The organism is Streptomyces sp. NPDC049915, assembly GCF_040656475.1.
Lineage (GTDB): Bacteria > Actinomycetota > Actinomycetes > Streptomycetales > Streptomycetaceae > Streptomyces.
This window is the reverse complement of sequence record NZ_JBFAMH010000040.1, coordinates 1-41182: the sequence shown is the minus strand read 5'-3', so window position 1 is coordinate 41182 and position 41182 is coordinate 1. Positions and strand designations below refer to the sequence as shown.

At 70.5% G+C, this 41182-nt stretch carries 38 protein-coding genes and 2 pseudogenes; 20 read left to right on the top strand and 20 right to left on the bottom strand.

Translation table 11 applies throughout. The features are described 5' to 3' along the window. The first annotated feature begins 171 nt into the window (after window positions 1–171). The 7 genes from AB0J12_RS36790 (at window position 172) to AB0J12_RS36760 (ending at window position 7596) form a co-directional block, all read left to right on the top strand. A complete protein-coding gene (locus tag AB0J12_RS36790; RefSeq protein WP_363269083.1) occupies window positions 172–1128 on the top strand; it encodes a 2OG-Fe dioxygenase family protein in 957 nt (318 codons plus the stop codon). After that, on the top strand, window positions 1119–2051 hold the full coding sequence (locus AB0J12_RS36785) for a fatty acid desaturase (protein WP_363269082.1): 933 nt from the start codon (window positions 1119–1121) through the stop codon (window positions 2049–2051). The genes AB0J12_RS36790 and AB0J12_RS36785 overlap by 10 nt, the downstream gene beginning before the upstream one ends. Next, window positions 2044–2478 (top strand): GFA family protein, encoded by a 435-nt coding sequence (locus AB0J12_RS36780; RefSeq protein ID WP_363269081.1) that lies wholly within the window; start codon window positions 2044–2046, stop codon window positions 2476–2478. The genes AB0J12_RS36785 and AB0J12_RS36780 overlap by 8 nt, the downstream gene beginning before the upstream one ends. A 44-nt stretch (window positions 2479–2522) precedes the next feature. Beyond that, on the top strand, window positions 2523–3581 hold the full coding sequence (locus AB0J12_RS36775) for a radical SAM protein (protein ID WP_363269080.1): 1059 nt from the start codon (window positions 2523–2525) through the stop codon (window positions 3579–3581). Window positions 3582–3726: 145 nt separating this feature from the next. Then, the gene (locus AB0J12_RS36770; protein ID WP_363269079.1) at window positions 3727–4956 is read left to right on the top strand and encodes a hypothetical protein; all 1230 of its coding nucleotides are present in this window, start codon (window positions 3727–3729) and stop codon (window positions 4954–4956) included. A 55-nt stretch (window positions 4957–5011) separates the two neighbouring features. Beyond that, window positions 5012–6319: a peptide ligase PGM1-related protein gene (locus tag AB0J12_RS36765; RefSeq protein ID WP_363269078.1), complete on the top strand. Its 1308-nt coding sequence runs from the start codon at window positions 5012–5014 to the stop codon at window positions 6317–6319. Further along, window positions 6316–7596, top strand: a complete 1281-nt coding sequence (locus AB0J12_RS36760) for an MFS transporter (RefSeq protein WP_363269077.1) — start codon at window positions 6316–6318, stop codon at window positions 7594–7596. Before AB0J12_RS36765 ends, AB0J12_RS36760 begins: the two co-directional genes overlap by 4 nt. Before the next feature lie 60 nt (window positions 7597–7656). Here the strand turns inward: AB0J12_RS36760 and thrS are convergent, their stop codons facing one another. Next, complete coding sequence (thrS, locus tag AB0J12_RS36755) at window positions 7657–9669, bottom strand: threonine--tRNA ligase (protein ID WP_363269086.1); 2013 nt, start codon at window positions 9667–9669, stop codon at window positions 7657–7659. A 232-nt stretch (window positions 9670–9901) separates the two neighbouring features. Here thrS and AB0J12_RS36750 point away from each other — a divergent pair, with 232 nt between their 5' ends. After that, a complete protein-coding gene (locus AB0J12_RS36750) occupies window positions 9902–10396 on the top strand; it encodes a nuclear transport factor 2 family protein (protein ID WP_363269076.1) in 495 nt (164 codons plus the stop codon). Between the two features lie 66 nt (window positions 10397–10462). Here AB0J12_RS36750 and AB0J12_RS36745 read toward each other — a convergent pair. Together AB0J12_RS36745 and AB0J12_RS36740 are read right to left on the bottom strand one after the other, a co-directional pair. Beyond that, window positions 10463–10639: pseudogene (locus tag AB0J12_RS36745) on the bottom strand (PucR family transcriptional regulator); the annotation flags it as partial. Between the two features lie 130 nt (window positions 10640–10769). Next, window positions 10770–11399, bottom strand: coding sequence for a hypothetical protein (locus AB0J12_RS36740; protein ID WP_363269074.1), 630 nt, complete (start codon window positions 11397–11399; stop codon window positions 10770–10772). Window positions 11400–11521: 122 nt separating this feature from the next. Between AB0J12_RS36740 and AB0J12_RS36735 the strand changes: the two genes are divergently transcribed. Then, on the top strand, window positions 11522–12295 hold the full coding sequence (locus AB0J12_RS36735) for an IclR family transcriptional regulator (protein WP_363269073.1): 774 nt from the start codon (window positions 11522–11524) through the stop codon (window positions 12293–12295). After that, window positions 12292–13143, top strand: a complete 852-nt coding sequence (locus tag AB0J12_RS36730) for an SMP-30/gluconolactonase/LRE family protein (RefSeq protein WP_363269071.1) — start codon at window positions 12292–12294, stop codon at window positions 13141–13143. Before AB0J12_RS36735 ends, AB0J12_RS36730 begins: the two co-directional genes overlap by 4 nt. Window positions 13144–13496: 353 nt before the next feature. On the opposite strand, the gene AB0J12_RS36725 is transcribed toward AB0J12_RS36730, so the two are convergent. The 6 genes from AB0J12_RS36725 to AB0J12_RS36700 form a co-directional block, all read right to left on the bottom strand. Next, window positions 13497–14912, bottom strand: coding sequence for an FAD-dependent monooxygenase (locus AB0J12_RS36725; RefSeq protein WP_363269070.1), 1416 nt, complete (start codon window positions 14910–14912; stop codon window positions 13497–13499). Between the two features lie 28 nt (window positions 14913–14940). Beyond that, on the bottom strand, window positions 14941–16119 hold the full coding sequence (locus AB0J12_RS36720; RefSeq protein ID WP_363269068.1) for an MAB_1171c family putative transporter: 1179 nt from the start codon (window positions 16117–16119) through the stop codon (window positions 14941–14943). Next, window positions 16116–17474, bottom strand: a complete 1359-nt coding sequence (locus AB0J12_RS36715; protein WP_363269067.1) for an MAB_1171c family putative transporter — start codon at window positions 17472–17474, stop codon at window positions 16116–16118. The genes AB0J12_RS36720 and AB0J12_RS36715 overlap by 4 nt, the downstream gene beginning before the upstream one ends. Beyond that, the gene (locus tag AB0J12_RS36710; RefSeq protein ID WP_363269085.1) at window positions 17471–17977 is read right to left on the bottom strand and encodes a toxin; all 507 of its coding nucleotides are present in this window, start codon (window positions 17975–17977) and stop codon (window positions 17471–17473) included. Before AB0J12_RS36710 ends, AB0J12_RS36715 begins: the two co-directional genes overlap by 4 nt. A 119-nt stretch (window positions 17978–18096) precedes the next feature. Continuing rightward, entirely contained in the window at window positions 18097–19329 is a 1233-nt protein-coding gene (locus AB0J12_RS36705) for an MAB_1171c family putative transporter (protein ID WP_363269066.1), read from the bottom strand. Further along, window positions 19326–19904: a toxin-antitoxin system, toxin component family protein gene (locus AB0J12_RS36700; RefSeq protein WP_363269065.1), complete on the bottom strand. Its 579-nt coding sequence runs from the start codon at window positions 19902–19904 to the stop codon at window positions 19326–19328. Before AB0J12_RS36700 ends, AB0J12_RS36705 begins: the two co-directional genes overlap by 4 nt. A gap of 265 nt (window positions 19905–20169) precedes the next feature. Between AB0J12_RS36700 and AB0J12_RS36695 the strand changes: the two genes are divergently transcribed. The 6 genes from AB0J12_RS36695 (at window position 20170) to AB0J12_RS36670 (ending at window position 26391) form a co-directional block, all read left to right on the top strand. Beyond that, window positions 20170–21519: an extracellular solute-binding protein gene (locus AB0J12_RS36695; RefSeq protein WP_363269063.1), complete on the top strand. Its 1350-nt coding sequence runs from the start codon at window positions 20170–20172 to the stop codon at window positions 21517–21519. Further along, the gene (locus tag AB0J12_RS36690) at window positions 21516–22457 is read left to right on the top strand and encodes a sugar ABC transporter permease (protein WP_363269062.1); all 942 of its coding nucleotides are present in this window, start codon (window positions 21516–21518) and stop codon (window positions 22455–22457) included. Before AB0J12_RS36695 ends, AB0J12_RS36690 begins: the two co-directional genes overlap by 4 nt. Next, window positions 22454–23317: a carbohydrate ABC transporter permease gene (locus AB0J12_RS36685; RefSeq protein WP_363269061.1), complete on the top strand. Its 864-nt coding sequence runs from the start codon at window positions 22454–22456 to the stop codon at window positions 23315–23317. The genes AB0J12_RS36690 and AB0J12_RS36685 overlap by 4 nt, the downstream gene beginning before the upstream one ends. A gap of 22 nt (window positions 23318–23339) precedes the next feature. Next, window positions 23340–24302 (top strand): arabinan endo-1,5-alpha-L-arabinosidase, encoded by a 963-nt coding sequence (locus AB0J12_RS36680; RefSeq protein WP_363269060.1) that lies wholly within the window; start codon window positions 23340–23342, stop codon window positions 24300–24302. A gap of 81 nt (window positions 24303–24383) precedes the next feature. Further along, window positions 24384–25898: an alpha-N-arabinofuranosidase gene (locus AB0J12_RS36675; RefSeq protein WP_363269059.1), complete on the top strand. Its 1515-nt coding sequence runs from the start codon at window positions 24384–24386 to the stop codon at window positions 25896–25898. A gap of 31 nt (window positions 25899–25929) precedes the next feature. Further along, complete coding sequence (locus AB0J12_RS36670) at window positions 25930–26391, top strand: Rrf2 family transcriptional regulator (protein ID WP_363269058.1); 462 nt, start codon at window positions 25930–25932, stop codon at window positions 26389–26391. A 9-nt stretch (window positions 26392–26400) separates the two neighbouring features. Here AB0J12_RS36670 and AB0J12_RS36665 read toward each other — a convergent pair whose 3' ends face one another. Then, complete coding sequence (locus AB0J12_RS36665; protein ID WP_363269057.1) at window positions 26401–27081, bottom strand: hypothetical protein; 681 nt, start codon at window positions 27079–27081, stop codon at window positions 26401–26403. Between the two features lie 174 nt (window positions 27082–27255). Between AB0J12_RS36665 and AB0J12_RS36660 the strand changes: the two genes are divergently transcribed. Beyond that, entirely contained in the window at window positions 27256–27906 is a 651-nt protein-coding gene (locus AB0J12_RS36660) for a DUF4360 domain-containing protein (protein WP_363269056.1), read from the top strand. Between the two features lie 12 nt (window positions 27907–27918). Here the strand turns inward: AB0J12_RS36660 and AB0J12_RS36655 are convergent, their stop codons facing one another. Both AB0J12_RS36655 and AB0J12_RS36650 read right to left on the bottom strand, forming a co-directional pair. Beyond that, complete coding sequence (locus AB0J12_RS36655; RefSeq protein ID WP_363269055.1) at window positions 27919–28104, bottom strand: DUF397 domain-containing protein; 186 nt, start codon at window positions 28102–28104, stop codon at window positions 27919–27921. Then, window positions 28101–28868 (bottom strand): helix-turn-helix transcriptional regulator, encoded by a 768-nt coding sequence (locus AB0J12_RS36650; RefSeq protein WP_363269084.1) that lies wholly within the window; start codon window positions 28866–28868, stop codon window positions 28101–28103. Before AB0J12_RS36650 ends, AB0J12_RS36655 begins: the two co-directional genes overlap by 4 nt. 173 nt (window positions 28869–29041) lie before the next feature. Here AB0J12_RS36650 and AB0J12_RS36645 point away from each other — a divergent pair, with 173 nt between their 5' ends. Next, on the top strand, window positions 29042–29593 hold the full coding sequence (locus AB0J12_RS36645; RefSeq protein WP_363269054.1) for an ATP-binding protein: 552 nt from the start codon (window positions 29042–29044) through the stop codon (window positions 29591–29593). Continuing rightward, a pseudogene (locus AB0J12_RS36640) lies at window positions 29590–30557 on the top strand (arabinan endo-1,5-alpha-L-arabinosidase). Before AB0J12_RS36645 ends, AB0J12_RS36640 begins: the two are co-directional and overlap by 4 nt. A 13-nt stretch (window positions 30558–30570) precedes the next feature. Here the strand turns inward: AB0J12_RS36640 and AB0J12_RS36635 are convergent. From AB0J12_RS36635 to AB0J12_RS36600, 8 genes are all read right to left on the bottom strand, one after another. Beyond that, window positions 30571–31959 (bottom strand): histidinol-phosphate transaminase, encoded by a 1389-nt coding sequence (locus AB0J12_RS36635; protein WP_363269053.1) that lies wholly within the window; start codon window positions 31957–31959, stop codon window positions 30571–30573. Between the two features lie 106 nt (window positions 31960–32065). Continuing rightward, a complete protein-coding gene (locus AB0J12_RS36630) occupies window positions 32066–33229 on the bottom strand; it encodes an aldose epimerase family protein (RefSeq protein ID WP_363269052.1) in 1164 nt (387 codons plus the stop codon). Between the two features lie 64 nt (window positions 33230–33293). Further along, window positions 33294–34541, bottom strand: a complete 1248-nt coding sequence (mmsB, locus tag AB0J12_RS36625; RefSeq protein ID WP_363269051.1) for a multiple monosaccharide ABC transporter permease — start codon at window positions 34539–34541, stop codon at window positions 33294–33296. Further along, complete coding sequence (gene mmsA, locus AB0J12_RS36620) at window positions 34538–36097, bottom strand: multiple monosaccharide ABC transporter ATP-binding protein (protein WP_363269050.1); 1560 nt, start codon at window positions 36095–36097, stop codon at window positions 34538–34540. Before mmsA ends, mmsB begins: the two co-directional genes overlap by 4 nt. A 32-nt stretch (window positions 36098–36129) precedes the next feature. Then, window positions 36130–37236: a multiple monosaccharide ABC transporter substrate-binding protein gene (gene chvE, locus AB0J12_RS36615; protein WP_363269049.1), complete on the bottom strand. Its 1107-nt coding sequence runs from the start codon at window positions 37234–37236 to the stop codon at window positions 36130–36132. Window positions 37237–37402: 166 nt separating this feature from the next. Next, on the bottom strand, window positions 37403–38371 hold the full coding sequence (locus AB0J12_RS36610; RefSeq protein ID WP_363269048.1) for a hypothetical protein: 969 nt from the start codon (window positions 38369–38371) through the stop codon (window positions 37403–37405). Window positions 38372–38523: 152 nt separating this feature from the next. Further along, window positions 38524–39528 carry an alcohol dehydrogenase catalytic domain-containing protein gene (locus AB0J12_RS36605; protein ID WP_363269046.1) on the bottom strand — a complete coding sequence of 335 codons (1005 nt, stop codon included), beginning with the start codon at window positions 39526–39528 and terminating at the stop codon, window positions 38524–38526. Further along, a complete protein-coding gene (locus AB0J12_RS36600; RefSeq protein ID WP_363269045.1) occupies window positions 39525–40682 on the bottom strand; it encodes a mandelate racemase/muconate lactonizing enzyme family protein in 1158 nt (385 codons plus the stop codon). The genes AB0J12_RS36605 and AB0J12_RS36600 overlap by 4 nt, the downstream gene beginning before the upstream one ends. 200 nt (window positions 40683–40882) lie before the next feature. On the opposite strand from AB0J12_RS36600, the gene AB0J12_RS36595 reads away from it, so the two are divergent. Further along, window positions 40883–41137, top strand: a complete 255-nt coding sequence (locus tag AB0J12_RS36595; RefSeq protein ID WP_363269044.1) for a hypothetical protein — start codon at window positions 40883–40885, stop codon at window positions 41135–41137. The last annotated feature ends 45 nt before the right edge of the window (window positions 41138–41182 follow it).

Here is a 41182-nt window from a genome sequence, read left to right as displayed (position 1 = left end):
GCCACCCCGCCACCCGTACCCAGGCCCTCGGCTCCACCACCGGCTGGCAGTCCCCGACCCCGGCCACCGTCGAGGACACCACCGGCTGGCAGTGACAGCCCGGCAGCCCGTCGGAAGGCTGCCCCGACGGTACGGATCCCCCAAACGCCCAGCTCGCCAAAGGTTGACTCGATGCACGACTCCACATTCAGCGATGCCATAGCGGAAGTCCTGGAGATCAGGGAGCAATACGTCAAAGACCGCTCGGTCTTCGTCGAGGGCGCCCGAATGGTGCGTATTCTGCAGACGCTCGGCGCCACGGACGAGGACCTGGAAAGGATCAGGCTCGTCAGTGACCATCTGGCGCCGGATCCCACCCTGCCCTTCCGGGAATCCAAGAACGGCCGGTTCTGTTTCGACTTCGACCACTCGACGGTGTATCGCCTCGAGTCCCAGCCTTTCGCGCTGTCGGCGGAAGAAGACTTCGTACGACACGACTCCGGTCAGACCCGGATCTTCGAGGAGATCGGCAACGATCTCCAGGGGAATTCGGCCTTCCGGGCGCTCCTCGCCTTCAAGTCGATGATCTTCCGGGAGGTGCCGACCGCACCCAGGGCGAAGCTCGACTACGACAACCCGAGCTGGATATGTACGGTCTTCAACCTCCGGACCGTCAGCACTCCCGACCTCGTGGGGGAACCGGCCCTGGAAGGGGTGCACAGCGACGGCGTGGATCACACCATGACCACGTTCCTCGGCAGCGAGAACATGACGGACGACAGCGCCGTCACGTTCCTCCACGACATGCGGGAGAGGAACGCCACCCGCTGGAACGAGACGGACCCGGAGCTGGTGCTGGGGCAGTGCCGTCATCGGCACTTCCTCGACACCCTGATCGTGGTCGACCACGAACGCAAGCACAGTCTGTCTCCCGTCTCGGCCGTCGACAAGCGCCTGCCGGCCACCCGGGACATGCTCATCTTCTTCACCCGTAAGCCCGTGCTCGAAGGGCACATCTCGCACCCGTACGACTCCCTCAAGGCCCATGAGCGGCTCCCCATGGCGATCGGCCTGCCCTCGCCGGTGGCCAGGAGGGAGCTGGTCGGGGCCGGATCCCCCGTCGCCGGAGGCACGGCGCCATGGACGTGACCACGACCGAACGGCGGCTCGACACCGCGCTGCTGAGGCAGCTGGCCGCGGCCAGCAGGCGCCGGGTCGCCGTCCGGGCCTTCCTGATCCTTGCCGTCTACGCGGCCGGCGTCGCCGTCTCCGTGCACTTCGGGTTCGCCTACGGCGCGGCCCTCTTGAGCTCCATCGTGCTGGGCACGGTGCTGGCCGGCTTCCTGAACGCGGCACACGACTGTCTGCACCGCTCGCACCTGCGCTCCAAGCGGGGCAACCGTGTCATGGGCGCCTTGTGGTCCACACCTCTGCTGGTCAACTTCAGTGTCTACCGGTACCAGCACCTGGTGCATCACCGATTCACGGCGGTGGAGGGGGACACCGAGTCCCACCGCACCTATGCCACGGTCGGCGGTTACCTCTACGCGCTCACCGGCATCGCCCTGTGGCGGCACACCCTGGCCGGCCTGCTGGAGTCGTCCCGGGGCAGGTTCCCGGCGAGCGTCAACTCCGCGGGGCGCCGCAGGGAGGCGCGACAGGACGACGTGGCGATCGCCTGCTGGCTCGTCCTCATGGCGGCGCTGACCGTCGTCTTCCCGCGCGAACTCCTTTTCGCGTACTGGCTTCCGCTGTACTTCTCCGGGCCGGCGATCATCTTTCTCGCCCTGCCGGAGCACTACGGGCTCTACGGCTCCCCGGAGGTGACGCGCAATACGCGCACGGTCAGGTCCAATCCGTTGGCCAGATTCCTGCTGTGGAATGCCAACTACCATGCCGAACACCACCGTTATCCGGCCGTGGCCACTCTCAATCTGCACCGACTGCACCGGGCCATGCCCGTCCCTCATCCCATTCAGGAGAAGTCCTATCTCGGCTTCCACGCCAAGCTGGTGAAGGCCATCAGCGCGAAGGACCAGAGTTCGCTGAAAGGACCCCGATCCGATGTCTGAGCAGGTGGCCCCCGCCTCCACCACCGATCCGATCGAGCGCGTCCGGTACCACGGACAGTGTCACTGCGGCGGAGTGAAGTTCTCGGCCACCGCCAGCCGCAACCTCACCATCACCCTGTGCAACTGCGGGATCTGCTTCATGTCGGGGCATCAGGAGCTGATGATCCCGGAGGAGCGGTTCGAGCTCCACCAGGGACAGGAGTTCCTCAAGCCCTACCGCTTCGGCAACAAGATCGCCGATCACACGTTCTGCGCTGTGTGCGGAATCATGCCGTTCTATCGTCCGCGCTCGCACCCGACCGGATTCTTCAGTGTCAACGCCCGCTGCCTCGACCTGGGTGCCGCGGAGAACATCGATTACGTCGAATTCGACGGGCAGAACTGGGAAGAGAGCATCGCCGCAGGAATGCATGTCCTGACGGAATAGCCCCCGGTCCGCGCATTCGTTCCACGAAGATCTTGTGAGAAACCATGGAAATAGCGAACTCACCCGTTCAGCCGGTGCGGCAGACACCGGAAACGACACCCATCGAGCGCTTCGTGTGGGACCTGACCTACGCCTGTCCACTGCGTTGTCAGCACTGTCTCTCCGAGTCGGGCCGGCGCCCGGCAAGCATGCTCCGCCGTGAGGACGCCCTGGCGGTCGCCGACGTCATCATCGGCGCCCGGCCGAAGCGCCTGTCGATCGGTGGTGGCGAGCCGCTCCTCGCACCGTGGTGGGAGGACGCAACCCGGCGGCTCACCGCAGCCGGGATCCCGACCACGATCTTCACCAGCGGCTGGCTGATGAACGAGGCGATAGCCCGCAGGCTGGCCGATTCCGCCACCGGCGTCGCGGTCAGCGTCGACGGTCCCGGTGGGGAGGTGCACGACCTGATTCGCGGGCGCGCCGGCTCGTTCGAGAAGTCCATGGCCTCCCTGGAGCATCTCGACCGGATCAAGCGGGAGCGCCGGGAGCGCGGGGAGAGCTGCTATCGGCTCGGCGTCGAGTACACGGTCACGCGCAGCGGGTGGGAGGGCAAGGAGCGGTTCGTCGAGGACATCACCTCCCGGTTCCCCGAGGTCGACTACATCACCTTCGGGGCGGTGATCCCGGAGGGACTGGCCCAGGAGGAGAGGTTCGCCTCGCGCGAGCTGCTCACCGACGAGCAACTGGTGGAACTGAGCGAATCCGAAGCGGAACTGGCTTCCCACGCCAGGAGCGCGGCGCACGTCTCGGTCACCGACGCGCGGCTGTTCCTTCCGACGTCACCGCTGAGCGCAGAGGGCGAGACCATCGCGCACATCGAGGCGAGCGGCCAGCTGAGGGCCGTCACGAACTACGAGGCCAAGGTGGGCAGCGTCCTGGAGGAGCCCCTGGACGTCCTGTGGCGCCGGGCGCTCGACTGGCGCAACGACCCGTTCGTGTCGCAGCAGCGCAACTCCATTCGCAGCCTCGACGACTGGGCGCGCGTCACACGCCTGCTCGACCGGCGCTACGGGTCGGCCGCGGACAAGCTGCGGATCGCACGACGGAGGGGTGCGGCATGAGTCCGGCAGGTCACTGCCGCCCCGTCCGGGAGCGGCGGCGGAAATGATCGCGGAATCGATGCTCTACCACTCCCTCGTCGTGGGCCCGAGAGGACGGCGTGGCGGGTCGTTGCTCGCTCCGCCCCGGCCGCCCACGCCTGTCCCCGTGATCCGCGGATTCGGGGACGCCCTGGCGGAGAGCCGCAGCCTGCTGCGCCGGCGCGTCGAAGAGGCACACGAGGTGATCCACGCGGTCCTCGCCGGGGTGCCGGGTGCTTTTCCCGAGGTGGCTCCCGCCCCCGACGACCGACGGGCACTGCAAGATCACGCGTACGCGGTGCTGCGCACCTACCTCGATCCCTTTATGGCCATGGTCTTCAACGGCGAGGAGTCCGTCCGTCTCGCGGTGGGCGGCAAGCGTCTGAAGAAGGTGGCACGCCGGCTGCATGACGCGCTCGAGGAATGCGCCGCTGCCTACGAACCCGTCGCGGATCTCGCCGAGGCACTGGCGGACGCTTCACCCGGCTATCGCACCGTGACGTACGAGCGGGTGTCGGCCGCGCTCATCGTGCTCGCCGCATGGGATGCCTCGCACGAGGGCCCTGCAAGGGAGCTCACCGAGAGTCTGCTCAGAAGTGTCGAGCGGGACGGCCGTATCAGACTCGGCCTCTTCGTCTGCCCGCCCGTGGACTTCACCCGGATCAACGGCGACCAGCCCGAGCTGTATCTGCGCGATCACATGCATGGCAGCGTCCTGAGCCGCCTGGCCGGTCGCCTGCGGGAGCTGTTCCGCGGCCTGGAGGGTGCGGAGGTCGACGTGGAACTGCGCACCCTGATCGGCGATACGGACGAGGACGACTACCTCTGGTACGGCGTGCCCGCGCCCTCGCACCTGGACCGTCTGGCGCTGGACGCGCGCAGGGAGGCGCTCATCGCAGCGGTCACGCATTACCTGACCGAGGAGGTCCCCGGTGCCCGCGGCGGGCAGCCGAGGGTTTTCCGCGGTGCGGCCCTGGCCGTCGAGCGGCTCTCCGCAAAAGCGCCTTCGGCACAGTGCCGGAACGTGTACGCCTCCGTACTGGCGGATCCGTTCGCGTACTTCGACCGGCAGGACATCGAGGCCGAGATGGCCATCATGCGGGGCCTGTGGGCGCCGGGCTCCTACTACGAGGGGCTGCCCGAGCCCGATGGCGACGTCCTCGCCGGCATCGTCGTACGCAAGTTCGCGACCTACGCGATGCAGGGCCGGCTTCTGCGTGAGCTCGAACCCGACCTGGTCCTCGTCCAGACAGAACGCCCCCCGCTGTTGCGGGCCCGGATGTTGAACGCCGGCTGGGACGGGACCGGCCGTTCGTCGCTGCCGACGGTCGATTTCTTCGAGCCCGAAGACCGCTGACGGTGTCCGGGCGCCGAGCCGCCCACAGAAGAACATGAGAAGAGCGACCTGACATATGCCGAAAATCATCATCCTGAACGTGGGGACGGCGCACGCGCTCGGTGATCACGCCTCCAGCACCCACCCCATCACCAGATCGGGCTGGCGACACGCCTGGTTCGCCGAGCAGGGGGACGTCATCGTCAGCCCCGTGGCCGTGGACGAGGACTTCCTGGGATACCTGGGCGAAACGATGGGGTTCGACCCCGGCACCGTCACCGTCCTCAGCCGCGACCGGCTCGTCACGGACGAGTTCCTGCTGTCCGGGGACGTCCTCGAAGAACTGCGCGAGCTGACCGGCGGCGGCTCCCCATGGCGGCTGATGCCGTGCTTCTGGACGCCGGGCGTCGCTGAGCTGGCCTCGCTTCTCGGCATCGACGCGCGCGCCGGACTCGCTTTCGCCGACCAGCGCGGCTCCGACCTGCTGAACCGGAAGACCCACTTCCGCCAGCTGGCCGCCGGCGCCGGACTGCCACTGCCCCAGGGCTCGGTGGCCCGGACACCACGCGAGCTGGCCCGCGCGATCGAACGGCATCTGCCGTGTACCGGCACCGTGATCGTGAAGCAGGACGACGGGGCGGGCGGTCTGGGGAATCTCTGCCTGACGCGGGGCGAGACGACGCCGCTGCCCGGATCGCGCGAGACCCGCAAGGTCGGCGAGGACATTCCCGCGCTGGCCGACGAGGTCTGGGCCGCCTTGGCCGACGACCTGAGCCACGGTCTCGTGGTGGAGAGCTACCACGCCTCCGCGTACCAGTTCTACCTGGAGTACGCCATCGGCGACGACGGCGTACCCGCCTTCCTGGACAGTGGCGAGATCCGGCTGCGGCCGGACAGTGACCCCGAGTCGACCGAACTCGTGTGGGTCGGCCTGGACATACCGGCAGCGCTGCCCCCGGCCCTCGCCGCCGAGGCGATGCACCACTCCCTGCGCCTGGCCTCACTCACCGCGCAGATCGGCTACCGGGGCCACATCAACATCGACGCCATCGCCACCACCTCCGGGGACCTGGTCTTCAACGAGATCAACGCCCGCTGGGGCGGGGGCCTGGTCGCGCACAGCATCTGCGAACGACTGCTCGGCAAGGGGTACGCCGACCACCATGTGGCCGCGACCCTCCGGGATGTGCCGCCGGCTCCCCTGGAGGCCGTCCTGCGGACCCTTGGAGAGGAGCAACTCCACTTCAGTCATGACACGAGTGAGGGCGTGCTGGTCCTCGCCTGCGACCCGCTGCTGGTCAACAACTTGGAGTGCCTGGTCGTCGGCGCGACGAGGGACCGTGCACGGGAGATCGAGGCGCGGCTGAGGAAGGCCCTGGCATGAGTGCGAGTCCGCTGCGCCGGCGCGCCTTCCGCAGGTTCTTCCTGGGGCGGTCGCTCTCCCTGCTCGGTGACGCCGTGGTTCCCGCCGCTCTCGCCCTCGCACTGCTGCGTGCCACAGGCTCGGTCTCGTCGCTCGCGCTCGTGCTCGGATGCGCGATGGTTCCGAAGCTTCTCCTGCTCCCGGTGGGTGGTGTCGTCGCGGACCGCTTCAACGCCCGGACGGTCGCCGTCGGCACCGATCTCGTCCGCTGCGGCATGCAGTTGCTGGTCGGTCTGCAACTCCTCGGAAGCGAACCGTCGGTGGGGCTCATCGCGGCGGCCGAGGTGGTGGGGGGCGCCGCGTCGGCATTCGCCACTCCCGCGCTGTCCCCGCTCGTCACCGCCACGGTCGGCCACGAGGACCGGCAGCGTGCCAACTCGCTGCTGGGAACGGCCGGAAGCGTCGCACGCCTGGGCGGGCCCGCCCTCGCCGGACTGCTCATCTGGTCGGCGGGGCCGGGGTGGGCGTTCGTTCTCGACGCGGTGACGTTCGCTGCCAGCGCGACACTGCTGCTCAGCATCCGGGTCGCCCATGTTCCCCTGCCGAAACGGTCCTTCCGCTCCGACCTCACGGAGGGCTGGACCGAGGTGCGCAGTCGCGACTGGTACTGGACCAGCCTCGTCGCGCACGGCATCTGGAACCTCACGGCGGCGGTGTTCATGGTCCTGGGCCCGGTGATCGCCGTCCGCTCGCTGGGCGGCGAGGGCAGCTGGGTCGCCGTCCTGCAGAGCGGCTCCGTCGGTGTTCTCGTCGGCGCGCTGCTCGCCGGGCGCCTCCGGGTTCGCCGGCCGGTGGCGGCGGGAAACCTCGCCGCCGGTCTCTACGCCCTCCCACTGGCCACGCTGGCCGTTCCCGCCCCCGCACCGGTCGTCATCGGTGCCTACGGGGTGGCGATGGCCGGCCTGGGCTTCCTCGGCCCGGTGTGGGAGACCACGCTGCAGAACACGATCCCCGAACACGTCCTGGCCCGCGTTGTCTCGTACGACTGGCTCATGTCCCTCGGCGCCATGCCAGTCGGCTACCTCATGGCGCCCCTCGCCTCCGAGGCGTGGGGGACCGGGACGACCTTGACGACATCGGCGCTGCTCGTCGGCGGGTCGTGTGCGGCCACCCTGCTCGTGCCCGGGGTGCGCCGTTTCCTCGCCGCGACCGAGGAAGAGCGGCCCGAGCCGCGGCGGGACGCAGCCCGCGACGCCCGTCCGGTCGACGGCAAGGCGGACGGACGTATCGCCCGTTGACACACGGCGGCCCGTATCACCTCCTGATACGGGCCGCCGAGTGTCGGGTGCGCAGAGCCGTCAGTCCTTGAGGCCGGGGAACAGCTCCGCCGTCGGCGAGGCGTTCTCGCGCCGCTGGACCCAGTCGGCGATGGCTTGAACGGCCCTGCTCACCGGCACGCCGTTGACCTGGCTGCCGTCACGGAACCGGAAGGACACCGCCCCCGCCTCCGCGTCCTTCGCACCCGCGAGGAGCATGAAGGGGATCTTCTGCGTGGTGTGGTTGCGGATCTTCTTCTGCATGCGGTCGTCCGAGACGTCCAGCTCGGTGCGCAGGCCCTTGAGCCGCAGCGCCTCGTCCACCTGGCGCAGATGCGGGATCTGCTCGTCGGAGATCGGGATGCCCACCACCTGCACGGGTGACAGCCATGCCGGGAACGCCCCCGCGTAGTGCTCGGTGAGCACACCGAAGAACCGCTCCAGGGAGCCGAACAGCACACGGTGGATCATCACCGGGCGCTGCCGGGAGCCGTCGGCGGCCGAGTACTCCAGGTCGAAGGCGTTCGGCAGGTTGAAGTCCAGCTGGATGGTGGACATCTGCCAGGTCCGGCCGAGCGCGTCCCGGGCCTGTACGGAGATCTTCGGCCCGTAGAAGGCGGCGCCGCCCGGGTCGGGCACCAGCTCCAGGCCGGATTCCTGGGCAGCCGTGCGCAGCGCCTCGGTCGCCTTCTCCCAGATCTCGTCCGATCCGACGTACTTCTCGTCGTCACGGGTCGACAGCTCCAGGTAGAAGTCGTCCAGGCCGAAGTCGCGCAGCAGGCCGAGGACGAAGTCCAGCAGCGACTTCAGCTCGTCCTGTACCTGGTCCTCGGTGCAGAAGATGTGGGCGTCGTCCTGCGTGAGTCCGCGCACCCGGGTCAGGCCGTGGATGGTGCCGGACTTCTCGTAACGGTAGACGGAACCGAACTCGAACATGCGCAGGGGAAGTTCACGATAGGACCGCCCCCGCGAACGGAAGATCAAGTCGTGGAACGGACAGTTCATCGGCTTGAGGTAGTAGTCCTGCCCCGGCTTGCGCACGTTGCCGTCGGCGTCCAGCTCGGCGTCCAGATGCATGGACGGGTACATGCCGTCCTTGTACCAGTCGAGGTGCCCCGAGGTCTTGAAGAGGTTCCCCTTCGCGATGTGCGGCGAGTTGACGAAGGAGTAGCCGGCGGCGAGGTGACGCTGCCGGGAGTAGTTCTCCATCTCCATCCGGACGATGCCGCCCTTGGGGTGGAACACGGCGAGACCGGAACCGATCTCGTCGGGGAAGGAGAAGAGGTCGAGTTCGGTGCCCAGCTTGCGGTGGTCCCGCCGTTCGGCCTCGGCGAGCAGTTCCAGATGGGCGTCGAGCGCCTCCTGGGACTCCCATGCGGTGCCGTAGACGCGCTGCAACTGCTGGTTGTTCTGGTCTCCGCGCCAGTAGGCGGCCGCCGTGCGCATCAGCTTGAAGGCCGGGATGTGCTTGGTGGTCGGCGCGTGCGGGCCGCGGCACAGGTCACCCCACACCGTCTCCCCGCTGCGGGGATCGACGTTGTCGTAGACGGTGAGTTCGCCGCCGCCGACCTCCATCACCTCGGCGTCGTCGACCTCGCTCTTGAGGTCGACCAGCTCCAGCTTGAAGGGCTCGTGGGCGAGTTCCTCCCTGGCGGCTTCCACGGAGCCGACGACACGACGGGAGAACCGCTGGGAACTCTTGATGATCTGTTTCATACGCCGCTCGAGCGTGACGAGATCTTCAGGGGTGAAGGGGCGGTCCACCTGGAAGTCGTAGTAGAAGCCGTCCTTGATCGGCGGGCCGATGCCCAGCTTGGCCTCGGGGAACTCCTGCTGAACCGCCTGAGCCAGCACATGGGCACACGAGTGACGGATGACGCTGCGCCCCTCCTCGCTGTCCGCGGTGACCGGCTCGACGACGGTCTCGGACTCAGGAGCCCACGACAGGTCGCGCAAACGCCCCTCGGCGTCCCGTACCACGACGACCGCCTGGGGGCCCTTCGGCAGTACTCCCGCATCGCGGAGCGCAGTGCCGGCGGTAGTCCCGGCCGGCACCGTCAGGCTCGGTGGGATCACGGACTGGACAGCACCTGCTTGCGACACGAAGGCTCCTCGAAAAGGATCGGCATTTCCTGGCGATGCTAACCACGGCAGTAGAGCGAAAGGGCGGCACCCGGAGGCCCTCTCCGCTTCCCGCATGACGGGTTAAGGTCGTCACCAGTCTTGTGCACAGGTCCCTGACCAGGCACTTCTCTCGGAATCGACCGCTGCTGCCAGGAGGTGGCCCATGCCCGTACCCGCTTCACACAGCTCTTCCGTTTCCGGTTTCGGCCTGTCCGGATCCGGACAGAAGGAGGCCGAAACCATCTGGTCGGTCGTGACCGGGCTCTACGCGGCCCACGCGTACGGAGACGTGGGCCGGGTGGATGAACGGCTGGATCCCGAGGCCACGATCTGGCACTCGGAGGCGGAAGCGCTGCTGCTCGGCAAGGGCGACCTCGACCGGCTGCGCGCCGGGCGGGATGTCGCTGGAACCGGTCCCGAGGTAGCGGCCTACTGCGCCCACGACCCCCTGATCGACGTGTCCGGGCACATGGCCCTGGTGCGCTACTGGCTCCGTGTCGACTACGTACCGGCGGCGGACGGCACGCCGCTGCGCCCGGAACGGGTGCGGAACACGGCCGTACTGCGTCGAAGCTCTGCCGTGTGGCGCATCGTGCACCTCCACGAAGAGGTGTGGGAAGCCGGCGGCATGCCCGAGCCGGACACCGGCCCGGCGTGACATGCCGATCCCTCTCGGCTGCCGAACCGCGCCCACGCCCGGCACCGGCCCTCCGGGAGAGGCGGCCGGCAAGTCGAGCGGCCGGGCACCGCTGACCGCGGTCACCAGCGTGTGGCGGTGCGCGGCCTCGGCGGCTGCGCAGCCGGAGTCGAAGTAGGCGCTGAGCGTGTCGAGGAGCGGCTCGACGCCGCCGCGGGCCGTGGTGAGCGGGCCGAGAGCGCCGACGACAGACACGGCCAGACTGGGCAGGTACGGCCGGCTCAGCCCGACCGAGAGTGAGCCGGAGGATCTCCAGCCACCAGCCACGCCGGAGCCGGGTGCACAGAGGAGGTACCTCCCAGACGCCGGCCTGTTCATGGGCACGCAGCAAGGCTTAAGCGACCGCCGTGCGTTGCAGTAGCCCCCAGGTGAACTCCGCCACCACCTCGTGGCGAACTCCGCTCGCGTCCGGTGCCGTGAAGGCCAGGCCCCAGCGGGTCGGAGCCGTGCCCTCCAGGGGGCGGGCCGGGGCGAAGGCGCGGGCCGCCTCGTCGACCGTGCAGGACCAGGGGGTCAGGTCCTCCAGGGTGCGCAGGTCGGGGGCCGGGGCGTCCGGGGCGCGGACCAGCCACTCGTTCCAGACCGCGCCGTGCGGGCCGACGAGCACCTCGAAGCGCAGGTCGGGCCAGAGGGGGAGCGGCCACTGCCAGGCGGCGCACTCCAGGTCGCCGACCGTGCGCTTGCCCTCGGACTCCGGGGGGCCGAGGACCGAGCGGTACCGGGAGGCCGCCGCGCGGGCCCGGGGTGAGCGGATCATCGCCTGCCAGCGCTTGTTCGCCTCGCGCATCTCGGCCAGGGAGACGCCGAGGGTACGGCGGGCGTCGTCCACCAGCTCCGGGTTGTGGTCGGCCATGCGGCGCAGCAGGACCAGCTGGAAGTCACGGCGGGTGAAGGGGGCGGCGGGGCGCCGGGACGAAGGGCGCTGGGAAGAGGGCGGCACGTGCTCCATCGTTCCCCAGTCCATCCGCGCACGTCCGCACCATTGCCCGGGCGAACGGTATGTGACTAGCCTGTGTTCGTCATGCCGACCGCCTGTTGAAATATCGAACGCAGGCTTTCTGACCAACCAAGGGAGGGGGCCGCCTCGTGGGACGCCTCGTACCTGCCGTGACCCGGGCTCTCGACATTCTGGAGCTCTTCCTCGACGGGGACGGCACGCTCTCCGCCCCCGACATCGTGCGCAAGCTGCAGCTGCCGCGCACCACCGTGCACGAGCTGGTCACCACGCTCGCCGCCCGCCAGTACCTGGTCCCCGTCCCCGGTCAGCCCGGACGCTACCGGCTGGGCGTGCGCCCGTACCAGCTCGGCAGCCGCTACGCCGAGCAGCTGGACCTCGCCGCCGAGGGGCAGCAGGTGGCCCGCGACGTCGCCGAGACCTGCGACGAGACCGTGCACGTGGCGATCCTGGAGGGCACCGACGTCATCTACATCGCCAAGGTGGACTCCACGCACGCGGTGCGGATGGTGTCGGCGGCCGGCCGCCGGCTGCCCGCGCACTGCACCTCGGTGGGCAAGATGCTGCTGGCCTCCCTCCCCGAGCAGGAGCTCGCCTCCCGCCTGCCGGACGACGCCGAGCTGGTCGCGATGACCCCGAACAGCATCACCGATCCGGCCGCCCTGCGCGAGGCCCTGGCCGAGATCCGCGCGCGCGGCATCGCGGTGGAGTCCCGCGAGTCCAACCCGGACGTGTCCTGCGTGGCCGCGCCCGTGCGCGACCGCACCGGGAGGGTCGTGGCCGCGCTGTCCATCTCCGTGCCCATGATCCGCTGGAGCGAGGAGCGCCGGGCCGAGCTGGAACAGCTGGCCGCCAAGGGCGCCGCCGAGCTGTCGGAGCACCTCGGCCACCGGAGCGCGGTATGAGCGGCCCGGCGTACGAGGTCGCGGTACGGGCCGGGGCGGCCCTCGGCGAGGGGCCGGCCTGGGACGCGGCCGCCGGCCGGCTGATCTGGCTGGACATCCTCGGCTGCCGCGTACACACCTACGACCCGGTCACCGGCCGCCGCACGGTGCGCACCACCGAACAGCACGTCGGCGCGGCCAAGCCCCGCAGCGGCGGCGGCCTGGTGCTGAACCTGCGCGACGGCGTCGGCCTGCTCGACCCCGACGGCGCCTTCCGCTGGCTGCACCACGAGCCGGTGCCGGGCCGCCGCGCCAACGACGCCGCCGTGGCCCCCGACGGCGCCCTGTGGGCGGGCACCATGCGCTACGACGAGGCGCCGGGCGGCGGCACCCTGTCCCGGCTCACCGGCGACGGCGCGGCCGAAGTGGTCCTGGACGACGTGGCGGTGAGCAACGGCACCGGCTGGAGCCCGGACGGCCGCCTGATGTACTACATCGACTCCCCGACCCGCCGCGTCGACGTCTTCTCCTACGCCGAGGGGCGCGTGGCGGACCGGCGCCCGTTCGCGGAGATCGAGGAGGGCGCCGGCTTCCCCGACGGCCTCACGGTCGACGCCGACGGCTGCGTGTGGGTGGCGCTGTGGGACGGCGCGGCGGTACGCCGCTACACGCCCGACGGCCGCCTGGACCGGACGATCACGCTGCCCACGCCGAGGGTCACGGCCTGCGCCTTCGGCGGGGCGGACCTGACGGACCTGTACGTCACGACGGCCCGCGTCGGTCTGACCGCGCCGCATCCGGTGGCCGGTTCCCTGCTGGTCGTACCCGACGCGGGCAAGGGCCAGCCGCAGCCGACGTTCAGGGGCTGATCCGGCAACCCACCAGGGCCTGGCGGCTCCGCGCGGCTCTCACCCGGGCTCCGGTCCGCCGAGGCCCGCGGGCTCCGCGCGGCTTTTACTCGTGCCCTGGTCCGTCGGGTCTGCCGGCTTCGCACGGCGCTCACGCGCGCCCCGGTCCGCCGGGGCGCGTCGGACCCGCGCGGCGCTCACTCGGCCCCGGCCCGCCGGGCCTGCGGCTCCGCGCGGCTCACTCGGGCCCCGGCCCGCCGGGCCTGCGGCTCCGCGCGGCGCCCACGCGCGCCCCGCGCCGCCAGGGACCGCCGGCTCCAGCGGGGGTTTCACCCGCGCCCCGGCCCGCCGGGCCTCCCGGCCCCACGCGGCGCTCACGCGCGCCCCCGCTCCTCCCGCCCCGTGTGGTCCAGTTCCGTCAGGATCTTGCGTTCCGCCGGGGTCAGCGGTGGTCCCGACAGGGGCGGGAGCAGGGGGCCCGTCAGGGCCGCCAGGATCGCGTCGGGGCGCAGCAGGCGGGTCGGGCCCGTGCGCAGGCTCGTCAGGTCCCACAGGACCCGTGCCGCGTCGTGGGACGACGTCGCCGCGCCCGTCAGGCGGCGGGAGTAGCGGGTGACGAGGCGGTCGGCGACGCCGGGCCGGCCGCCTCGTACGTCCGGGAACCAGATGTCCTGGCCGACCGCCGACGCCCAGGCCGCCTCCACCGCCCGGGCCGCCCCGCGCTGCACCCGGCGCGCCAGGCCGGGCGCGGTGGGGCCGCCGCGTTCCAGCTCCCGGCGCAGCCGCGCGGCGCCCAGCGCGGCCACCGACATGCCCTGACCGTAGGCGGGGTTGAACGTCGCCACCGCGTCCCCGAGCACCACCAGACCCTCCGGCCACTCCCGCACCCGCTCCAGATAGCGGCGGGAGTTCTTCGTGCTGCGGCTGACATGCACGTCGCCCAGCGGCTCGGCGCCGGAGATGAGCCGGCCCACGATCGGGTGCGGCAGGTCGAGCGTGTACCGCAGGAAACCCTCCGGATCCGCCGGCGGCTCACCGCCGCGGGTGCCGGCCAGGCTGACCATCCAGCGGCCGTCCTCGATGGGCAGCACCATGCCGCTGCGGCCCGGCCGGGACACATACGGGTCGGCCTGGACGACGGTCAGCGGGAAGTCCTCGGCGCCTTCGGGCGTGCGGTAGACCCGCGTGGCGTTGACGAGCCCGGCGTCCACCGTCTTCTCCCGGATCCCGGACACCCCCAGCCGCTCCAGCCGTTCGACGACCCCGGAGCCGCGCCCGCCCGCCTCGACCACCAGGTCCGCCGTGAACTCCTCCTGCCCGGCGCCCGTTTCTACCCGTACGCCGCGCACGCGGCCGCGGGAGCCGATGAGTTCCAGCGCCCGGCCCCGCTCGATCCGTACGCCGGTGTGCGCCAGCACCAGGTCCCGCACCACCCAGTCCAGCAGCGCCCGGCTGCAAGTGATCATGCGGGGCCCGCCGTCGCGCCAGCGCCGCAGCCAGCCCTCCGGGGTGAGCGCCAGCATGCCGGAGCCGAGCGGCACCTCGTGCGCGCCGGCCGCCAGCAGCGCCTGACGCACGCTCACCCGCGGTATCAGCTCCTCCATCGCGGCGAGGCCGCCCGGCATCAGCAGATGGGCGTGCCGCCCCTGCGGAAGCCCTTTGCGGTGGTCGGGACCGTCGGGCAGGTCGTCCCGCTCCACCACGACCACCTCCGCCACGGTGGCCGACAACGCCGCCGCGGCCAGCATCCCGGCGAGGCCGGCTCCGATGACGACAGCTCTGTGCGGCATGGGGCTCCTTGGGTCGGCGAACAGGAGTTCAGCGGGGGGAGGCGGCCCTTACCGTACCCGCGCGCCATCCCGTGTCGAGAGGGGAACGGGACAGGGCACGCGCCAGTTCCACCAGGCCGCTCGTGCCGGGCACCTCCGTGGCGTGCAGCCGGTAGGGGCTCGGCGCGTCCAGCGGCGGCTCCTGCGCGGCGGCCCGGCGGGTGGCGGCGGCCAGCATGGCGGCCTCCGCGTCGATCCGGGCCCGGTGCGCGGAGCGGCCGGCCCGCAGCCCCTCGTCGAGGGCGCGCAGGCGGACCCGCTCGTCGAAGTACGGGGCCAGCGCGAGCAGCGCGTCGTGGATGGACACCTCGCGCCAGCGCAGCCGTTCCTGCGGCAGCCACCACCAGCGGGCCTGCGGCTTCGGCGCGGTGGAGGCGAAGCGCACCGCGGTCCACAGCGGGCGCAGCGTGCGGTTCTCGCCGTAGCCGCGCCACTGCGCCACGACCGCCGGCAGCAGCCTCGGCAGCACGAACCCGGCGGAGCAGATCAGCGCGCCGAGCGAGGCCATGGGCGGGGCGACGGTCGTGGACAGGAAGTCCATGTCGTGACCGGACCAACGGGCCACCACAGCGGCGTACTTGGCGGCCTGGAAGCCGAGCAGGTCCAGCAGGGCGCCGGTCAGGATCAGGCGCAGCCCGGCGCGCAGCAGGCCGGTCACCTCGCGGCCCCACTTCACGCACACCGCGCACATCGCGAGCATGGCCGCGCTGTGACCCAGCAGGTACAGCAGGATCATCTCGCGCAGGCCGGGCGTGGTCGCGTAGTACGTGTCGAGGTCGGTGAGCCGCTCGGTGCGGGCGTCGGCGAGGGCGAACAGCACGACGATGGCGACGATCACCGCGCCGTACGCGGCGACGCAGCGCAGCACCAGCCGCCGCACGCGCTCCCGGGAGCCGCCGCGCCAGTTGATCAGCAGGATCAGCAATGAGCAGCTGTACGCGCTGAGCATGCCGTAGGTGAGCGGAGCGCCGAAGTTGGGGATGCCGGTCAGGTCGTTGACCGCGGCGAGCGTGAGCGGGGCGGCGCACACGAACACGAGCGAGCCGAGGACGATCGCCGCGCACGTGGACACCGTCAGCGGGTTGCGCAGGGCGGTGCGGGGCCGGCGGAAGAGCAGCACGGAGGACAGCCCGAACACACAGGCCGCCAGGTACACGACGAGACTCATCGCGGGCGCACTCCGTCCACGCCCCGCGCCGGCCCGCGCACCCCGCCGAGCGCGTCCGCGATCCGGGCCAGATCGACGGGACCACCCGGGGGAAGGGCCACCGGGTCGCCGGCCAGGGCCGCGAGCCGCCCGGGAGCCGGGGGAGCCGGTTCGGCCGCTGCCGCGAGCCGCCCCGGAGCCGACGCCGTGCGGTCGGCCGCTGCCGCGAGCCGCCCGGGACCCGTCGCCGTGCGGGCGGCGGCCGGTGCCGTGCGCCGGCCGGGTGTGCCGTCGGGCGGCGGCGGCGCGTGAGGGGCCGGGGGCGACGGCGCCAACGCCCGGTCGCCCCGGTCCTCCCGGTCCCGTTCCGCCGCCGCCGCGATCACCGCCGCCCAGGCCGTCGCGGCCGCGTGGGCGGGGTCGCCGGTGGCCTCGAGCGCGGCCTCGTGGGTGCGGGCGTACAGGAGCGGGTCGTAGGCGCCGTCCAGGTGGCCGAGGGCGTTGTGGATGCTGGTCTGGCGCCACATCAGGCGGGTGGGCGGGGTGGCCCAGCGCGGCCGGGGCAGGCGCAGGGCGCGGCGGGTGAGGACGTCGTCCAGCTCCCGCTCCAGCGGCGCGAGCCGTGCATACGCCTGCCACGCCCGGTGCCACTGAGCGAGCCGGGGTCCGGCCAGCGGTACCAGGATGCCGGCCGAGGTGAGCAGGGCGCCGAGCCCCGCCGCGGCCGGTGAGACGGCGGTGTCCAGCGGCGACCAGTCGTGCCCGGTCCAGCGCGCGCCCACCGCGACGAGCTTGGCGGCGCTGTACCCGGCGCCGCACAGCGTGCCCGCGCCCAGCACGAGCAGCCCGGCGCGCAGCCAGCCGGTCACCCGGCGGGCCCAGGCGAGCGCGGAGACCAGCGTGACGGAGGCGGCGACGAGGTGCGCCACCAGGTACAGCACGATCATCTCGGCGATGAACGGCGTCGTCGCGTAGTAGGTGTCCAGGTCGGTACGGCGCTCCACGGGCGCGTCGCCCAGCGCGAACGCCGCCCCGATGCCGAGCGCCACGCCGGTGTACGTGACGATCCACCGGCGCGCGGTGCGCCGTACACCGGGACCGCCCCGCCAGCGCACGATCAGCACCTGGGAGGCGGCGCCGTACGCGGTGATCGCCGCGTAGGTGAGCGGCGCGGCGAGGTTGGCGACACCGCTGAGGCGGTTGACCGTGCCGATGGTGGGCGGCGCGCCGAGGAAGAAGCACAGGCCGGCCAGGCCCAGTACCGCGCAAATGGCCCGCAGATAGGGGTCGTGCCGGTGCCGCACCAGGTCGGGCGCCTTCAGGGCGAGTCCGAGCCACAGCACGCCGCAGCTGAGGTAGTTGGTCAGGCCGTTCATCCGGGTGTCCCGCGGTAGTTGAGCGCGGCCCCGATCCGGCCGGCGAGATCCTGGGGGCCGCCGGCGTCGGTGCTGTCGGCGGCGAACACCGAGTCGGGGGACGCCTCCAGCCAGGCCCGCAGCCGGCGGCCCATCAGCATGCCGAAACGGTCCGCCTCCTGCTCCTCGGCGAGGCTGAAGTCGGTGCGCGCGGCGACCGGCTGCGGCAGCTCGCCATGGGCCGCGGCCTCGTCGTCCCGCCGGTTCATGTGCCACACCTCGTGGCAGAAGATCACGATCTGGTGCCACACCGCGGCCCGCCGGTCGACGACCACGATGTCCTGCCCCTCGCGTGCCAGCCACAGCCCGCTCGCCGTGTGCGGCGGGAAGACCTCGCGGTGGACGGTGACCTCCCGGCCCCGCCAGGCGCTCACGGAGTCGACGAGCGCGGCGAACAGCGTCTCGGGGTCCGTGGGCAGGGACACCTGCATGGGGTCGATGAGGGCGTCGGCGAGCCGACGCATCTCCTTGCTCGTACGCCAGATACGCACTGTCCTCGGCACCGTCCCGGTGTGCTCGTGCGGTTGTCGTGCACCTTGCCAGCCCCCCGCCGTGCACTATGCCAACCCCCGCGGCCCCTCAGCTACCTCGTGCCCTGCGCGGGGCCGAGAGAGGCGGCGCGGGCGCGCACCTGCGCCACCGCGTCCCGGCGGCGCAGCGCACGCGAGACGGCGCCGATCTCCCGCAGCAGCCGGGCGGTGTCCACGCCGTCTGCCGCCTCCTCGTCGACCTCGGTGCCGCGCCGTGCCTCGACGGCCTCCAGCAGGGCCACCGCGGCGGCGATCGCCCGCGCCCGCTCCGGTGGGTGCCCGAGGGCGAGGGCGGCGTCCTCGGCGCGGCGCCGCAGGTCCTCGTCGAGGTGGCGGGCCAGCGGGAGCAGGACGTCGCGGATGTACGTCTCGCGCCGGATGAGCCGCAGTTCGGGCGCGGCGCGCAGCACGCGGGGCACACCGCGGCCCTGCACGGAGCGCATCAGCTGGTACAGCGGGGCGAGTTCGCGGTGGGCGAGCCGGACCCGCCAGCGGTCCTGGAGGTACTGCCCGATGTGCGGCAGGATGAAGCCGACCGCGATGAGCACGGCGGACAGCCCGGCGACCGGGGGCGCCGCCTTGGTGGAGAGCCAGTCCAGGTCGTGCCCGGTCCACCGGGCGGCGACGGCGGTGAGCTTGGCGGCGTCGAAGACCAGGTTCATGGCGTAGCCGCCGCCGAGGAAGACCAGCCCCCAGCGCAGCCAGCCGTCGAGGCCGTCGGTGCGCACCCAGTTCCAGATCAGCCGCGAGGTGATCAGGACGGCGACGCAGTGCGCGAGGAGGTAGAGCAGGATCTCCTCGCGCATGAACGGCGTGGTGGCGTAGTAGGTGTCGAGGTCCCGCAGCCGCTCCTCGGGCACGTCGGCGAGGGCGAACAGCATCCACAGGGCGACGATCACCGCGCCGTAGGAGGTGACGACCAGGCGCCGGGCGCGGCGGGTGGTCGGCGCGTGCTCGGACAGGCCGTTGCGCCAGGCGATGATCAGCAGCAGGCAGGATCCGCAGAACGCGGTGAGCAGCGAATACACCAGCGGCGCGGCGATGTTGGGCACGCCGGTGACCCGGTTGGTCCAGGCGATCGTGGACGGGGCGACGAACACGAACACCGAGCAGGCCAGCAGGAGCAGTCCGCCGACCGCGCGCAGCAGCGGGTCCTTCCACAGCCGCACGATGGTGGGCAGTTTGACGGCCAGCGCGGAGGCGAGCACCAGCGTCGGGATCCACCAGAACGAGGTGTAGAAGTCGGTCACGAACGCCGAGGGGGTGAGCGCCAGCCGTACCGTCACCGCGGGCTCCGTGGGCGCCCGTGGTAGCCGAGGGAGCGCTGCAGCGGGTCGGCCGTGCGCTGGTCGGCGGCGCCGGTGACGAGGTCCCGGCACAGCGCGGCGAGCCGGTGCCCGAAGTCGTCGGCGTCGGCCTCGTCGCGCGAGCGGGAGCGGGAGCCACCGCGGGCGGCGGCGCCGAGCGCGAGTTCCTGCCAGCCGGGCCGCCCGGCCAGCGCCCGGGCCGCGGCGGGGGTGGCGACCTGGTGCCGGTGCCCGGCGTGCAGATGCCACAACTCGTGCCCGAGGACCACCAGTTGCTGCACCTCCTCGGCGCGTTCCTCGACGATGACCAGGTCGAAGGCCTGGAACTCCACCCACAGCCCGGTGACCCCGATGCCGTCCGGGAACCTCTCGAAGCGCAGTTCGACCGGCCGTCCGCCGCGCCGCTGTGTCATCGCCGCGCACAGTGCCCGGCACAGGTCCCGCACATCGCGCGGGGGTTCACCGGCCCGGCGTACGGCGGTGGTGAGGGAGGCGGCGAGAGCGCGCATGGACGAGCGGTGCCGTGAGTGCCGCAGCAGCGCCGTGATGTCCATCCCGCCTCCTTCCGCCGCCGCTTTCAGGGCTGTTCGAGCCTACGTGGCCGGGCGTGTCCGCGTCACGCGATCCACCGGCCAGGAGCGCGGCGCGGATTGATCACGTTTCGACAACCGGAGGTAAGTCCTGTCCGAACCATTGACGTCCCGGCGCTCCGACCTTACGGTCCCGTTCGAAGTTACGAGCGTCATCCGAAATATCGAACATACGGGGATGGCGCTGCGGGCAAAAGGGCACGACGCCCTCGAAACGTAAGGGCAGGCAATGGGACGACCTGGCCTGAATCGCAGGCACCTTCTGGCCACCGCGGGCGGCCTCGCCACCGCGGGCAGCTTCGGCTTCGCGGCCCTCGGCACGGGCGCCGACGCGCTCGCCGCGGGCGCACGCACCCGCGTGCGCTACTGGAACCTCTTCAGCGGCGGCGACGGCTCCAACATGATCGCCATGCTGGACGCCTTCCGTAGAGAGAACCCCGACGTCGCGGTCAAGGACTCCACCCTCCAGTGGGGCAACCCCTTCTACACCAAGCTCGCCATGGCGGCCGCCGGCAACCGCGCACCGGAACTCGGCGTCATGCACCTCGGCCGTGTCACCGGCTTCTCGCCCGGCCGCCTGCTCGACCCGTGGGACGTCGGCCTGCTCGCCAAGTACGGCATCCACGAGAAGGACTTCAACCCCGCCCTGTGGAAGCGCGCCGTCATCGACGGCAAGCTCTACGCCCTCCCGCTCGACATCCACGTCCAGCTCTGCTTCTACCGCAGGGACGTGCTGAAGAAGGCGGACCTGATCGGCGACGACGGCCGGCTCGTCCCCGTCACCTCCACCACCGAGTGGTTCGACGTCCTGAAGAAGGCGAAGAAGGTCACCAAGGGCGGCCTGCAGACCATCGGCCTGTGGACCAACGACCAGAACTTCCAGTGGTGGTTCTTCACCGCCTTCTACACCCAGCTCGGCGGCACCTGGTTCAACGCCGAGAACACCGAGGTCACCTTCGACGCCGACAAGGCCACCGAGGTCCTGGAGTTCCTGCGCCGCCACGTCACCGACGGATACGTCATCCCCGGCGCCCCCACCGGCGAGCAGTTCGTCAACGGCGCCCCCTTCACCTGGGAGGGCAACTGGTCGGTGCCGGTCTTCTCCGGCGCCGAGCTGGACTACGGGGCGACCCCGCTGCCGCCCGTCTTCGGCAAGCGGGCCACCCACGCCGAGTCCCACTCCTTCGTGCTGCCGCACCAGTCCGGCCGCGGCGGCGCCACCAACGAGGGCGCCCACCGGCTCGCCGCGTACGTCGTCAAGCACGCCCTGCAGTGGGCGGCCGGCGGCCACATCCCCGCCTACACACCGACGCTGTCCACGGCCGCGTACCAGAAGCTCACCCCGCAGCACGAGTACGTCAGCGCCATGGACCACCAGGCCACCGAGCCGAAGGTGTGGTTCGCGGGCTCCACCGGCATCCTCGCCCAGGACCTCGGCCCGATGGTCGTCTCCTCGACGATGGGCTCCGCCAAGCCGGACACGGTCGCGCGCCGGATGAAGACCGAACTCGTCAAGCTCCTCGTCTCGAAGAACCCGATGGACGGCCACACCGCCGCGCAGGGAGGTGCCGTCGCATGACGACGACCAGCGCAGAAACCGTCATTCCCCCGGTGCGGGCGACGACCGCCACCGCCGGCGCGACCCTCCGCCGCAAGCAGGGATTCCAGCACGGCGGCTGGTTCGTCGCCCCGTTCCTGGCGCTCTTCGTGCTCTTCGTGATCTGGCCGCTGCTGCGCGGCATCTACCTCAGCTTCACGGACGCCAACGTCTCCGGCGAGAGCGCCCGTTTCCTCGGCCTCGACAACTACCGCGAGGCCCTGGGCGACGCCGCCATGTGGGACGCGCTCGGCCACAGCGCGTACTTCACCCTCCTCGTCGTCCCCTGCATCACCGTCCTCGCCTTCCTGCTGGCGATGCTCGCCCACCACATCGAGCGCGGGAAGTGGCTGTGGCGGCTGTGCTTCTTCGCCCCGTTCCTGCTGCCGTCGACGGTCGCCGGAAACATGTGGCAGTGGCTGTTCACCCAGGGCATCGGCCTGTTCAACCAGACCCTCGGCATCGACACGCCCTGGCTGACCGACAAGTCGTACGCGATGCTCGCCATCGTCATCGAGACGCTGTGGTGGACGGTCGGTTTCTCCTTCCTGCTCTACCTCGCCGCCCTCCAGGGCATTCCCGCCCACCTCTACGAGGCCGCCAAGCTCGACGGCGCCAACGCCTGGCACCGCATGGTCCACATCACCCTGCCGATGCTGCGCCACATCACCGGCCTGATCGTCGCGCTCCAGATCCTCGCCTCGCTGCAACTCTTCGACCAGGCCGTCGTGATGATGGACTTCGGCCCCGGACCCGAGCTCAGCACCCGCTCCTTCGTGCAGTACACCCTCGAACAGGGCTTCACCAGCTACCGCGTGGGCTACGCCTCCGCGATCTCCATCATCTTCTTCGTGATCATCGCAGTCGTCGCCCTGGCGCGGATGTGGCTGCTGCGCAACCGTGAGGAGGGCGGCCGATGACCACCGCCACGTCGACCGTACGCACCAAGGTCCGCAAGCGCTGGACCCCCAGCCAGATCGTCCTCACCCTGCTCGGCGTCGCCGTCTCCGCGCTCTTCGTGGCGCCGATCGGCGCGGCCCTGCTCACCTCGCTGAAGTCCGAGGCCGAGGCCGCCGAGATCCCGCCGCACTGGCTGCCCGAGCACTTCACCGGCCAGGCCTGGAAGGCCCTCTTCGACACCGGCAACATCACCGACTGGCTGGTGAACTCCCTCGTCGTCTCCGTCTGTGTCACCGCGATCGTGCTCATGGTGAGCGCGCTCGCCGGATACGGCTTCGCCCGCACCGAGTTCCGTGGCAAGAGCGTCCTGATGGGCGTCGTGATGGCCGGGCTGATGGTCTCCCCGGCGGTGCTGGGCGTGCCCCTGTTCACCACGGTCCAGCAGATGGGGATGGTCGACACCTACTGGGGCATGATCCTGCCGCAGTGCGCGCCCGCCGCGATGGTCTACATCCTCTACAAGTTCTTCCAGGGCATCCCGCGCGAACTCGAGGAGGCCGCCTTCATCGACGGCGCCGGCCGCTGGCGGGTCTTCTTCACCGTCGTCCTGCCGCTGTCGCGTTCCTCGCTCGCCGCGGTCGGCATCTTCACCTTCATCGCCTCGTGGAACAACTTCCTGTGGCCCTACATGGTGACCAACAACCCCGACCTGATGACCATGCCCAACGGCATCGCCACGGTCATGAACTCCTACGGCATCCAGTGGGCCCAGCTCATGGCCGGCGGCCTGATGGCCGGCCTGCCGCTGATCGTCGTCTTCGTCTTCTTCCAGCGCCAGATCGTGGCGGGTGTCGCGCACACCGGCCTCGCCGGACAGTGAGAACTCCCGAGGAGCACTTGAGTTGAAGCGCACGCGACTCGCGACGGGCGTCGCCGCCGTCATCGCCCTGATCCCGGCCACGGCAAGCGCGGACGTCACCTACCCCGACCCTCAGCCCATCACGGGCCAGCAGATCATCCACGACCCCACCGTCATCCGCCTCGAGTCCGGCGGCTACGTCGCCTACTCCACCGGCGGCGTCATCGGCGCCCGCCTCTCCAAGGACCGCAAGCAGTGGGACGACGCGGGCAACGCCTTCGCGACCCCGCCGAGCTGGTGGTACGAGTACAACGACACCGGCGACCCGTGGGCCCCCGACATCTCCTTCCGTGACGGCCGCTACTGGCTCTACTACGCCGTCTCCTCCTGGGGCACCAACCACTCCGCGATCGGCGTCGCCACGTCCCCCACCGGCCTGCCCGGCACCTGGACCGACCACGGCAAGGTCTTCAGCTCCGAGAAGACCGACGCCTGGAACGCCATCGACCCCGCGGTCGTCAAGGCCGACGGCAAGCTGTGGATGGCCTTCGGCTCCTACTGGACCGGCATCCGCATGGTCCAGCTCGATCCGAAGACCGGCAAGGCGATCCCCGGCGCCGAGGTCCGTCACCTGGCCACCCGCCCCGACGCCCCCTACGCCGTCGAAGGCCCGTACATCGTCCACCACGGCCGCTACTACTACCTCTTCGCCTCCTACGACGCCTGCTGCGCCGGAGTGAACTCCACCTACAAGATCCGCGTCGGCCGCTCCACGTCCGTCACCGGCCCGTACGCCGACAGCACCGGCAAGTCCCTGCTGGAAGGCGGCGGCGACCTCCTCCTCGCCGGCCACGGCCGCTACGTCGGCACCGGCGGGGAGTCCGTCTTCCGCGACGCCGGCCAGGACTGGCTGGCGTACCACTACTACGACGCGACGGACGACGGCACACCCAAGCTGGGCCTGAACAAGGTGTCTTGGGACTCCGGCTGGCCCGAACTCCGGTAGGGGCGCGGGGAACTGCGCGACCAGCCACAACGAACCGGTAGTCGCTCACGCAACAGAACCACCCACTCGGAAAGGCGAACATTGCACTCCGCCCGATTCTCCTTGGACCCCGCCTTCACCATCGGCGAAGTAAACCCCCGCCTCTTCGGCTCCTTCGTCGAACACCTCGGCCGCTGCGTCTACACCGGTATCTACGAACCCGACCACCCCACCGCGGACGCCGAAGGCCTCCGCACAGACGTACTGGAGCTCGTGAAGGAACTCGGCGTCACCACCATCCGCTACCCCGGCGGCAACTTCGTCTCCGGCTACCGCTGGGAGGACTCCGTCGGTCCCGTCGAGGACCGCCCGCGCCGCCTCGACCTCGCCTGGCACTCGACGGAGTCCAACCGCTTCGGCCTGTCCGAGTACATCGCCTTCCTGAAGAAGATCGGCCCCCAGGCCGAGCCGATGATGGCCGTCAACCTCGGCACCCGGGGCGTCGCCGAGGCGCTCCAGCTCCAGGAGTACGCCAACCATCCCTCCGGCACCGCGCTCAGCGACCTGCGCGCCGCCCACGGCGACAAGGAGCCGTACGGCATCAAGCTGTGGTGCCTCGGCAACGAGATGGACGGCCCCTGGCAGACCGGCCACAAGACCGCCGCCGAGTACGGCCGCCTCGCCGCCGAGACCGCCCGCGCCATGCGCCAGATCGACCCGTCCGTCGAACTGGTCGCCTGCGGTTCCTCCAGCCAGGCCATGCCCACGTTCGCCGCGTGGGAGGCGGAGGTGCTCCAGGAGGCCTACGACCTGGTCGACTTCATCTCCCTGCACGCCTACTACGAGCCGCTCGACGGCGACGTCGACTCCTTCCTGGCCTCCGCGGTCGACATGGAGTCCTTCATCGAGAACGTCGTCGCGACCGCCGACCACATCGGTGCCAGGCTCAAGTCCGAGAAGAAGATCAACCTGTCCTTCGACGAGTGGAACGTCTGGTACCTGACCCGCTGGGAGGAGCGGGCCAAGACCTTCGCGCCGGAGGACTGGCCCGAGGCGCCGCGTCTGCTGGAGGACAACTACAGCGTCACCGACGCCGTCGTCTTCGGCTCCCTGCTGATCGCCCTGCTCCGGCACGCGGACCGGGTGACCGTCGCCTGCCTCGCCCAGCTGGTCAACGTCATCGCCCCGATCATGACCGAGCCGGGCGGCCCGGCCTGGCGGCAGACGACGTACTTCCCCTTCGCGCAGGCGTCGAAGTACGGCCGCGGGCAGGTGCTGGACGTCCGCGTCGACTCGCCGACGTACACGACGGCCAAGTACGGCGAGGCCGACCTGCTGCACGCCACCGCGGTGCGCGCCGAGGACGGCGCCGTCACCGTCTTCGCGGTCAACCGTGGCCGCACCGAGCCGCTGCCGCTGCACGTCGCCCTGAGCGGCCTGGACCTGACCCGGGTCGTCGAGCACAGCGCCCTCGCCGACGCCGACCCGGACGCCCGCAACACGCTCACCGAGCCCGAGCGGGTCGTCCCGCACCAGGTCGACGGCACGACTCTCGCCGACGGCCGGCTGACGGCCGTACTGGAGCCGCTGTCGTGGAACGTGATCAGGCTGGCGTAGCAACCACGGCTGCGCGCGCCACAATGAACGCATGAGGATCTCGGCGCGGGCTGACTACGCGGTGCGGGCGGTGCTGGAACTGGCCGTGCGGCAGGAGGGCGACGACCCGCTGAAGGCGGAGGCCATCGCCGCGGCCCAGGCCATCCCGCACAAGTTCCTGGAGGGGATCCTCGGCGACCTGCGCCGCGCCGGCATCGTGGACAGCCGGCGCGGCGGGGGCGGCGGCTACCGGCTGGCCCGGGAGGCGTCCGCAGTCACGGTGGCGGACGTCATCCGGGCCGTGGACGGCCCGATCGTCTCGGTCCGCGGCGAACGCCCCACCGGCCTGACCTACACCGGCAGCGCCCAGCCCCTGCTCCCGCTGTGGATCGCCCTGCGCGCCAACGTCCGCAGGATCCTCGAGGGCGTCACGGTCGCCGACATCGCAGCCGACGCCCTCCCGGAACCGGTACGGCAGTTGGCGGCGGAACCGGCGGCGTGGGAGAACCCGTGAGGTGCTGAGCTAGGGCCGCCGGGCGTCCCGCAGGGCACGGACGAGCGCCTGGTCGCCCTGTCCCAGCAGGGCCTTCTCCAGGCTGTGGTCGTCGCGCCGGTCGAGCCGCTCCCCGTGGGCGAACCCGTCGGTGCCGACGACCTGCCCGCACCACTCCCCGCGCCCCACCACATGCCCGTCGAACGGCACGACGCCGCCCTCGCCGAGGGCCACCCACCGCCCCTCGCGGTGGCGCAGGGCGAGGATGTAGGTGTGACCGGGCACGACCCGGGGCGCGTCCCCCGTCAGCACGTCCACCCGGGCCCTGCTGCCGCGGGTGATCTTCCAGCCGGGCGCCACGTAGTCGAAGGCCGCGCCGACGGCCGGATGCGACCGCTCCCTCGACTCGTACGGCACGGACTCGGCGCGGATGCGCACGGTGCGCTCGACGGCGTACCGGTAGGGGCCCGGGGGCAGCTCCCGCCGCCCGCTCTCCCGTTCGCCCACGGCCTGCCCGACGACCACGACGTCGGCGTACGCCACCCAGTCCCGCGCGGTCTCGGACGGATAGGGATTGTCCGGATACCCGCACCCGTTGACGGTGTCGAGCCCGCCCCACCCGACGAGCACCCCACCGACGACGCCCAGGGCGGCGAGGGCGGTGACGAGGGCACCTGTCACGGAGGAGGAGGGGAAGCGGGGTCTGTGCATCCGCTGATCTTGAAGCCCGCCCCGGCCCCCGGCTGTGGTGGAAGCCATAACTCCGGTCACAGCCGTGTCACAGGAGGACGCCGCGAATGGCCGGAGGCCGCCTTCACGGATCCCTCACACATCCCCGACAGTCAGTGCGACACAGCCACCCCCCAGCGAACGGACGGAGAGACCATGACCGGTGGACTCCTCCTGAGCGGCGTCCTCGCCGCTCTGCTCGGCACGGCACTACCGGCACAGCACCCGTCCTCCGGGTTCACCGACCCGCCCCCGGACAAGATCGTCATCAAGGTCGCCACGGTGAACGGCTCCGGCTGCCCCCAGGGCACCACCGCGGTCGCCGTCTCCGAGGACAACACGGCCTTCACCGTGACCTACAGCGACTACCTGGCCCAGACGGGCGGCAACTCCGACCCGACGGCGTTCCGCAAGAACTGCCAGCTGAACCTCCTCGTGCACGTCCCCCAGGGCTTCACCTACGCCGTCGCCAGCGCCGACTACCGCGGCTTCGCCGCACTCCAGCAGGGCGCGAGCGGCGCGCAGAGAGCCTCGTACTACTTCCAGGGCTCCTCGCAGACGGTCTACCGGAACCACCCGCTGACCGGCCCCTACAACGACAACTGGCAGGCCACCGACACCACGGACTGGGCCCAGCTGGTGTGGGCCCCCTGCGGCGTCCAGCGCAACTTCAACATCAACACGGAGCTGCGGGTGAGCGCCGGCACGTCGGCGCCCGGCAAGGTCAGCTTCATGACGATGGACTCGACGGACGGCGACATCAGCACGGTCTACCACCTGGCGTGGAAGGAGTGCCCGAACTCCTGAGGCGCTGAGGCGTCAGCCTTCGCTCACGTAGCTGAGGAACTCGGCCCAGGACCCGGCGGACACGGCGAAGTCGCCCCCGTCGCGGTCCTTGGAGTCGCGGACGTGAACGCGGGCGGGGGTGAGGGCGACCTCGACGCAGTCGCCGTCGCCGCCGCTGCTGTAGCTCGACTTGAACCAGGTCGGCTCGCTGGTGCTCATGGGTCTCCTCGCATCCGCCGCAACAGGCTCACGGAGTCCGGGACGGTGAGAGCCTGTGCCCGCATCCTGACATAACGCTTCTGGAGAACGCTGAGCTCCTTGGGGTCGGAAACGAGCAGTCCGCCTCGCTGTCCCTCGCAATAGGCGAACCACCTGTTCTCCGGAGTCTCCAGCAACTGCATGGGGCCGTCGAGCCCGGCATGCCATTCGCATTCCGTCGGCATGATCTGGATCTCGACGTTCCGCAACATGGCCAGGTGCAGTAAGTGGTCGATCAGCTGCGTCGTGGTCAGGGGGCCGCCCGTTCGCCGCCTGAGCAAATGCTCTTCCAGGATGAAGCCGAACGTGGTGTTCGGCCGTGTCCGCAGCAGCTCCTGCCGTTCCGCTCGAGCGACCCACTGCTCCTCGATCTGCTGGTCGTCCAGCGGAGGCAGTTGCTGGGTGAACAACGTCCGCGCATAGGCCTCCGTCTGCAACAGCCCTGGAATCAACCGGCATTCGTACGTGTACAGAGTGATGGCCACCCGCTCCATCCGCGCCCACTGCCGGAACCACGCCGCCAGGCCCGGCTGCCGAGCCAGATGTGCCGCCGCCCCGCGCAGCGCGCCCGTGTTGCCCGTGGCCTCCTCACCCCGCTCCACGAAGGCCGGATCCGGCATACGACGGCCCAGCTCCACCGACGCCACCGTGTGTTTGGAGAACCGCACCAGCTCCGCGAACTCCTCCCGGCTCAGCCCGGCATGCTCCCGTAACGCCTGGACCATCGCCCCGAACGTGCGCAGGCTGTCCGAGGACTCACCATCGACCACTGTCGATCACCTCCCCACTGATGGTCACGCTCAGTGAGGCGTGCTGTCCACCCTGTCGCCGCGTACGCCCCCGCACCGTACGCGCTCCTCACCTGGAGAACTCGCCTCCCGCCCGCCAGATTGGGCGCATGACGAGACCCGCCACGCCCCAAACCCCGGTTACCGTACGTGTGTTCACCCAGCGCCTCAGTGCCACCCCTCGCGGCGCCCGGCTCGCCCGGCATCTCGCCCTGAACCAGCTGCACGACTGGGGGATCCCGCACGGCACCCGCACCTCCGACGCGGCCGCCGTGGTCGTCGCCGAGCTGGCGGCCAACGCCGTGACCCACGGACGCGTACCGGGGCGGGACTTCGAGTTGCGGCTCGTCCTCGGTGGCGGCCGGCTCCGGATCGAGGTCAGTGACACCCGCTCCGAAACCCAGCCGCCCCCGCCCGGCCGTATCCCGCCGGCCTCGCCGCCGGCCGACACCGGGCGCGGACTTCTGCTCGTCGAGGCGCTCGCCGAGCGGTGGGACGTGGTGGACCGGGATCCGCCGCCCGGCAAGACCGTCCGGGCCGAACTTTCGTTGCTGCGTGAACCATTGACGCGCACCGCCTTCGACTCTACGGTCCCGTCCGATGGCGCGATCATCGTTCGCAATACCGAACAGCGGACCCCCACCGAAGGAGCGTCCCCATGAGCCGCACGTCCCGGAGAGCCGCCCTCCTCGCTGTCCCGGCCGCCCTCCTCCTCGCCCTCGTCCCCGGCACCGCCTCCGCGTACCCCAACCCCGGCACCGTCTCCGGCAGCACCGTCGTGCACGACCCGTCGATGGTCCGTACGTCCGGCGGGCGCTATCTGCTGTACGCCACCGGAGGCGGGCTCGCGTACCGGACCTCCACCGACCGGACCGCGTTCACGGCCGGTGCCGACGCCTTCGCCACCAAGCCCGCCTGGTGGTCGTCGTACAACACCGAGGCCTGGGCACCGGACATCTCCTACCACGGTGGCAAGTACCTGATGTACTACGCCGTCTCGAAGTTCGGGTACAACACCTCCGCGATCGGGCTCGCGGCCTCCACCACCGGGCTCCCCGGCTCCTGGAGCGACTAGGCGTCGTCTACACCTCCACCACTTCCAGCGACTACAACGCCATCGACCCGAACCTCTTCGTCGACGACGACGGGAAGTGGTGGCTGTCGTTCGGGAGCTGGTGGACGGGGATCAAGATGATCCGTGTCGATCCGGCCACCGGGAAGCAGTACGCCGGTGACACCACCCGGTACTCCCTCGCTTCCCGGCCCACCGGGACCAAGGCCGTCGAGGCGCCCTTCGTCGTCAAACGCAACGGGTACTACTACCTCTTCGCCTCCTACGACACCTGCTGCGCCGGCACCGGCTCCACCTACAAGGTCAAGGTCGGCCGGGGCACCTCCGTCACCGGGCCGTACTACGACAAGAACGGCGTCGCCCTCATGAACAACGGGGGGACGCCGGTGCTGGAGTCCCACGGCAGCGTCATCGGACCCGGCGGCCAGTCCGTCATGAAGGACGTCGACGGGGACCTGATCGTCTACCACTACTACGACGGCAACGACAACGGCACCCCGAAGCTCGGCATCAACCTGCTGAACTGGAGCAGCGGCTGGCCCGTCGCCTACTGACGCGGCCGGCGGTTCAGCCCGCCCGGCCCATGCCCGCCGCGTTCGGCCAGCCCGCCGCCGGTGCCGCCGTCAGGCCGTCCGGCAGGCCCGTCGTACCGCGCACCTGGGCCGCCGTGAGGCCGCCCTGGGCCGGGACCCCCACCGGGGGCAGCGGCTGGGGCCACGGCTGGGCCGGCGGGAGCGGCACGCCCGTGCCGTTGGTCTGCCCGACCAGCCGGTCCACCGCCGCCGTGCCCGAGCTGTAGCCGTTCCCGGTGAACGGCTCGGGCGCGGCGGACTCCTCCCGGGACGTCGTCCCGTAGAGCACCTGTTCCAGGCCGGACACCAGCCGGCGCACGTCCGCCTGGGGGCGCACCACGAGCCGCAGGAAGCGGCTGGAGGAACCGATCTTGTTGCCGCACTCGCGGACCAGGACCCGGTGCCCGGTGAGCAGCCGGTCGCGCACCACGGTGCCCTCGGCGCCCACGGGCAGGCGCACGAAGAGGAAGTTGGCCTGGGAGGGGTAGACCGTCAGGCCCGGCAGGGCCGACAGCGCGGCCGTCATCTCCTGACGGTCGCGGCGGACCTGCTGAAGGCTGCGCGCGTACTCCCGGCCGTGTTCCCGCAGCATGAACACCACGTGTTCGGCGAAGGAGTTGAGGTTCCACTTCGGCAGCATCGATCTGACCCGGCCGGCCAGCGCGGGGTTGGCCACCAGGTAGCCGAAGCGGACGCCGTGCAGCCCGAAGTTCTTGCCCAGGCTGCGCAGGACGATCACGTTCGGGCGGAGCACGGCCTCCTGGACCACGGAGGGGTCCGCCTCCGCGTCCGCGAACTCAAGGAACGACTCGTCCACGACCACCAGGTCCAGGTCCGCCATCGCGTCCAGGAACGCCACCAGCGCCTGCTTGTGCTGGTAGCCGCCGTCCGGGTTGTTCGGGTTGCACACCACCGCCACGCGGCTGCCGCGGGTGCGGATGAAGTCGGTGTAGCGGGACAGGTCGAGGGCGAAGCCGTTCGCCTCCTGCAGAGGGAACATGTCGACCCGCTTGCCGGTCTCCATCGGCTGGTCGGTCCAGCGGCCGAAGGCGGGCACCGGCACCGCGAGGGACTCGCGGACCAGCAGATGGTCGATCCAGGTGATCAGCTCCGTGGAGCCGTTGCCCATGGCCACGCAGCTCGGCGGCAGGCGCAGCAGATCGCACAGCTCGGCGGTGATCGTCTCCGCGCCGCTCGGGTAGTACGTGAGGATCTCGTGGAGCCGGGCCGCCAGCTCCTCGAACATCGCGGGGGTGGGGAAGTACGGATTGCAGGGGATGCAGAAGTCCAGTGGTCCCGCCCCGTCGCTTTCCCGCGTCAGCGCCGCCATCGAGGGACTGTGCGCGGCGTGCTCACGGAACAGCGAGGTGACGTTGTCTGCCAAGGGAGGCCTCCGTGTCCAAGGGCGGCCCGTGCCGGAGGAGCACGGGCCGCCCTTGTGTACGCAGGCCGGTGGGGCGCTGTTCAACGCTCTCGCCGCAGCGCCGGGTTCACGCGGAGAAGCGGTGGACCGTCCGCGTGCGGTACGTCTCGCCCGGGCGCAGCACCGTCGAGGGGAACGCCGGCTGGTTCGGGGAGTCCGGGAAGTGCTGCGTCTCCAGGCAGAGCGCGTCACCCTGCCGGTAGGTGCGCCCGGACGTGCCGGTGAGGGTGCCGTCGAGGAAGTTGCCGGAGTAGAACTGCAGGCCCGGCTGGTCGGTGGCGATCTTCAGGGTGCGGCCGGAGGAGGGGTCGCGCAGCGTCGCGACGTGCTCGGGCTCGGCGGTGATGCCCTTGTCCAGAACCCAGTTGTGGTCGTAGCCCTTGGCGAGGACCTGCTGCGGATGCCCGGCCCGAATGTCCCGGCCGACCGGCTTGGCACGACGGAAATCGAAGGGGGTGCCCGCGACCTTCGCCAGCTCGCCGGTGGGGATCAGGCCCGCGTGGGTGGGCGTGAAACGGGAGGCGGCGATCCGGAGTTCGTGGTCCTCGATGCTGCCGCTGCCCTCGCCGGCCAGGTTCCAGTACATATGGCTGGTGAGGTTGACGACGGTGGCCTTGTCGGTGGTGGCCGCGTAGTCGATGATCCAGTCGCCGCCCCGGGTGAGGGTGTACGTCACGGTCGCCCGCAGCGTGCCCGGGTAGCCCATCTCGCCGTCGTCACTGGTGCGGTGCAGGCGCAGCCCGACGTCGGAGCCGGAGGCGAAGGGCTCCACGTCCCACACCCGCTTGTCGAAGCCCTTGGCGCCGCCGTGCAGGCTGTTCTCGCCGTCGTTCACGGACAGTTGGTGGTTCGTGCCGTCCAGGGTGAAGCGGCCCTTGGCGATGCGGTTGCCGTAGCGGCCGATCAGGGCGCCGAAATACGGGCTCGACGCCACGTAGTCGTCGAGGTTGTCGAAGCCGAGGGAGACGTTGGTGCGGCGGCCGTGCCGGTCGGGTATCTCCAGCGACTGCACGATCCCGCCGTAGGACAGGACCTTCAGGTGGGTGCCGCCGTTCTCCAGCGACCAGCGGTACACCTTCGTGCCGTCGGCGAGCGTGCCGAAGTGTTCCTTCACCGGCCTGCGGCCTGGGGAGGCGGATCCCGTGGCGGCCTCGGCGGTGGTGCCGAGTGCCGTCGCGGCGATGCCCGCGGCCGCTGCCGAGGCGATGACCGTGCGTCTGTTCAGTTCCATAGGTGCGGCTCCTCATACGACGTCAAAGGAGGGGGCCCCGCCGGTGCGGCGGGGCCCCGGTGACTCACGAACCGGACTTGCGCTTGTTCCACACGTCGAACCCGACCGCCGCCAGCAGGGCGAAGCCCTTGATGACCTGCTGCCAGTCGGTGCCGACACTCAGGAGGTTCATACCGTTGTTCAGCACACCGAGGACGAGACCACCGATGATCGCGCCGAGGACGGTGCCCACACCGCCGCTCATGGACGCGCCGCCGATGAACGCCGAGGCGATCGCCTCGAGTTCGTAGTTCAGCCCCGCCTTCGGGGACGCCGCGTTCAGCCGGGCGGCGATCGCCAGCCCCGCCAGGGCCGCGAGCGCGCCCATGTTCAGGAAGACGAAGAAGGTGACCTTCCTGTCCTTGACGCCCGACAGCTTCGCGGCGGGCAGGTTGCCGCCGATGGCGTAGATGTGCCGGCCGAACACCGAGTTGCGCATGACGTAGCCGTAGCCGACGACCAGCACGCCCAGGATCAGCAGCACGATCGGGGCGCCCTTGTAGCTGGCGAGCAGCATCGTGACGACGAGGATCGCGGCGACGATGGCGACCAGCTTCAGCAGGAAGAGGTTGCGCGGCACCACGTCGAGGGAGAACTCCCGCTGCCGCCTGCGGTCCCGGACCTCCTGGACCACCGAGAAGACGATCAGCGCGATGCCCAGCAGCAGCGTGATGTTGTGGTAGTTGGTGTGCGGGCCGGCCTCCGGCAGGAAGCCGTTGCCGATCTTCTGCAGGCCGTTGGGGAACGGACCGAGGGTCTGCCCCTGGAGCAGGATCTCCGTGAAACCGCGGAAGATCAGCATGCCCGCGAGGGTGACGATGAACGACGGTATGCCGAGATAGGCGATGAAGTAGCCCTGTACCGCGCCGGCCACCGCGCCGGCCAGCAGGCACAGCACCACGGCGACGGGCCACGCCACATGGTGTTCCACCGTCAGCACGGCCGCGAAGGCGCCCACGAACGCGGTGACCGAGCCCACCGACAGGTCGATGTGACCGGCGATGATCACCAGCATCATGCCGATCGCGAGGACCAGCACATAGCTGTTCTGCAGCACCAGGTTGGAGACGTTGCGCGGCAGCAGCAGGTCACCGTCGGTCCACACCGCGAAGACGGCGACGATCAGGCCGAGCGCGAGCAGCATGCCGTACTGGCGCATGTTGCGGCGCAGGCCGCCCACCACCAGCTGCAGCAGGTTCTGGCCCGCCGCGCCCTGGGCCGGGCCGCCGCCCGGCGGTGCGGCCACCGGGCTCTTGGTCACTTCGGTGCTCATCGCGTCACCTCTTCGTCCTGGGTGTCCTTCGTCATCCGGCGCATCAGCACTTCCTGCGTGGCCTCGGCCCGCGGGACCTCGCCGGTGAGCCGTCCGGCGGCCATGGTGTAGATGCGGTCGCACATGCCGAGCAGCTCGGGCAGCTCGGAGGAGATGAAGACGACCGCCTTGCCCTGCGCCGCCAGCTGGTCGATGACCGTGTAGATCTCGTACTTGGCGCCCACGTCGATACCGCGTGTGGGCTCGTCCAGGATCAGCACGTCCGGACCCGCGAAGATCCACTTGCTGAGGACGACCTTCTGCTGGTTGCCGCCGGACAGCTTGCCCACCGGTTCGAAGACGGTCGGCGCCTTGATGTTCATCGACTTCCGGAAGCCCTCGGCGACCTGCCGCTCCTCGTGCTCGTCGACCACGCCCCGCTTGGCGACCTTCTTCAGCGCGGTCAGCGAGATGTTGCGGTTGATCGTGTCGATCAGGTTGAGGCCGTAGTGCTTGCGGTCCTCGGTGACGTACGCGATGCCGTGCTCGACCGCCTCCGCGACGGTCTTCGTGCGGATCGCCCTGCCGTCCTTCAGGACCGTGCCGCCGGCGTAGCGGCCGTAAGAGCGACCGAAGACGCTCATCGCCAGCTCGGTGCGGCCCGCGCCCATCAGGCCGGCGATCCCGACGATCTCCCCGCGGCGCACCTGGATCGACACGTCGTCGACGACCTTGCGCTGCTGGTCGATCGGGTGGTGCACGCTCCAGTTGCGGATCTCCAGCGCCGGGGCCGCGCCGGCCTCCGGCTCGTGCGGAGTGCGCTCGGGGAAGCGGTTGTCCAGGTCACGGCCGACCATGCCGCTGATGATCCGGTCCTCGGTCGTCTCCGCCGCCTTCACGTCCAGGGTCTCGATGGAACGCCCGTCGCGGATGATGGTGACCGAGTCGGCGACCTTGCGGATCTCGTTCAGCTTGTGCGAGATGATGATCGAGGTGATGCCCTGGCCCTTCAACTGAAGGATAAGGTCGAGCAGTTTGCCGCTGTCCTCGTCGTTGAGCGCCGCCGTCGGCTCGTCGAGGATGAGCAGCTTCACCTTCTTCGACAGCGCCTTGGCGATCTCCACCAGCTGCTGCTTGCCGACGCCGATGTCGGCGACGCGCGTCTCGGGGTGCTCGTCGAGACCGACCCGGCGCAGCAGCTCGGTGGCGTGCCTGAGGGTGTCGTTCCAGTTGATGAGGCCGCGCCGGGCGTGCTCGTTGCCGAGGAAGATGTTCTCGGCGATGGACAGATACGGCACCAGCGCCAGCTCCTGGTGGATGATGACGATGCCGTGCTGCTCGCTCGCCCGGATGTCCTTGAACCGGCAGACCTCTCCCTCGAAGAGGATGTCCCCCTCGTAACTGCCGGACGGGTGGACGCCGGAGAGCACCTTCATCAGGGTGGACTTCCCGGCGCCGTTCTCCCCGCAGATGGCGTGGACCTCGCCCTGGCGGACGGTCAGCGTGACGTCGGACAGCGCCTTGACACCGGGAAAGGTCTTGACGATCGAGCGCATTTCCAGGACGGGTCCCGCCATGGTCGTGCCTTCCAATCCTTCTCGGTGCCCGGTTACTTGAGCTGGCCGGCGGTGTAGTAGCCGCCCGCGACCAGGACCTTGTCGTAGTTGGTCTTGTCGACGCTCACCGGCTGCAGCAGATAGGCGGGCACGACCTTGGCGCCGTTGTCGTAGGTCTTGCTGTCGTTGACCTCGGGCTTCTTGCCGTTCAGCACGGCGTCGACCATGCCGGAGGCGACCTTGGCGAGCTGACGGGTGTCCTTGTAGACGGTCTGCGTCTGCTGCCCGGCGATGATGGACTTCACCGAGGCCAGCTCGGCGTCCTGGCCGGTCAGCACCGGCAGCGGCTTGCCCGCGGAGCCGTAGCCGTCGGACTTCAGCGCCGACAGGATGCCGATGGAGATGCCGTCGTACGGCGACAGGACGGCGTCGACGCGGGCGCTCTTGTAGGACTTGGTCAGGATGTCGTCCATGCGCCGCTGGGCGGTCGCGCCGTCCCAGCGCAGGGTGGTGACCTGGTTGAGGGAGGTCTGGCCGGAGCGCACGACGAGCTTCTTGCTGTCGATGTACGGCTTCAGGACGCTCATCGCGCCGTTGAAGAAGTACTTGGTGTTGTTGTCGTCGTTGGAGCCGGCGAACAGCTCGATGTTGAACGGCCCCTTGCCGCTCTTCAGGCCCAGCTTGTCGGCGATGTAGTTCGCCTGGAGCTGGCCGACCTTCTCGTTGTCGAAGGAGGCGTAGTAGTCGACGTTCGCCGTGCCGAGGATGAGCCGGTCGTAGGCGATGACCGGGATGTTCGCGTCCTTGGCCTGCTGCAGCACGTTGCCCAGGGACTTGTTGTCGATGGCGGCGACGATGAGGGCCTTCACGCCCTGCGTGATCAGGTTCTCGATCTGGGAGACCTGCTGGTCGGGGTCGTCCTCCCCGAAGACCAGCTTGGTCTGGTAGCCCTTGGACTCCAGGTCCTTCTTGACGTTGTTGCCGTCGGCGATCCACCGCTCGGAGGACTTCGTCGGCATCGCGATGCCGATCGTGCCTCCCTTGGCGGACCCCGAGTCCTCCTTGCTGCCGCCCTCGCCGCTCTGGCCGCAGGCGGTCAGGGTGAGGGCGAGCGAGGCGGCTCCGGCTATCGCGGTCAGTGCGGCTCTGCGGTTGCGCATGGCGTCTTCCTTGATGTCGAGCACGGCCGACGGCGGCTGTGCGGCAACGCTGTCAGGAGGTGGTGCGGGGGGAACCGGCGAACGGTGGTGCGGGGAAAGGGGACGAACAGACGTGTGGGATTGTGTTCGGCTACGTCGTCTTCTGTGAAGAGGCAGTTGCGAAAATTTATGAACGTGTTTCGAACCGCTGGAGCTCGCCGGGCAGCCGGGACCCCAGCGGAGCCATGTCGTCGCCGGCTCCGTGCCGGGCGAGCAGGTCCAGGGCCAGCCGGCCGCGCCGCACCCGCTCCTTGGCCGTGGCCAGCGTGACCTCCCGCAGGTGGTGGCCGTAGGGGTAGATCGCGGGCGCCTTGGACAGGCCGAACTTCAGATACAGGGGAGCGCCGCGCCGGATCAGCTCGGCCACCTCGTACATCCGGACATAACCGCCCAGGTCGTCCGGCGCCTCGATGTACATGTCCATGGGTGCGGCGGACGTCCGCCGGATCTCGGTCAGGTGGTCCAGCGTCAGATCGCTCGGCACATTGACCGAGTCGGCGCCGAGCCGCTCGTAGACCGCGTACGCCGCCGGGTTGACGGGGCCGATCAGCGCCGAGACCTTCAGGGTCGTGTCGGCCGCGATGACGCCCTGCACGCGCGCCCGGTGCAGTGTCCACAGCACGCCCTCGTCGGCCACCAGCAGGCACTTGACGCCCAGCTCGGTGGCGCGGACCGCGTCCTCGACGCAGCCGGCCACGGCGTCGTGGCCGCGGGCGCGCAGCCCGGCCCCGCGCGAGTCGGTGCGGGTCGAGCCGCCGATGTCCCAGGTGCCGCGCGGCCCGGTGAACAGGCACAGCTCGATGTCACGTTCGGCGGTGGCCTCGACCATTTCGGTGATCTCGGCGTCGCTGAGCATCCACACGCCGCTGCCCTGGCTGATGCGGTGGATCGGCACGTCCAGCCGAGAGGCCTCCTTCAGCACCACCGCCAGTGCCTCGGGGCCCTCGCACGAGGGGATCTCGGTGCGCCAGCGGCCGCCGCCGGGGAAGGTGTACGGCGAGGCGTCGGCGGGGTCGGGGGCGGGCGCGCCCAGGCCGAGCGCGGTGAGCGCGGGCTCACCGGGGCGACGGGCTGCCGTGGCGGAAGCGTCGGTCACAGTTGTCCTTAGTGTCCTGGTGTCCAGCAGACCTGGACGTTCGATATGTCGGACGAGGTTCGCGGCTCATGGCGTGCGGGGCTGGTGGTACGCCGGTACGGAGACCGTCAGGTCGCCCCCGTACCGGCGTACGTCTTCGGCGGAGCGGTGCACTAGGGGTGCAGAAGAACCTTGCCCACCTTCGGATCGCCGGACCCCACCAGCTCCATGGCCCGCGGGAACTCGGCGAGCGACAGTTCGTGCGTCACCAGCGGCACCGGGTCGAGCAGCCCGGCCGCGAACACCCGCACGGTGTGCGACCACGCGTCCGGCGGCGCCCCGAAGACGGTGTGCACCTCCAGCTGCCGTACGACGAGATCGGTCGGGTCCAGTCCGTCGGCGCCCGGCGCCGGGATGCCCGTCAGCACCAGCCGCCCGCCGCGCCGCAGCAGCGCGGCGGCCGTGCGGGCGGCGTCGGCGGACCCCGCGGTCTCGATCACGACGTCGAAGTCGCCGGGAAGCTCCTGCTCCTTGGTGCGGAAGTCGGTGGCGCCGAACTGCCGCGCCAGCGCCTCCCGGTCCCTCCTGGTGCCCACGACCAGCAGTTCGGCCGGGGAGCCGGCGCGCAGGAACTGCACGGCGAACATGCCGAGCGTTCCGGTGCCGACCACAGCGACCCGCTCGCCGGGCCGGGCGTTCGCCTTCAGCGCGGCGGCCGCGATACAGGCGGCCGGCTCCAGCAGGGCGGCCGCCGTCAGGTCGGCGTCGTCGGGCAGCACGTGCAGCAGGCGGGCCGGCAGGGTCAGCGTCGGCGCCATCGCGCCGGGCTGGGTGAACCCGGTCTCCTCGTAGCCGTCGGTGCACAGGGTGGTCTCGCCGGCGTGGCAGCGGTCGCACACCTGGCAGTTGCGAAAGCCCTCGCCGACCACCTTGCGGCCGGTCAGACCCGCCGGGACACCCGGGCCCACGGCCTCGACGGTCCCGGACCACTCATGACCCGGCGTCAGCGGGTAACGGACGTACCCCTCGGGCCGGTTGCCCTGGTAGACCTCGCGGTCGCTGCCGCAGATCCCGACCGAGTGCACCCGCACCAGCGCCTCGCCGGCCCCCGGCTCACGCGGGGTGTGCGCGGTGAGCCGGTGCTCGCCGGGCGCCTCGATGACGACGTGGACGGTCACTGCGCGCCCTTCGGCTGCCGCTTCTCCCAGCCCTCGGCCCACAGGTCGAAGCGGGCCTGCTGCTGCGGGAACTCGGCGGCCGCGTCCACGTCCAGCTCGACGCCGAGCCCCGGCGCGTCGGACAGGTCGAAGTAGCCGTCGACGACCTCGGGCGCGCCCTTGACCACCTTCTTGATCTCCGCGTCGGCGAAGTCGTTGAAGTGCTCGAGGATCTTGAAGTTCGGCGAGGTGAAACCGACCTGGAGGGACGCCGCGGTGAGCACCGAACCGCCCACGTTGTGCGGGGCGATGAGCATGTAGTGGGTCTCGGCGGTCGCGGCGAGCTTGCGCGTCTCCCAGATGCCGCCGATGTGGCCGAGGTCCGGCTGGATGATGTCCACGGCCTGGCTGTCGAACAGCTCCCGGAACTCGATCCGGTCGTGGATGCGCTCACCCGTGGCCACCGGGATGTCCACCTTCGCGGCCACCTTCTCCAGCGCCTTCAGGTTCTCCGGCGGCACCGGCTCCTCCAGCCAGGCCGGCTGGAAGGGCGCCAGCTCCTTGGCGAGGCGCACCGCGGTGGCGGGGGAGAAGCGGCCGTGCATCTCCAGCATCAGCTCGGTCTCCGGACCGATGGCGTCCCGCACCGCCTCGATCAGCGAGACCGCGTACAGGGACTGCTGGTGGTCGAGCTCGAAGTGCCCGGTGCCGAAGGGGTCGATCTTCAGCGCCTTGTACCCGCGCTCCACGACGCCCTGCGCGGCCTTGTGGTACGCCTCCGGGGTGCGCTCGGTGGTGTACCAGCCGTTGGCGTACGCCTTGACCTTGTCGGTGACCTTGCCGCCCAGCAACTGCCACACCGGTACGCCGAGGGCCTTGCCCTTGATGTCCCAGCAGGCCATCTCGACGACCGCGATGCCGGACATCACGATCTCGCCGGCCCGCCCGTAGTCGCCGTACTTCATGCGCTTGACGAGGTCCTCGACGGCGAACGGGTCCGAGCCCAGGATGTGGTTGGTCTCGGCCTCCTTCAGGTAGCCGAGGAGGGCGTCGGTGTGGCCCAGCATCCGGGTCTCTCCGACTCCGGTCAGCCCCTCGTCGGTGTGCACCAGGACGTAGGTCAGGTTGCGCCACGGCGTGCCGACCACGTGTGTGCTGATTCCGGTGATGCGCACGGCAGTTGCCCTCCGCTGTTCGAGATTTCGTCACACGTTCGAAATGCTGGCGTGACAGTAAGGACGGGGCGCCGCCACCGTCAAGGGGTTCAACGCGTAACGGTCTCGAGACTTTCGGTGAGCGGACCCTTGCCTTCCCACACAACCTTCACAACGGTGCCTAGGAACGTTACCCAGGGCGCACCTAGTCTTCCCGCGTCATGGACTTCTGCCACTCCTGCCACCGCCACCTCAACGGCGCCCTCGCCTGCCCCGGCTGCGGCGTGCCCGTGGACCAACTGCGCGCCCACGCCGAGGAGCCCGCGGGGCAGGAGTACGCCTACGGGACGTACGACCACGACGAGCAGGGCGCGGAGGATCCGCCGGACCGGGACGCGCCGGACGACACGCCGGACGCCAGGCTGGACGCCCCCGCCGGCCGACGGCTCCGCGGCGCCGGGCCACGCTGGTGGTGATGCTCGATCGCCTGCCGGGCAAGGGGGTGCGGATGGAGGATACGG

Coding starts and splice junctions, on each gene's coding strand:
- AB0J12_RS36670 (WP_363269058.1), top strand. CDS start 25,930: ATGAGGATCTCGGCGCGGGCTGACTACGCGGTGCGGGCGGTGCTGGAA.
- mmsA (WP_363269050.1), bottom strand. CDS start 36,097: ATGGCGGGACCCGTCCTGGAAATGCGCTCGATCGTCAAGACCTTTCCC.
- AB0J12_RS36665 (WP_363269057.1), bottom strand. CDS start 27,081: ATGCACAGACCCCGCTTCCCCTCCTCCTCCGTGACAGGTGCCCTCGTC.
- AB0J12_RS36695 (WP_363269063.1), top strand. CDS start 20,170: ATGGGACGACCTGGCCTGAATCGCAGGCACCTTCTGGCCACCGCGGGC.
- AB0J12_RS36595 (WP_363269044.1), top strand. CDS start 40,883: ATGGACTTCTGCCACTCCTGCCACCGCCACCTCAACGGCGCCCTCGCC.
- AB0J12_RS36710 (WP_363269085.1), bottom strand. CDS start 17,977: ATGCGTCGGCTCGCCGACGCCCTCATCGACCCCATGCAGGTGTCCCTG.
- AB0J12_RS36725 (WP_363269070.1), bottom strand. CDS start 14,912: ATGCCGCACAGAGCTGTCGTCATCGGAGCCGGCCTCGCCGGGATGCTG.
- mmsB (WP_363269051.1), bottom strand. CDS start 34,541: ATGAGCACCGAAGTGACCAAGAGCCCGGTGGCCGCACCGCCGGGCGGC.
- AB0J12_RS36790 (WP_363269083.1), top strand. CDS start 172: ATGCACGACTCCACATTCAGCGATGCCATAGCGGAAGTCCTGGAGATC.
- chvE (WP_363269049.1), bottom strand. CDS start 37,236: ATGCGCAACCGCAGAGCCGCACTGACCGCGATAGCCGGAGCCGCCTCG.
- AB0J12_RS36715 (WP_363269067.1), bottom strand. CDS start 17,474: ATGAACGGCCTGACCAACTACCTCAGCTGCGGCGTGCTGTGGCTCGGA.
- AB0J12_RS36700 (WP_363269065.1), bottom strand. CDS start 19,904: ATGGACATCACGGCGCTGCTGCGGCACTCACGGCACCGCTCGTCCATG.
- AB0J12_RS36780 (WP_363269081.1), top strand. CDS start 2,044: ATGTCTGAGCAGGTGGCCCCCGCCTCCACCACCGATCCGATCGAGCGC.
- AB0J12_RS36650 (WP_363269084.1), bottom strand. CDS start 28,868: ATGGTCCAGGCGTTACGGGAGCATGCCGGGCTGAGCCGGGAGGAGTTC.
- AB0J12_RS36765 (WP_363269078.1), top strand. CDS start 5,012: ATGCCGAAAATCATCATCCTGAACGTGGGGACGGCGCACGCGCTCGGT.
- AB0J12_RS36660 (WP_363269056.1), top strand. CDS start 27,256: ATGACCGGTGGACTCCTCCTGAGCGGCGTCCTCGCCGCTCTGCTCGGC.
- AB0J12_RS36730 (WP_363269071.1), top strand. CDS start 12,292: ATGAGCGGCCCGGCGTACGAGGTCGCGGTACGGGCCGGGGCGGCCCTC.
- AB0J12_RS36690 (WP_363269062.1), top strand. CDS start 21,516: ATGACGACGACCAGCGCAGAAACCGTCATTCCCCCGGTGCGGGCGACG.
- AB0J12_RS36740 (WP_363269074.1), bottom strand. CDS start 11,399: ATGGACTGGGGAACGATGGAGCACGTGCCGCCCTCTTCCCAGCGCCCT.
- AB0J12_RS36685 (WP_363269061.1), top strand. CDS start 22,454: ATGACCACCGCCACGTCGACCGTACGCACCAAGGTCCGCAAGCGCTGG.
- AB0J12_RS36760 (WP_363269077.1), top strand. CDS start 6,316: ATGAGTGCGAGTCCGCTGCGCCGGCGCGCCTTCCGCAGGTTCTTCCTG.
- AB0J12_RS36655 (WP_363269055.1), bottom strand. CDS start 28,104: ATGAGCACCAGCGAGCCGACCTGGTTCAAGTCGAGCTACAGCAGCGGC.
- AB0J12_RS36630 (WP_363269052.1), bottom strand. CDS start 33,229: ATGGAACTGAACAGACGCACGGTCATCGCCTCGGCAGCGGCCGCGGGC.
- AB0J12_RS36775 (WP_363269080.1), top strand. CDS start 2,523: ATGGAAATAGCGAACTCACCCGTTCAGCCGGTGCGGCAGACACCGGAA.
- AB0J12_RS36645 (WP_363269054.1), top strand. CDS start 29,042: ATGACGAGACCCGCCACGCCCCAAACCCCGGTTACCGTACGTGTGTTC.
- AB0J12_RS36720 (WP_363269068.1), bottom strand. CDS start 16,119: ATGAGTCTCGTCGTGTACCTGGCGGCCTGTGTGTTCGGGCTGTCCTCC.
- AB0J12_RS36785 (WP_363269082.1), top strand. CDS start 1,119: ATGGACGTGACCACGACCGAACGGCGGCTCGACACCGCGCTGCTGAGG.
- AB0J12_RS36750 (WP_363269076.1), top strand. CDS start 9,902: ATGCCCGTACCCGCTTCACACAGCTCTTCCGTTTCCGGTTTCGGCCTG.